Origin of the sequence: Thermus hydrothermalis (genome assembly GCF_022760925.1) — a bacterium.
Taxonomy (GTDB): domain Bacteria; phylum Deinococcota; class Deinococci; order Deinococcales; family Thermaceae; genus Thermus; species Thermus hydrothermalis.
In genome coordinates this window covers 1-55,014 of sequence record NZ_JAKTNT010000017.1, presented here as the reverse complement: position 1 = coordinate 55,014, position 55,014 = coordinate 1, and the positions used below count along the sequence as shown (strand labels likewise).

Genomic DNA, 55,014 nt, shown 5'->3' with positions numbered 1-55,014 from the left:
CTGGGCTGCCCCTCGGAGAAGGCCCAGCAAGCCGGTTATGGGGCCTGCCTCCTCCGGGACCCCGTGCGGGTGGCGGCCATGGTCCAGGCCATGGCCGAGGCGGTGCGGATACCGGTCACGGTGAAGCTGCGGCTTGGCCTCGAGGGCCAGGAAACCTACCCGGAACTCGCCCGCCTGGTGGAGGGCCTGGCGGAGGCGGGGGCCAAGGCCTTCATCGTCCACGCCCGAAGCGCCCTCCTCTCCCTCTCCACCCGGGCCAACCGGGCCATCCCCCCCTTGCGCCACGAATGGGTCCACCGCCTAAAAGGGGACTTCCCCCACCTCCTTTTCGTCCTCAACGGGGGCCTGCGCACCCTGGAGGAGGCCCTGGCCCACCTGGACAAGGTGGACGGGGCCATGCTCGGCCGGGCGGTCTACGAGGACCCCTTCGTCCTGGAGGAGGCGGACCGGAAGGTGTACGGCCTAAACCGCAGGCCAAGCCGCCTAGGGGTGGCATGGCGGATGCGGGCCTACCTGGAGGAGGAGCTCTATAGGGGCACGCCGCCTTGGGCCGTGCTCCGGCACCTGCTAAGCCTCTTCCGGGGAATGCCCGGAGGAAGGCTTTGGCGGCGCATCCTCGCCGAAGGGCGCTCCCTCCAGGCCCTGGACCAGGCCCTAAGGCTTATGGAGGAGAAGGTAGGCGAGGAGGGCAAGGAGGAACACCCACACCCAAAGGGGCACCCGCTTCCTTCGCACCCGCTTGCCGGTTAGGGGGTCCAGGGCGGGCGGGGGGGCCATCTTGAGCCGGGTGGCCCGCTTCATGTGGGCCACCATCTTGTCCAGGTCCCCTTTCCGCTTGTAAAGGGCGGCTAGGTTCTCGTGCAGGAGAGGGTCTTCCGGGGCAAGCCTTAAAGCCTTTTGGTAGAGGTCCAAGGCCGCCTCTAGCTCGCCCCGCTCCAGGTAGAGCGTTCCCAGGTTGGTGAGGGCCCGGTGGTGCTCGGGGTCCAAGGCCAGGGCCTTTTGGAAATGGCCCTCCGCCTCCTCCCGCCTCCCCTCCCCCACCGCCCGCACGCCCAAAAGCACCTCCCGCTCCGCTAGGAAAAGGGGGTCTTCCAGGCGCTCGGGGGCCTCTTCCAAAAGGGCAAGCCCCGCAAGGAGCCTTTCCCTTAGCCCCTCGGGGAAGCCCTCGGCGTAGGCCCGGGCGGCGGCGTAGTCCTTGGCCCTCAGGAGGGCGAGGAAGCGCAAGAGGGCTTCCGCCTCGCTATCCCCCGCCAAGGCTTTAGCCTTAAGCTCCGCCACCACGCCCCCCATCCTAGCCCAAGGCGCGGCGGTAGACCTCGAGGTAGGCCCTCGCCGGCTTCTCCCAGGAAAAGTCCTTCCCCATGCCCCTAAGCCCCAGGGGCTCGGCCCCGAGGCGGAAGAGGCGCAAGACCCCGTAGAGAAGGCCTTCCGGGTGATAGCTCTGGAAGAGAACCCCGGTCTTTCCGTCCTCCACGGTGTCCTTTAGCCCCCCCACCGCCCGGGCCACCGGGGGGGTGCCGTAGCGCTGGGCGATCATCTGCACCAGGCCGCAGGGCTCAAAGCGGCTCGGCACCAAGACCGCCTCCGCCCCGGCGTAGGCCAGGCGGGCCAGGGCCTCATCGTAAGCGGGGACGAAGCGCACCCGCCCTGGGTTTTGCGCCTCCGCTTCCTGAAAGGCCTGCGCCAGGGCTTCCTCCCCCACCCCCTGGACGTAGAGGCTGAAACCGAGCTCCCAAAAGCGGGGCAGGGCCTCCAGGACCAGGTCTAGGCCCTTCTGGGGGTCCAGGCGGCCGATGTAGGCGAGAATGGGGGGCTTTAGGCCGCTTCTTTGGCGGAAGGCCTCCCGGGCGAGGGCCTTGCCGGAGGGGTCTTCCCGGGAGTAGGGGGTGGGAAGGTGGGGGTCACGGGCCGGGTCGTAGACCTCCAGGTCCAGGCCGTTCAGGATGCCCCAAAGCTTGTCCGCATGCTTGCGCAGGACCCCGTCCAGGCCCATGCCGAACTCCGGGGTCTGGATCTCCTGGGCGTAGGAGGGGCTCACCGTGGTCACGGCCCGGGCGAAGACGATCCCCCCCTTCATCAGGTTCACCTTCCCGTGGTACTCCAGGGCCTCCATGTGGAATAGGCTCCAGGGAAGCCCCGTGAGGAAGAAGAAAAGGCCCGGGTCCACTAGGCCCTGGTGGGCCAGGTTGTGGATGGTGTAGACCGTGGGGGCGTAGAGGGCGAGGAGGGCCGCCGTCCAGTCGTGGGCGTGGACCAGGTCAAAGCCCCGGGCCACCTCCGCCGCCGCCCGGGCGAAGCGCAGGTAGCGCTCGGGGTCGTCGGGGTAGCCGTAGACCCGCTCCCGGTCAAAGCCCTCCACCCCCAGGAGGAGGAAGCGCACCCCCCCTTCCCACCCCTCCCCCAAGGGCGCCCGGGCCTCCTTCCCGGCGAAGGGGAAGCGCACCTCCCCCACCCCTCGGGCGGCGAGGCCCCGGTGCCAGGGAAGGAGGAGGGTAGCCTCCACCCCGAGGGGCTTTAGGGCCTTGGGCAACGCCCCCACCACGTCGGCGAGCCCCCCCACCTTCACCAAGGGGTACGCCTCGGGGGCCACGAAGAGGACCCTCATGGGGGCCACACCCCCTTAGGGAGGGGAAGGGCCCCCTCCAGGTCCAAAAGGTAGAGGTAAGCCCAGGCCTCCATGGGGCCCTCCTCCGTCTGGACCAGGATGCGCTCCCTCCGGTACTCCTCCCCTTCCTCCTCGAGGGCATCCAGGAGGGGTAGGGCCTCCTCGGGAAGGAAGAGCACCTCCCCGTACACCCGCCCCCCTCCCGGGACCATGGCGGGGTAGGCGTAGGGCCTGTCCCTGCCTGGGGGGAGGTGGTAAAGGGCAAAGCCCTCGGCGTACCCGGGGACGACCCTTTGCACCCTTCCCGCCACCAGGGCGTGGTTCCTCTCCCCCCGCTTGAGGGTGCCGTAGACGAAGACCCGCTCCACTACTCCCCCAGGAAGCGGTACCCCACCCCCACCACGGTTTCAATGAAGCGGGGGGCGTGGGGGTCGTCCTTGAGCTTCTTGCGGAGGAGGCGCACGTAGGCGTCCACCACCCGCTCCGAGCCCTCAAAGTCCCCACCCCAGACCCGTTCCAAGAGCTCTTCCCGGGTGTACACCCGTCCGGGCACCTGGGCTAAGGCGAAAAGGAGGCTGAGCTCCGTGGGGGAAAGCTTGAGGGGCTCCCCTTCCAGGTAGGCCTTGCGGGCCTCCAGGTCTAGCTCCAAAGGCCCAAAGCGCCGCCTCCCCTCCTTCCCTGCCCGGCGCAGGAGGGCCTTGATGCGGGCGAGGAGTTCTTTGAGGGAAAAGGGCTTGCCCAGATAGTCGTCCGCCCCTTCCAAGAGCCCCTCCACCCGGCTATCCTCATCGGCGCGGCCCGTGAGGAGGAGGACGGGAAGGAGGGGGTCCAGGTCCCTGAGGGCCTTGAGGACCTCGAGGCCCTCCATGTCCGGCAGGCCCCGGTCCAGGACCACCAGGTCCGGCTTGCCCCCTTCAAAGGCCTTCGCCAAAGCCTCCTTGCCCGTGCGGGCCCAATCCACCGCCAGCCCTTCCCTTTCCAAAAACCGCTTCACCAACTCCCCCACCTGGGGGTCGTCCTCCACCAAGAGAATGTGCGCCATAATCCCTTCCCAAATACGCCTTTCCCTTACCGCCCAAGCAGAATAACCACCCCCGGGTACTCCCCCTCGGGCAAACCCAGAAGCCGGGCCACAGCCTCATCGTAAAAGGTTTCCGCCGGATATGCAGCAAGCCCCAGGCCCACGGCGGCGAGGAGGACCAGGCCTGCGGCGTAGCCGGCCTCCAAAAGGGCGTACCGGTAGCCCCGGAGGCCAAAGAGGGCCTCGCTCCTTTCCGGAACCAAGGTCAGGACCAAAAGGGCCGCCGCCCGCTCCGGGGAAAGCCCAAAAAGGGCCTCGGCCCAGGCCCCCGCCTCCGCCTTGGAGGAAAGCTGGAAAAGCTGGTGCTCCTTGGGAAAGTAGTGGTAGACCCCGGGGAAGACCCCTTCCACCCTGAGGGCCACCAGGTAGGCCTCCAAGGGGTAGGCCTCGCCGGCGGAGGGGAAGCCCCGAAGCCCCTCCCGCTCCGCCAAGGGGAGGAGGAGCTGGGAGAGGTCCTTTAGGGTAATGGCGGCCCCCACCTCGGGCAAGGCGGGCTTGAGGTGGGCCAGGACGCGGAAGAGGGGCGGCCCCCCCTCGGGCCGCAAGGAGGGCAGGGCCTGGGTTTCCAGGGGGTTGGCGTAGACCTTGGCCTTGGGCTTGCGCTTTAGGGGAAGCTCGTCCCCCGGGTAGAGGCGGGAGAGGCGGTAGAAGAGCTTGCCGGGATGCTTCTCCATGGCTAGAAGCGGTACCCCTTGGGCACCACCACCACCCCTTCCGGGGTCACGGTGAAGCCGCGGGCCCGGTCGGCCTCGAGGTCGTAGCCGATCTCCGTGTGGGGCGGGATCTTCACGTTCTTGTCAATGATGGCGTTTTTGATGCGGCAATAGCGCCCCACCTCCACGTCGTCAAAGAGGACGGAGCGCTCCACCAGGCTATAGGAGTTCACCCGCACCCGGCGGAAGAGGACGGACTCCCGCACCGTCCCCCCGCTCACGATGACCCCGCCGGCGAGGAGGCTATTCAGGGCCCGGCCCACCCGCTCCCCCGTCTCGTGGACGAACTTGGCCGGGGGGCTGAAGAGGTTCGCCGTCCTGAGGGGCCACTCGGGGTTGAAGAGGTCAAACTCGGGGATGACCTTGACCAGGTCCATGCTGGCCTCAAAGTAGGCGTCCAAGGTCCCCACGTCCCGCCAGTAGAGGTTGGGCCCCTCCTGGCCGGGGATGGGGTTGCGGTGGAAATCGTAGGCGTAGACCCGGTACCCCTCCTTGAGGGCGCGGGGGATAACGTCCTTGCCGAAGTCGTGGGAGCTGGCCTCGTCCCGGGCGTCCGCCTCCAAAAGCTCAAAGAGGGCCTCGGTGCGGAAGATGTAGTTGCCCATGGAGGCCAGGGCCAGGTGGGGCTTGGCGGGCAGGGGTTTGGGGGTCTTGGGCTTTTCCTGGAACTCGGTGATGCGCCACTCCTCGTCCACCTGGAGGACGCCGAAGCGGCTCGCCTCCTCCACGGGCACGGGGTAGGCGGCGATGGTGATGTCCGCCCGCTTCTCGTAGTGGTACTCCACCATGTGGCGGACGTTCATCTTGAAGATGTGGTCCCCGCCGAAGATGGCCACCGCCTCGGGGGCATGGTTTTGCACCAGGTGCAGGTTCTGGTAGATGGCGTCCGCCGTGCCCCGGTACCACACGGGCCCAAGCTCCTCGTACCGGTACATCTGGGCGGGGACGAGGAGGATGAAGTGGTCCTCCAGAAAGGCGCCAAAGCGCCAGTAGCGCTGGATGTGCTCCGTGAGGGACTGAGCCTTGTACTGGGTGAGGACGTAGATGGCGTAGATGCCGGAGTTCACGAAGTTGTTGAGAACGAAGTCAATGATGCGGTACTTGGCCCCGAAGGGCACGGCGGGCTTGGCCCGCTTGGCGGTGAGGGGGTAGAGGCGGCTCCCCTGCCCCCCCGCCAGAATCATCCCCAGAACCTCCACCTTGACCATGCCGTCCCCCTTTGGGCGTAGTTTACCCTAGGCCAAAGGGACCCGGGTCCCGGGTATAGTGGGGGCCGATGCGGGTTCTCCACCTCGCCTGGTTCACCCCGCCCACGAGGCCCAAGCCCGCTCCTCCCTTCTTCGGCCAGGAGCGGGCCCTAAAGGCCCTGGAAAGCGCCTTCCGCCAAGGGGGGCACGGCTACCTGGTGGGGCCGAGCGGCCTGGGCAAGCGCAAGCGCCTCCTCGCCTACCTGGAAGGCAGGCCCTTCCCCAAGGAAGAGCTCGTCTACCTCCCCTTGGGGGAGGAGGCCTTTCCCCTGCTCCTGCCCGAGGGGGAGGGCCGGGCCCTGGTGGAGGGCGTGGAAGCCCTCCTCGCCGAGTTCACCCCCGCCCTCTTCCGGGAGAAGGGCTTCCTCTACGCCAAAAGCCTGGTGGAAGCCCGCTACGAGAAGGAGGCGGAAGCCCTCCTAAAAGCCCTGGCGGAGGAGGCCAAGGAACAGGGCTTCACCCTCGAGGCGGAGGAGGGCGGCTTTACCCTTTCCGGCCAAGGCCCCCTGCCCCCTGAGCTTTCCGCCAAGCTGGAGGAGACCGTCCTGGCCTACGTGGACCTGCGGCAAAAGGCCCAAGCCCAGGTGGCCGCCCTCAGGCGGGGCTTCGCCGAGCGGTTCCTCCTGCCCAAGGCGCAGGAACTCAAGGCCCGCTTCCTCCAAGCGGGGCGCTATTTGGATTGGCTTCTAGAAAATCTCCTGCGCGCCGCGGCGCTAGAGGAGGATCTAGAGGCGGAAAAACTCCTCCCCCGCCTCCTGTTGGCCGGGGGGAGGCGGGTGGTCCACGAGCCCAACCCCACCCCGGAAAGGCTCTTCGGCCACCTGGAGTACGAGGTGCGGGAAGGCGCCCTCACCACCCACCTGGGGCTTTTGCGCCCCGGGGCGCTCCATCGGGCCACGGGGGGGGTCTTGGTCCTCGAGGCGCACCGGGTCCTGGAGCTTGGGAGCTACCCCCTCCTCAAGCGGGCCCTGGCCACGGGGGAGGTGGAGCCCCTCGCCCCCCGGCCCGAGGTGAGGGGCCCGAGGCTCAAGCCCGCCCCTCTCAAGGCCCAGGTCTTCCTGGTGGGCCCCCCGGAGGTCATGGCCTTCCTGGAGGAGGACGAGGAGTTTTTGGAGCTATTCCCTTTCCGGGTGGAGTTCGCCCCGGAAATCCCCTACACGGAGGAGAACGTGGCCTACCTGGGGGGGTTTTTGGAAGCGGAAGGGATCGCCCTCACCCCCGAGGGGCTCGCTGCCTTAGCGGACGAGGCCCGGCGCATGGCGGGGCACCGGGAACGGCTGGACGCCCGCCTCTTCCGCCTCCTGGACCTGGCCAAGGAGGCGGAGGCCCACCGCAAGCCCCTGGACCGGGAGGCGGTGCGAAGGGCGCTTCGGGACCGGGAGGAGCGGTTTGGCCTCGAGGAGGAGCTCTACCTGCAGGACCTCAAGGAAGGCGTGGTGGCCCTGGAGGTGAAGGGGGAGCGGGTGGGGGAGGTGAACGGCCTCGTGGTGGTGGAGGGCCCCTGGCCCACGGGGCGCCCCGTGCGCATCACCGCCCAGGCCGGCCCCGGGCGGGAAGGCATCCTCTCCATTGACCGGGAGGTGGGCTTGGGCGGCCAGGTCTTCCACAAGGCGGTCCTCACCCTGGCGGGCTACCTCCGGGGGACCTACGCCCAGATCGGGGCCCTTTCCGCCACGGTGAGCCTGGTCTTTGAGCAGAGCTATGGCGGGATTGAGGGGGACTCGGCGGGGCTTGCCGAGCTTTTGGCGGTGCTCTCCGCCCTTTCGGGCCTTCCCCTGAGGCAGGACCTGGCGGTGACCGGGGCCATAGACCAGACGGGCCGGGTCTTGGCGGTGGGGCGGGTGGCGGAGAAGGTGGAGGGCTTCTTCCGCGTCTGCCAGGCCCTGGGGCTCACGGGTACCCAAGGGGTCGTCCTCCCCAAGGCCAACCTCCCCCACCTCACCCTGCGGGAGGAGGTGGTGGCGGCGGTGGAGAAGGGAATGTTCCACCTCTACGCCGTGGAGGGGGTGGACGAGGCCTTAGAGCTCCTCTTCGGCCGCAAGGCCTACTGGGTGCACGAGAAGGTGCGGGAAACCCTGGCCCACTTCCAGAGCCTGGAAAACGGGGAGGAAAAGGGCTAGCGGCCGGGCTCCAGGAGGAGGGTCTTCCCCTCGCCGGCAAAGGCCATGGGGAGGTACTCCCCCTTCGCCCAAAGGGGGAGAAGGTCGGCGTAGTGGGGGGAGAGGGGGTGGCCCGACTGGCCCATGGGGTGGACGAAGAGGGAGCCCTCGGGGTTGGAGAGGTCCACGATCTGGCGGTAGCTTGGCCCCTTGTCCATGGTGAGGGCCTGGGGGTCAAAGGGGCCCACGCTCACCGTGTACCGGTCCCCCCCGAAGGCCACCTGGCGGTCGGAAAGGCGCCGCAAGGGGGTGTGGGTGAGGACGAGGTGGCGGAAGGTGGCCCGGTGGACCTCGCCCCAGGTCTTGGCCTTAAGCGCCTCCTTGCGGTCCAAGGCCCTTTCCAGGGCCAAGGCGGCGTAGTCCAGGCAGGTTTCCGGGTACTCGGTTTCCGGCTGGTCGCAGTTCTTGTCCCCCTCCTTCAGGGCCTTTAGGAGGTAGCGGGGCTCGTCCCAGTACGCCTCCCCCACCTCCCGCTCGGGAAGCCGGGTGAGTTCCGTGTACCAGAGGGCGAAGACCAGGGCCTCCTCCGAGGCGGGCGCCATGGTGCCGTCCCAGGCGAGGAGCCTGTCCCGCCAGGCGCGGGCCCGCTCGGAAAGGGGGTTTAGGGCCTCCAGGGCCGGGCGGAAGTCCCGGAAGAGGAGGCTCTTCTGGTCCTGCTGGATGGCCTTCATGTCCTCCAGGGTGAGCTTTTCTTTGGCCTTAAGGAGTTCCAGGATGCGCTCCGCCCGGTAGGGCTCGGCCCAGTCGTAGGTGAGGGCGTAGGGGAAGCCCTTGGGGGTCACCTTGTGGTTGGCGGTGACGAAGAGGCCCTCCTTGGGGTTGAGCGCCATGGGCCAAGCCTCGGGCTTCCGGTAGCCCTGCCAGTCCCACTCCCCATTTCCCGGCACGGGGACCATGCCCGTGTGCCCCTCCTTGCGGATGGGGAACTTCCCGGGGGCGATGTAGCCGATGTTGCCTTCAGTATCGGCGTAGACGAAGTTCTGGCTAGGGGCGGAGTAGTGGGCCAGGGCCTTCCTAAACTCGTCCCAGTTCTTAGCCCGGTTAATGCCCAAGAAAGCCATGAGGATGTGGTCCTCCGGGTCCAGGCTCACCCAACGGAGGGCCATGGGGGTCTTGGGGGGGTCCTTTAGGGCGTCGGTGATCACGGGGCCGTAGACCGTTTCCCGCACCTTAAGCCTTTCCTCCCTCCCCCCCTTGATGCGGACCACCTCCTCCCGCACCCGGTAGGGGAGGACCTGGCCCCTATAGCGGTAGCCGCCCCCCGTCTCCTCCAGGAGGTAGAGGTCCTGCACGTCCGCCCCCACGTTGGTCACCCCCCAGGCGATGCGCTCGTTGCGGCCGATGACGATGCCGGGAACCCCGGGCAAGGAGGCGCCTATAGCCCGGTAGCCGGGGGCCTCGAGGGCCATGAGGAACCAGAGGGAAGGGGCCTGGAGGCCTAGGTGGGGGTCGTCCGCCAGGAAGGGCTTCCCCGTGGCGGTACGGCTTCCCGAAACCACCCAGTTGTTGCTGGCCTCGAGGAAGCGGGGCGGGGCCATGCGGAGGAGGGCGCTTGGGGCCTCCTCCCGCTTTAGGGGAAGCCGCAGGTCCTCGGCACTTAGCACGGTGGGGGCGTCCTCGGGGTAAGGGGGAAGGAGCTCTAAAAGCCTTTCCGGGCTCACCCCCCGGGCGAGGAGGCGGTGGCGGAGGAGCTCTTCCTCCCAGTTCCCGGAGAGGTCAAAGCTCATCATCTTGGCCCAGACCAAGACGTCGGGACCCCGCCAGGGCTCGGGGCGGAAGCCGAGGAGGGCGAACTCGGGGGGCAAGGGGGCCCCCGAGGCCAGGAAGGCGTTCACCCCGGCCACGTAGGCGTCCACCGCCTCCTTCTCCTCGGGGTAAAGCCTTTCGTAGGCGCTCTTTGCCGCCTGGTAAAACCCCCAGGTGCGCAGGAACCGGTCCTGGGCCAGGGTGGCCTCCCCCAGGACCTCGCTCAAGCGCCCCTGGCCCACCCGCCTCTGGAACTCCATCTGCCAAAGCCTCTCCTGGGCGTGGACGAAGCCTTGGGCGAAGAAGAGGTCCTTTAGGCTTCCCGCCCTTATCCGCACCACCCCGTGCCGGTCCCGCACCACCTCCACCGGGGCGGAAAGCCCCTTTAGGGCCATGCGCCCCTCCACCCGGGGCAAAGAGGCCCGAAGGTAGACGAGGCCGCCCACGCCCCCCAAAAACCCAAAGGCCACCAGGCCCACCAGGAGCCAGGCCAAAACCCGCAAGAAGCGTTTCATACTTGGTGGCAAGCATACCACGCTTCCCAAAACCCGCCTCGAGGCGGGAGGATAGGGGCATGGAGCTTGCCCGCATCCAGGAGGCCTTAAGGGAGGAGCGGCTAGACGGCTGGCTCCTCTACACCTTCGGCCAAAGCAACCCGGTGGCCCTCGAGGTCCTGGGCCTAAGCGGCCTCCACCTCACCCGCCGCCTGGCCTACCTCGTCCCTCGGGAGGGGGAGCCCACCCTCCTCTGCCACGCCATTGAGGCAAGCCTCCTCCCCCCGTTGCCCGGCAGGCAGCGCACCTACCACACCTGGGAAGGCTTCCTCGTGGGCCTCAGGCAGGCCCTGGAGGGAGCCCGGCGGGTGGCCTTGGAGTACGTCCCGGGCGGGGCCATCCCCTACCTCTCCCGGGTGGACGGGGGCACCTTGGACCTGCTGCGGGGCTTGGGGTTAGAGGCCGCCTCCTCCTGGCCCCTCCTCCTCCTTTTCCAGACCTGGGGGGAGGAGAAGCTCCAAAGCCACCGCCGGGCGGCCTCGGGGCTCGTGGCCGCCAAGGAGCTCGCCCTAAGCTTCCTCCGGGAACACCCGGAGGCCACGGAGAAGGCGGTGCAAGGGGTCCTGGTCCGGGCCCTGGAGGAGAGGGGGCTCGTCTTTGACCACCCCCCCATGGTGGCCTTCGGGGAAAACACCGCCAATCCCCACCACGCCCCCACGGAAAGGCCCCTTCGGGAGGGGGACGTGGTCCTCTTGGACCTCTGGGCCAAGGAGGCGGGCGGGGTCTACGCCGACATCACCTGGATGGCGGCGTTTAGGGCACCGGAGGCGGCCCACCAGGCCTTCCAAAAGGTGGTGGCGGCCCGGGAGGCCGCCCTTCGCTTTGTGGCGGAGGCGTACCAAAAGGGGCGCTACCCCAAGGGCTTTGAGGTGGACCGGGTGGCCCGCCAGGTCCTCCTGGAAGGGGGGTACGGGGGCTACATCCGCCACCGCACCGGGCACAACCTGGGGGAGGAGGTGCACGGGTCTGGCCCCCACCTGGACGACCTGGAAACCCACGATTTCCGCCCCCTGGTGCCGGGGCTCGCCTTCACCGTGGAGCCCGGGCTTTACCTGGAAACCTTCGGCGTGCGCACGGAGGTGAACGTCTACCTGCACCCCACGGGGCCCGAGGTGACCACGCCCAAGCAGGCGGCGCTTACCCCGCTATAGGGGGCGTGGTATCTTGGGGGACGGCATGGACCGCCCCCTTCTGATCTTTTCCGGCCAGTCCAACCGCCCCTTAGCCCAGGCCATCGCCGAGGCCCTGGGCCTTCCCTTGGGCAAAAGCACCACCATCCGCTTCGCCAACGACAACCTCTTCGTGCGTTACGAGGAAAGCCTCCGGGAAGGCGACGTCTTCATCGTCCAGTCCCTCACCCCGCCGGTGCAGGACCACCTGATGGAGCTCCTCATGATGATTGACGCCGCCAAGGGGGCCAGCGCCGCCCGGGTCACCGCCGTCATCCCCTACTTCTCCTACGCCCGGAGCGACAAGAAGGACGCCCCCCGCATCTCCATCGCCGCCCGGCTCATCGCCGACCTCCTGCAGACGGCGGGGGCCGACCGGGTCCTCACCATGACCCTCCACTCCCCCCAGGTCCACGGCTTCTTCAAGGTACCCGTGGACCACCTCTCCGCCGAACCCGTCATCGCCAACCACTTCGCCACCCGGGTGGACCTGGAAAACGCCGTGGTGGTGGCCCCGGACGCCGGGGACATCAAGCGGGCGAGCTCCCTCGCCCGCAGGCTGGGCCTGCCCTTGGCCTTCATTGACAAGGAGCGGGTTTCCGACACCGAGGTGCGGGTGCGGATGCTGGTGGGGGAGGTGGCGGGGAAGACCGCCCTCATCGTGGACGACGAGATCTCCACCGCCGGGAGCCTGGTGGAGGCGGTGGAGGCCCTCCTCCAAGCGGGGGCCAAGGAGGTCTACGCCGCCGCCACTCACGGGGTCTACGTGGGCCCCGCCCTGGAGCGCATCGCCAAGAGCCCGGTGAAGGAGGTGGCGGCCACGGACACCTGCCCCCCCAAGGAAGGCCCCAAGCTCAAGACCCTCACCGTGGCCCCCCTCTTCGCCGAGGCCATCTGGCGCATCCACCGGGGGGAGTCGGTGTCTAGCCTCTTCACCTAAGCCATGCGGGAGGAAACCCTCACCCTGGCCGGGCTTCCCGTCCTGGCCCACGTGCCCGAAACCCCCCAGGCCCTCCTCCTCGCCCTCCACGGCCTGCAGGGCTCCAAGGAGCACATCCTCTCCCTCCTTCCCGGCTATGCCGAACGGGGGTTTTTGCTCCTGGCCTTTGACGCCCCCAGGCACGGGGAAAGGGGAAGCCCCCCTTCCGCCAAAAGCCCCCGCTACGTGGAGGAGGTCTACCAGGTGGCCTTGGGCTACAAGGAGGAGGCTTGGGCCGTGGCGGAGGAGGCCAGGCGGCGCTATGGCCTTCCCCTTTTCCTCGCCGGGGGGAGCCTGGGGGCCTTCGTGGTCCACCTCCTCCTTTCGGAAGGCTTCCGGCCCCGGGCGGCCCTGGCCTTCATCGGCTCGGGGTTTCCCATGAAGCTCCCCCAGGGGCAGGCGATCCAGGACCCCAGGGTGGAGGCCCTCTACCAAGCCCCTCCCGCCCTCCAGGGGGAGGCCTACGGCAACGTCCCCCTTTTGCACCTCCACGGCACCAAGGACCTCATCGTCCCCCTGGCCCGCATGGAAAAGACGGTGGAGGCGCTCAGGCCCCACTACGGGGAAGGCCGCCTGGCCCGGTACGTGGAGGAGGGCACGGGCCACACCATCACCCCCCTCATGGCCCGGGTGGGCCTGGGGTTTCTGGAAGCCTGGCTGGAGGAAGGTGCTCCTTAAAGGGCTCAAGGGCTACAAGGGGTATCCCGGGGGGTTCAAGGCCTACCGCCGGGCCTTCCCCACGGTGGAGCTTTCCTGGTGGCACCGGGTGGGGGACCCCAGGACCATAGGCCGCCTGCGGGCCCTCGCCCCCCCGGGCTTCCGCTTTAGCGTCTTTGGCCACAAGCACCTCGCCTTCCGCCCCTCGGGGGAGGAAAGGCGGGTTTTGCGCCGCTTCCTCAGGCGCTTCCGCCTCTTCGGGGACAAAAGGGGGGCGGTGCGGCTTTGGGTGCCGGAGGAGGTGCCGCCCGAGAGGTTTCGGGACTGGCTGGACCTCCTGGAGGAGGTGGAAAGGGAGCTTGGGCCCACGCCCCTCGCCTTCCAGGCGCCCGAACCCTTACGTCCCCTCCTTCGGGAACGGGGGCGGGTGGTGGTGAACGAGCCCGGGGGGACTTTCCTCTACCTGGTGGACCCGGAGGGCCCCTTGCCCGAAGGGGAGGGTTACCTCTACGTGAGCCCTTCACAACCCGGGCCTTCCGCCCTACACTCAAGGGCGGAGGTTGACCCGGATTGAAGACGGCCAGGCGCTTTTCCCCCAAAGAAGCTGAGGAGATCTACCTGGTGCCCTACTGGGGCGCGGGGTTTTTCCGCGTGGGCCGGGACGGGGAGCTGGAGGTAACCCCCTTGGGCCCCGAGGGCCCCGCCGCCTCGCTTTTGGAGATCGTGGAGGCCCTGAGGGACGAGGGGAGGCCCTTGCCCTTGGTGCTCCGCTTTCCCCAGATCCTCGAGGCCCGCGTCCGCGAGCTCAACGAGGCCTTCCGCCGGGCCATGGAGAAGTACGGCTACACCGGGGGGTACCGGGGGGTTTACCCGGTAAAGGTGAACCAGCGCCGCCTGGTGCTGGAAACGGTGGCCAAGGCGGGAAGGCCCTACCACTACGGCCTCGAGGCGGGGAGCAAGGCGGAGCTCGCCCTCATCCTGGCCCAGGACCTCTCCCCAGAAGCCCTCATCACCACCAACGGCTTCAAGGACGATGACTTCATCCGCCTGGCCCTCATGGGGCGGAAGCTTGGGCGGAACGTGGTCATCACCCTGGAGAAGTTCGCCGAGCTCCCCCGGGTGGTGCGGCTTTCCAAGGAGCTCGGGGTGAAACCCCAGATCGGCATCCGCTACAAGCTCAAGGCCAAGGGGGCGGGCCAGTGGGAGGCCTCCGGGGGGGAGAACGCCAAGTTCGGCCTCACCACCCCGGAGATCATCCGGGCGGTGGAGATCCTGAAGGAGGAAGGCCTCCTGGACACCCTGGTCATGGTCCACGCCCACATCGGGAGCCAGGTGACGGACATCCGCCGCATCAAGATGGCGGTGCGGGAAGCGGCCCAGACCTACGTGCAGCTCAGGAAGCTCGGGGCGCCCCTCGCTTACCTAAACCTGGGCGGGGGCCTGGCCGTGGACTACGACGGCTCCAAGACCAACTTCTACGCCTCCGCCAACTACACCCTCCCCGAGTACGCCGAGGACCTGGTCTACGTGACCAAGGAGGTGGTGGAGGCCCAGGGCGAACCCCACCCCACCCTGGTCACGGAGTCGGGGCGGGCGGTAACCGCCTACCACCAGGTCCTCGTCCTGGAGGTGATTGACGTCATCACCCCTCCGGGGGAGAAGCGCCCCGAGCCCCCGCCCGAAGAGGCCCACCCCTTGGTCAAGGAGCTTTGGGAAAGCCTGCAAAGCTTAAGCGCCAAAAACTTCCGCGAGGTCTACCACGACGCCTTCGCCGACAAGGAAACCCTGCAAACCCTCTACGATTTGGGCTTGGTGTCCCTGCGGGACCGGGCCTTGGCGGAGGAGATCTTCTACCACATCGCCCGGCGGGTATACGGCATCGTGCGGGAGCTTCCCTACGCCCCCGACGAGTTTGAGGACTTGGAAAAGCTCCTCGCCGACAAGCTCGTGTGCAACTTCTCCATCTTCCAAAGCCTCCCCGATGCCTGGGCCATCCACCAGCTCTTCCCCATCGTGCCCCTCTCCCGCCTCCACGAGCCCCCCACCCGCCAGGCCACCTTGGTGGACATCTCCTGCGACTCCGACGGCAAGATAGACCGCTTCATTGACCTCCACGACGTGCGGCAAAGCCTCCCCGTCCACCCCATCCGCCCCGGGGAGCCCTACTACCTGGGGGTCTTCCTGGTGGGGGCCTACCAGGACGTCCTCGGGAGCAACCACAACCTCTTCGGCCAGGTGGGCGAGGCCCACGTGGTGGTGGACGAGGAGGGTTTTGCCATTGAGCGCTTTATCCCCGGGGAGACAGCGGAAAAGGTCATTGAGAAGATGGGCTTTTCCTCCCGGGAGCTCTTCCAGGGGGTGGAACGCCTGGTGCGGCAAAGCCGCCTCTCCCCGGCGGAGAAGGGAGCTTTCCTGGAGCGGTACGTGCGGGAGCTCCAGGGGTACACCTACCTGGAGGACTAGGGCGTTAAGGCCCCGTTAAGGGGGGTCCTGCCAGGATGGGGGCATGGGCCTATCCAGGGAGCGGTACACTGGGATTAGCTTGCAGCCCACCCTCGAGCTTCTGGACCCCCTAAACCCCCTCCGCAGGCGGATGGCCCTCGGGCTTTTGCCCTTGGGGGCCATCCTCGCCCTGGTGGCCCTCTTCACCTCCCAAAGGACAGAGCTAGACCCCGTGGACCGGGTCTTCCTGCCCGTTTTGGCCCTGGGCTTCGCCCTCCTTGCCGCCTCCCTTTGGTTCCGGCCCCGCTCCGCCTCCTGGGCCCTGCCCAGCGCCCACGCCCTCATCGCCCTGTACCTCCTCGCCACCCTGGCCTACCAGCTCCTCTTCCGCCCGAACCCCATGGGCCTCTCCCCCGCCGCCTTCTGGGTGCCCTTCGTCTACTTCAGCAGCTTCCTCTTCTTCCAGACCCGGCAGGCGGTGCGCCTGGCCCTCCTCTACCTCCTCACCCTCCTCCTCCTTTCCCTCCTGGGCGCTTTCCGCGGCCACTTCCAACCGGAACACGTGAACGCCCTGGCCCAGTTCTTCGGGGCCAACCTGGCGTATGTGGGCCTCCTCTACATGCTGGTCCGGATCAAGGAGGGCTACCTCGAGGCCCAACTGGACGCCTATACCGACTTCCTCACGGGCTTGCGCAACCGCCGCTATCTGGAGCTTATTTTGGAAAGGGAGCTATTCCGGGTGCAGCGCTACGGCCGCCCCCTGGCCCTCATCACCCTGGACCTGGACGGGTTCAAGGCGGTGAACGACACCTTCGGCCACGAGGCGGGGGACCGGGTGCTCAAGGCCTTGGCGGAGTGCCTGGAAGGGCACATCCGCCAAAGCGACCGGGCGGTGCGCCTTGGGGGCGAGGAGTTCGCCGTCCTCCTGCCGGAAACCGAACTCCCCCAGGCCCTGGCCCTAGCGGAAAGGCTCCGCCAAGGCGTTGCGGCCCTAAAGGTCCCCCCGGTCCCCAGCCTTTCCGCCAGCTTCGGCGTGGCCCAGGCCGCCCCCACGGACTCCCCCCTCTCCCTCCTCAAGCGGGCGGACGAGGCCCTTTACCGCGCCAAGCGGAAGGGCAAGAACCGGGTGGAGATCGGCTAGGCCCCCCGGGCAAGGTCCCGGGGGGCCCGCAAGGCAACGCCTAAAGGCCCGCTTCCCGCCGCAAAGCCTCCACCCGGTCCGTCTCCTCCCAGGGGAAGCCGGCGCGGCCGAAGTGGCCGTAGGCGCTCGTGGGGGTGTAGATGGGCCTGAGGAGGTCCAGCTCCTCAATGATGGCCAAGGGCCTCGGGTCAAAGACCTTCTTGGCGATCTCCGTGAGCTTCTCGTCGGGCAAAATGCCGGTGCCAAAGGTTTCCACCCTTAGGGAAACCGGCCGGGCCTTGCCGATGGCGTAGGCGAGCTCCACCAAGGCCTTCCGGGCAAGCCCCGCCGCCACGATGTTCTTGGCCATGTAGCGGGCGTAGTAGCTGGCGGAACGGTCCACCTTGGTGGGGTCCTTGCCGCTGAAGGCCCCGCCCCCGTGGGGCACCGCCCCCCCGTAGGTGTCCACGATGATCTTGCGCCCGGTGAGGCCGGTGTCGGCGTGGGGGCCCCCCAGGATGAAGCGGCCCGAGGGGTTGATGAGGTACTCCGTTTCCCCCTCCTTCAGGTACTCCGGAGGGATGGCCTGGCGCACCACCTCGCGGATCAGGTCCTCCCTAAGCTGCTCCTGCTCCACCTCGGGGGAGTGCTGGGCGGAAACCACCACGGTCTTCACGTAAAGGGGCTTGTCCCCCTCGTAGACCACGGTGACCTGGGCCTTGCCGTCGGGGCGCAGGTAGGGGAGGAGCCCGGTCTTCCGCACCTCCGCAAGCCGCATGGTGAGGCGGTGAGCCAGGGTGATGGGGAGGGGCATGAGCTCGGGGGTCTCGTCGGTGGCGTACCCGAACATGAGCCCCTGGTCCCCCGCCCCGGTGCGGTCCAAGGGGTCCGTGGACTTCAGCACCCGCCACTCGTAGGAGAGGTTGACCCCCCCGGCGATGTCCGGGGACTGCTCGTCAATGGCGGTGAGCACGGCACAGGTGTCCGCGTCAAAGCCGTACTTGGCCCGGGTGTACCCCACCTCGCGCACCGTCTTGCGCACCAGGTTGGGGATGTCCACGTAGCCTTCCGTGGTGATCTCCCCCGCCACGAAAACGAGCCCGGTGGTGACCAAAGTCTCCGCCGCCACCCGGGCCTTCTTGTCCTGGGCGATGAGGGCGTCCAGGATGGCGTCGGAGATCCGGTCCGCCAGCTTATCCGGGTGCCCTTCCGTGACCGACTCGGACGTGACCAGCCGCAACTTGCGCACCTCCTTTGTACCCGCCCCCTCCGGGGCAACCCTGATAGTATAGCACCCCCCTTCCCCCGTCCAGGTATGATGGCGGGCCGTGAAGGACCCCAAGGCCCCCATCGGCGTCTTTGACTCGGGGGTGGGCGGGCTCACGGTGCTCAAGGCGCTGCGGCAAGCCCTTCCCCGGGAGGATTTTCTGTACTTCGGCGACACCGCCCGCGTGCCCTACGGGGGCAAGCCCCTTCCCATGGTGCGCCGCTTCGCCTGGGAGATAGCGGGCTTCCTGCTCCGGCAAGGGGTGAAGGCCCTGGTGGTGGCCTGCAACACGGCAAGCTCCGCCGCGCTTCCCGACCTGGCCGAGGACCTTTCCGTCCCCGTCTTCGGGGTGCTGGAGCCGGCGGCGGAGGTGGCGCGGGGCTACGGGAAGGTGGGCCTCATCGGCACCCAAGCCACGGTGGAAAGCGGGGCCTACGGGCGGTACCTGCCCCTCGCCTGGGCCAAGGCCTGCCCCCTCTTCGTCCCCTTGGTGGAGGAGGGGCTTTGGGACGACCCCGTGGCCCTCCTGGTGGCCCGGCACTACCTGGAGGAAGCCCCCAAGGACCTCGAGGCCCTGATCCTGGGCTGCACCCACTACCCCTTCCTCAAAGGCACCCTGGAGAAGGTCCTCCCCGGGGTAAAGCTCATTGACTCCGCGGAGGCCACGGCCAGGAAGGTGGCGGAGGCCCTAGCCCAAGCGGGGCTTCTGAACCCGGAAGGCCAGGGAAGGGTGGTCCATTACGTCACCGGGGACCCGGAAAGCTACAAGGCCTTGGCGGAGCGGCTTGGGGAAAGGGTGGAAACCCTCTACCGGGTAAGCTTAGAAGAGCTTTAGGATAAAGCCATGCCCAAGAAACCCCTCATAGACCAGCTCCACCACGAGGACGCCTGGCGGCTTTTCCGCATCCTGGCGGAGTTCGTGGAGGGCTTTGAAACGCTTTCGGAGATTGAGGTGCCCTTGGTCTCCGTCTTCGGCTCCGCCCGCTTCGGCGAGGACCACCCCGCCTACGCCCTCGGCTACCGCCTGGGGAAGGCCCTGGCCGAGGCGGGCTACGGGGTGGTCACGGGGGGCGGGCCCGGGGTGATGGAGGCGGTGAACCGGGGGGCCTACGAGGCGGGAGGGGTGAGCGTGGGGCTCAACATAGAGCTCCCCCACGAGCAAAAGCCCAATCCCTACCAGACCCACGCCCTCTCCTTGCGCTACTTCTTCGTGCGCAAGGTGCTTTTCGTGCGCTACGCCCACGCCTTCGTTTTCCTGCCCGGGGGGTTTGGCACCCTGGACGAGCTTTCCGAGGTCTTGGTCCTCATCCAGACGGAAAAGGTCCACCCTTTTCCCGTCTTCGCCCTGGACCGGGCCTACTGGCAGGGCCTTCTTTCCTGGATGGCCTTCTTGAAGGAGCAGGGGGCCATAGACCCCAAGGACTACCACCTCCTCACCCTCTTGGACGCCCCCGAGGAGGTGGTGGCCGCCCTAAAGGGAGTATCCTGAAAAGGATGCGCCTCGTCCTCGCCACCTCCAACCCCGGCAAGGTGCGGGAGCTTAAGGAGGGGCTTGCCCCCTTGGGCTGGACCCTCCTCTCCTTGGCCGACTTCCCCTTGCGCATGCCCAAGGAGGAAGGGGCCACCTTCCTGGACAACGCCCTCCTCAAGGCCGCCCACGTGGCCAAGGCCACGGGGCTTCCCGCCTTGGCGGACGACTCGGGCCTCGAGGTCTACGCCCTGGGTGGAGAACCGGGGGTCTACTCCGCCCGCTACGGGGGCAAGGAAACCGACCGGGAGCGGAACGTCTACCTCCTGGAAAGGATGCGCCACCTGAAGGGGGAGGAGCGCAAGGCCCGCTTCGTGGCCGTCCTGGTCCTGGCCTATCCCGACGGGCATGCGGAGGCCTACGAGGGGAGCGTGGAGGGGTACATCCTGGAAGCCCCCAGGGGGGAGAAGGGCTTCGGCTACGACCCCCTCTTCTACGTCCCCGAGGCGGGGAAGACCTTCGCCGAGATGGATCCGGAGGAAAAGGCCCGCTACTCCCACCGGGGAAAGGCCCTTAAAGCCCTTCTGGAAGCGTACAAGGAGGGGCCACCCCCCAGGGAGGTTTCCAAGCTGGAATGAACCTCCTTTCCCCCCACATCGCCCTCTACCGCCTCTTTGACCTGGCGGACGAGATAGACCTCTCCCGGCTCTCCACCCCCCGGCTCCGCCTCTCCCGGGCCCGGCTTGGGGCGGTGCGCTTCCAAAACCCCCCGGCGGAGGTGGAGCTTGGTGTGAGGAGCGTGGAGGGGCTTTCCGGCCTCCTTGCCGCCCGGCTTTACGAGTTCGGGGTGGTTTCCCTTTCCTTCCGCATCCACCTGGGGGAGCGGGTGCCCTGGGAGGTCTTTTTGGAAAAGGGGCTCAAGATCCCCGAGCTTCCCTTCTGGGATGGCTTTTTCCTGGCGGAGCTCGCCGCCCTTGAGCCCTACCTGCAAGGAGCCCTCCTCCGCCCCGAGGAAAAGCGGCTTTCCGAGGAGTTCGCCGTCTACCACGCCCTGGGCCTCGAGGGGGCCAAGGCCCACGAGCCGCCCGTGGACCTCACCCCCCTCTGGATGGGCGCCCAGGAGGAGTTCGCCCCCGAGGTGCGCCGGGAGATGGAGCGCTACCGCTACAGCTACTCCACGGAGGACCTGGCCCTCCTGGGCTTTGACCGGGTGCTCATCCTGGACTCGGAGGGCATCTGGGACGTGGCGGACCTGGTGGAGTTCGTCCACGCCCAGCTTTTGGAGCTCTCCTACTACGACCGGGTGCTGACGGAGGAGCTGGAGGCGGTGCCCGAGGTACTCAAGCACCGGGGGCTTTGGGGCTACGGCAAACTGCAGCGCCTAAGGCGCCGCCTCATGGCCCGCCATGCGGAGATCGCCGACGTGCGGGCGCGCATGGAGGGGGCGCTCCGCATCACGGAGGACCTCTTCTACGCCAAGATTTACCGCGCCGCTTTGGAGCTCTACGGGGCCCACGAGCTGGAAAGGAGCGTGGAGGAAAAGCTCAGGGTCCTCGAGGCCACCTACGCCATGGTGACGGAGGAGGTGGCCCACCTGCGCACCCAGGCGGTGGAGGTGGCCATCCTGGCCCTCATCGCCTTTGAGGTGCTCAGGGCCCTCCATTAGGGACTTGCGCCCCTCCCCAAAGGAGTATGCTTGAAGTGGAGGGCGCGGACAAAACCTTTAGCGGAAACGCTACCACGCGCCCGGAGGTGGGATTATGAGGAAGCTTTTGGCGGTTTTGGCCCTCGGACTCTCCCTGGCCCTGGCCCAGGGGAAGATCAAGGTCTGGACCCACTTTGGCGGCCCCGAACTGGAATGGCTCAAGGCCCAAGCCCAGGCCTTTGAGAAGACCTCCGGCACCAAGGTGGAGGTGGTGGAGGTCCCCTTCGGGGATATCAAGCAGAAGTTCATCCTGGGCGCCCCCCAAGGGCAAGCGGCGGACCTTTTGGTCTCCATCCCCCACGACTGGCTCGGGGAGATGGCCCAGGCGGGGGTGCTGGAGCCCATGGGCAAGTACGTGACGCAAAGCTACCTCGCTGACCTGCAACCCGTGGCGGTGGAGGCCTTCACCTTTGGGGGCAAGCTCATGGGCCTGCCCGCCTTCGCCGAGAGCGTGGCCCTCATCTACAACAAGAAGTACGTGAAGGAAGCCCCCAAGACCTGGGAAGAGTTCTTGAGCCTGGCGCAAAAGCTCACCACCGGCTCCACCTTCGGCTTCCTTTACAACATCGGCGACCCCTACTTCAACTTTGGCTTCTTCAAGGCCTTTGGAGCGGATAACGTCTTCGGCAAGGACGCTAAGGGCAACCTGGACCCGAGCAGGCTCCTCATCGGGGGTGAGGTGGGGGAGAAGGCGCTCCAATTCATCAAGGACCTCCGCTTCCGCTACAACCTCGTGCCCGAAGGGGTGGACTACGGCGTGGCGGATGGGGCCTTCAAGGACGGGGCTTTGGCCATGATCATCAACGGGCCTTGGGCGCTTGGAGACTACAAGAAGGCCAAGATTGACTTCGGCATCGCCCCCTTCCCCACCCCGCCCGGGGCCAAGAACCCCTGGGGGCCCTTCCTTGGGGTCCAGGGCGTGGTGGTGAACGCCTACTCCAAGAACAAGACCGCCGCCGTCAACTTCGCCAAGACCCTGATCACCGGCAAGAACCTGGTCTCCTTCAACCGGGCGGGTGGGCGCATCCCCGTGTCCAAGAGCGCCGCCAAGACCCTGGAGAAAGACCCGGTGGTGGCCGGCTTCTCCAAGGTCTTCGCCCTGGGCACCCCCATGCCCAACATCCCCGAGATGGGCAAGGTCTGGGGCCCCTGGGGGAACGCCATTAGCCTGGCCATCCAGCGGCCCGACGCCAACGTGAAGAAGATCGTGGAGGACATGGTGGCCGAGATCAAGAAGGCCATCGGCAAGTAAGGATCCATGCCCGCCCCCCACGGGACCATCCTCCCCCGTGGGGGGTATCTTTTAGCCATGAAACACCCACCGGGTCTAAAAGGTTTCCTCCTGGCCCTAGGGCTCCTTTTGGGCCTCCTCCTCCTGGCCACGGGGGTCGGAATTCTGGGGTACCTGGCCCTCGAGGCCTACCTGGCCCCCCCGGGCTGGACCATCCTGGCCTTGGCCCTCCTGGTCCTCCTGCCGGGGGCCGTGGTCTTGGGGCGACTCTTCCCCTGGCTTTCCGACTGGTATTACTTCCTGCCCGCCCTCTCCTTCCTTTTGGTCTTCACCCTCTACCCCATCGGCCTCACGGTCTACCTGGCCTTCACGGACTACTCGGGGCAGAAAAACGGCTTCCCCGACCGTTCCACGGAAACCCGGGTGCTGGAGCAGGAAGGCCAGAGGCTCGTTCTGGAAGCCCCTGTGGCCGAGGCCCTCCGCTGCGACCCCTGCCAGGGCGAGCCCGTGGAGGTCTACGCCGATGGGCACCGGGGGCGGGCGCGGATCCTGGAGGCGGAGGGGAACACCCTGGTCCTGGACCGCACCCCTCCCTTCCGGGCGGAGTTCGTGGCCAAGGTGAACGCCTTCCGCTTCGTGGGCCTAAGGAACTTCGCCTTCATCTTTTCCCAAGCGAGCCAAGCCCTCCTGCCGGTCTTCGTGTGGAACGTGATTTTCGCCGGGAGCACCGTGGTTTTGAACGCCCTCCTTGGGCTCATCCTGGGCCTTGTCCTGAACAACAAGGGCCTAAAGCTTCGCAACTTCTACCGCACGGTCCTCATCGTCTCCTGGGCCCTGCCCGGGGTCATCACCGTGCAGGTCTGGGTAGCCCTTTTGAACTACAACTTCGGGGCCATCAACCGGCTTCTCGGGGTCCTGGGCGTCTACCCCATCCCCTGGCTCAACGACCCCGACTGGGCCAAGGTGGCCATCCTCCTGGTGAACCTTTGGCTGGGCTTCCCCTACATGATGACCGCCACCTTGGGCGCCCTCTCCACCATCCCCGACGAGCTTTACGAGGCGGCCAAAGTGGACGGGGCCACCCCCTGGCAGGCCCTTTGGGGCATCACCCTGCCCCTTCTGGAAAAGCCCATGGTGCCCATCCTGCTCTCCTCCTTCGCCTTCAACTTCAACAACTTCTACATCATCTACCTCCTCACGGGGGGCGGTCCCGCCCAGGAGGGAAGGATGGCCACGGCCCAGGCCACGGACATCCTCATCTCCTGGGCCTACAAGACGGCCTTTAGCGCCGAAGGGCAGTCGGCCTACGGCCTGGGGGCGGCCATTAGCCTCCTCATCTTCGCCATCACCGTGGCCATCAGCCTGGTGAACTTCCGCCTCACGGGGGCGCTAAGGGAGGTACGGTAGATGCGGCGGCTTCTCGGGTTTCTCCTCACCGGCTTGGCCCTCTACGGGGCCTACTGGTTTGCGGCCCACCGCCTCTTTGACGAGGGGTCTTACCGCAAGCAGGTGGCCTTTGGCAGCGTCTTCGTGCCCTACGGGTGGGCCTACGCCCTCTTGGGACTTTTGGGCCTCGTGGTTTTGCTCCTCCTTTATAGCCTCCTCTACACCGCCCTCGCCAACCGCCTCCAGGGGCGAAAGCGGAGCCCCTGGCCCCTTTTCTGGCAAGGGGTTACCCACCTTTTCCTCTGGGTCCTCATCCTCCTCGTCTACTACCCCGTGGTCCAGGTGGTGGCGGCGAGCTTTGACCCCACCAACAACCTCTTCAGCTTCCGCAGACCGAACACGGGCTTTCTCCTCCTGGACGCCAAGGTGATCCCCTACCTGCCCGAGCCCTCCTGGGAAAACTACGCCGCCTTGGTCCAGGGCGTGGTCCTTTACCCGTACCAGGTGGGGCTTCTCCTCCTGGCGGGGCTTTCCCTTCTCGGGGTGGCCCTAATCGGCCTCCTCCGCCGCCTCTTACCGGAAGCGGAATGGATGGATTTCTGGCAAAGCCGGCTCCTCTTCGCCCTGGCCCTTTTCGTCTTCCTCCTCGCCCTCTTCCTCTCCCCCAAGCAGTTCACCGGGCAGGGGACGGAAACCAAGTTCCTCCTTTGGGTGCGGAACACCTTCCTCATCTCCGGGCTCACGGGGCTTTTGGCGGTCCTCCTCACCGCCACCGCCGGCTACGCCTTCGCCCGCTTCCGCCACCTGCCCGGGCGCTACCCTCTGCTCCTCTTCTTCATCTTCGTGCAGATGTTCCCGGGGTTCTTGGCCCTGGTGGCCATCTACTACCTGCTTTCCCGGCTGGACCTCCTGAACACCTTCACCGGCCTGGTGCTGGCCTACTCCGGGGGGATCATCAGCTTCGGCACCTGGGTGTACAAGGGCTACCTGGAGAGCATCAGCCCAAGCCTCGAGGAGGCCGCCATGGTGGACGGGGCCACGCGGTGGCAGGTCTTCACGAAGATCCTCCTCCCCCTTTCCGCCCCCATGTTCGTCTTCATCTTCCTCCTCCAGTTCGTGGGCACCTACTCGGAGTTCGTCCTGGCCAACCTGGTGCTCACGGGGGTGGAGAGCTGGAACGTGGGCGTGGGGCTTAGGAGCTTCACCACGGGGCAGTTCCAGACCAAATGGGGCATCTTCGCTGCGGCGAGCGTCCTGGGCTCCTTGCCCATCCTCTTCCTCTTCTACGGCTTCCAGCAGTACTTCGTTTCCGGCTACACGGCGGGAGCGGTGAAGGAATGAACCGCCACGACCTGGAACACGTCCACCCTCCTTTCCCGGACCTGGGGGAAGAGGTGGAGCTTTTCCTGGAAACCCCGGCGAAGGAAGGGCTTCTCCTCTTTGAGAAGGACGGGGAGCTTCACGAAAAGCCCTTGACGCCTTGGGAAGGGGGCCTGAAGGCCAAGGTCTACGTGCACACAAGCCCCTTTCGCTACTGCTTTCGCTTGCCCGAGGGGTACTTGGGGAGCCACGGCCTGGAAAAGGGCCTTCCCCGCTACGACCGCTTCTTCCACCTCCTGGCGGGGCCCTTGCCCCCCGCCTGGGCCCTGGGGGCGGTCTACTACCAGATCTTCCCCGACCGCTTCCGCCAGGGCCGGCCGGAGCTTGCCCCCAAGGAGGGGGCGTGGCGTTACGGGGGGAAGCCCATCCGGAAGAAGGCCTGGCACGAGCCCCCGGGGGAGGAGGGTGCCTGGGAGTTCTACGGGGGGGACCTCTATGGGGTCTTGGAGGCCCTCCCCTACCTCGAGGCGCTGGGCGTGGAGGTCCTCTACCTCACCCCCATCTTCCGAAGCCCCAGTAGCCACCGCTACGATACCGAGAACTACCTGGAGGTGGACCCCCACCTGGGCGGGGAAGAGGCCTTGCGGGCCCTTTACCAAGCCTTGGAAGCCCGGGGCATGAAGCTAATCCTGGACGGGGTCTACAACCACGTGGGGGCCACCCACCCTTGGTTCCGAAAGGCCCTGGAAAACCCCGAGGCCCCAGAAAGGGGCATGTTCACCTTCTACCCCGACGGCACCTACGCCAGCTTCTTTGGCCTCGGCCACATGCCCAAACTGGACTACGCCTCCCCCCTCACCCAGGAGCGCTTCGTCTATAGCCCCAAAGCCCCCATCCGCCACTGGCTCCGCCTCGCCCACGGCTGGCGGCTGGACGTGGCCCACTCCATCGGGGAAGGGGGCACCAACCGCAAGAACGCCCGGTGGCTAAGGGCCCTGGCCCGGGCGGCCAAGGAGGAACGGGAGGACGCCTTGGTCCTGGGGGAGCTCTCCTACGACACCACCCCCACCCTCAAGGCCCACACCCTGGACGGGGCCATGCACTACGCCGGCTTCGCCCACCCGGTGATGGAATGGCTTTCGGGGCGGGACGTGCACGGCCGGGCGGTGGTGGTGGAAGCGGAGGATGCCCTTAGGACCCTCCTGGATCACTACCAGGCCCTGCCCCTCCAGGTGCGCCACGCCATGTACACCTTCGTTTCCTCCCACGACATCCCCCGGGCCCTTTGGCGGCTTAGGGGGGACGTGGAGCGCTTCAAGCTGGCCTACGCCCTCCTCTTCGCCTTCCCGGGAAGCCCCGCCATCTACTACGGGGACGAGGTGGGGCTTTCCCAGCCCAACCCCTATGGCCTCTGGCGGGGCGACCCCTACTGCCGCGCCCCCTTCCCTTGGGACGAGGGGCTTTGGAACCGGGAGATCCAGGCCTTCCTGAAGCGGCTCGTCGCCCTTAAGAAGCGCCACCCCGCCCTGCGCCAAGGAGGCCTTTTACCCCTTCCCGCCCCCAAGGGGGTCCTGGCCTTCCGGAGGCGGTATGGGGGTGAGGAGGTCTGGGCCTTTTTCGCCCCCGAGGGCGCCCGGCTGGCCTTGCCCCGGGGGGTGGACCTCCTGACCGAAAGCGAGGTGGAAGGGGAAGTGGAGGCCTCCTACCTCCTCTTCCAACCCCTAGAATGAGGGGGATGGCCAAGATGCCCAAGCCCCGCAAAAGGCCCTGGGCCCCTCCTAAGGGAAGCTCCAAAGGGGGGCTAAAGGGGATGTGGGCGCGCTGGCAAAACCTTCCCCCCGAGGAGCGGAAAAAGGTGGTGGAGGGCGTCTTCCTGCTCCTTTCCCTCCTTCCCCTGGGCCGGCTTGGCCGGATCGGGGCCTGGCTCAAGGTGGTGGCGGGCCCTGGAGGGCAAGCGGCCTACACCCTTTTCCGCCTCCTTAAGCGCTAACCCACCCTCTTTGGGTATACTTTTCCTTTGTGCGGGACGTCCTCGAGGTCCTGGAGTTTCCCCGCGTGCGGGCCCTCTTGGCGGAGAGGGCCAAGACCCCCTTGGGGAGGGAGCTCGCCCTAGCTCTCGCCCCCCTTTCCCGGGAGGAGGCGGAACGCCGCCACCAGCTCACCCAGGAGGCGCAAAGCTACCCTTACGCCCTTCCGGAAGCGGGGGCCCTGAGGGAGGCCTACCAAAAGGCCCTCTCCGGGGGCCGGCTCACGGGGCCTGAGCTCCTAAGGGCCGCCCAGGCCCTGGAAGGGGCCATGGCCCTGAGAAGGGAACTCCTCCCCTTAAAGAACGCCCTGAGCCAGGTGGCCGAGGGCATTGGCGACCACACCCCCTTCCTGGAGCGGGTGAAGCGGGCCCTGGACGAGGAAGGCGCCGTAAAGGACGAGGCGAGCCCCCACCTCCTCCAGATCCGCCGGGAGCTTAGGCCCCTGCGCCAGGAGATTCTGGACCGCCTCTACGCCCTCATGGACCGCCACCGGGAGGCCTTCCAGGACCGCTTCGTCACCCTGCGCCGGGACCGGTACTGCGTGCCGGTAAAGGCGGGCTTCGCCCAGAAGGTGCCCGGCATCCTCCTGGACGAGTCCGAGTCCGGGGCCACCCTCTTCATAGAGCCCCTTTCCGTGGTGAAGCTCAATAACCGCCTCCAGGCCCTGAGGCTCAAGGAGGAGGAGGAGGTGAACCGCATCCTGCGGGAGCTCTCCGAGCGCCTAGCGGAGGACGAAGGGGTGCCGGGAACCCTGAAGGCCCTGGCCCTTTTGGACCTTGTCCAGGCCCAGGCCGCCCTGGCCAAGGACCTGGGCCTTGCCCGCCCCCGGTTCGGCGAGCGCTACGAGCTCGTGGAGGCCTTCCACCCCCTCATCCCAAACCCGGTGAGAAACTCCTTTGCCCTGGACGAAGGGACCCGCCTCATCCTTATCTCCGGCCCCAACATGGGGGGGAAGACCGCCCTCCTCAAGACCCTGGGCCTGGCGGTCCTCATGGCCCAGGCGGGGCTTTTCGTGGGGGCCAGGAGGGCCCTCCTCGCCTGGCCCGACCGGGTCTATGCCGATATTGGGGACGAGCAGTCCCTGCAGGAAAGCCTCTCCACCTTCGCCGGGCACCTCAAGCGGCTCAAGGAGATGCTGGAGGAGGCCACGCCCAGTAGCCTCGTCCTCATAGACGAGCTCGGGAGCGGCACCGACCCCGAGGAGGGAGCGGCCCTTTCCCAGGCCATCCTGGAGGCCCTCTTGGAACGGGGGGTCAAGGGGATGGTCACCACCCACCTCTCCCCCCTCAAGGCCTTCGCCCAGGGGCGGGAGGGCATCCAGAACGCCTCCATGCGCTTTGACCTCGAGGCCCTCCGCCCCACCTACGAGCTCGTCCTGGGGGTGCCGGGGCGGAGCTACGCCTTGGCCATCGCCCGAAGGCTCTCCCTGCCCGAGGCGGTGCTCCGGCGGGCCGAGGCCATCCTGCCCGAGGGGGGAAGGCTGGAAACGCTTCTTGAGAGGCTTGAAGGGGAAAGGCTCCGCCTGGAGGAGGAAAAGCGCCGCCTAGAGGAAGCGCTTGCCCAGGCCGAGGCCCTAAAGCGGGAGCTGGAAAGGCGGGAGGCCGACTACCAAAAGGAGCGGGAGGCGCGCCTTAAGGCCCTGGAGGCCGAGGTGCGGGAAAGGCTTCTGGCGGTGGAGGCGGAGCTCAAGGCCATCCGGGAAAAGGCGAGGACCGAGAGCAAGCGGGACGCCCTACGGGAACTCATGGAGCTCAAGGCCCGCTACGCCAAAAAGACCCCCCCTCCCCCGCCCCCGCCGGGGCTTTCCCCTGGGGTTCTGGTGGAGGTGCCCGCCTTGGGCAAGCGGGGCCGGGTGGTGGAGGTGCGGGGCGAGGAAGCCTTGGTCCAGGTGGGGCCCCTGAAGATGAGCCTGAAGGCCAAGGAGCTCAAGGCGGTGCCGGAAGGGGAAGCCCCCAAGCCCCTCCTCGCCAAGCCCAAGCGGGAGGTCAAGGAGGTGGACTTGCGGGGCCTCACGGTGGAGGAGGCCCTCCTCGAGGTGGACCAGGCCCTGGAGGAGGCCAGGGCCCTGGGGCTTTCCACGGTGCGCCTCCTCCACGGCAAGGGCACGGGAGCCCTGCGCCAGGCCATCCGCGAGGCCCTAAGGCGGGACAAGCGGGTGGAAAGCTTCGCCGATGCCCCCCCGCACGAGGGGGGGCACGGGGTGACGGTGGCGGTGCTACGGGGCTAGGGGGCGGCCCTCGAGGGCCTCAATCCTCCGGCGCACCTCCTCGGGCAGGGGGGCTGGCTTCCCGCCCTCCAGCCAGACCAAAACCCCCACCCCTTGAGCGGCGGGCACCCCGTTGGCGGTGATCAGGTGCTCCATAAGCAGGCTAGAGCGGCCCATCCCCACCGCCCGCACCCCCACCAGGACCTCGTCCTCCAGGAAGATGGGCTTCAGGTAGTCCACCTCCATGCGGGCCACCACGAAGTGCCCCTCCTGGAGCCAGTCGGGGGAGATGTTTTGGAAATAGCGGATGCGGGCGAGCTCCATGTAGGAGAGGAAAACGGCGTTGTTCACGTGGCCTAAGGGGTCTAGATCGCGGAAGCGGACGTCCACCCGCACGACAACCGGGAAGCCTTCCATGACCTCAGTCTATACCATAGGACCATCCAAGCTTCCCAAAGGGATTTCTGGCAAAATGAAGCCCGGGGTCTTTGAACCCCAAGAAAGGAGCCAGGTGTATGAAACGTATGGCGTATGCTTTTCTGGCCGGCTTTGCCCTTCTCTTGGTTGCCTGTGGGGAACAGGTGGGAGGCGGGGCAAACGGGGGTTCCACACCAAACGTGGCGGGCACGTGGGAAGGAACCTATACCGTGGCGTCAACGCCGGAAACGGGTCCGTTTTGCGTACAGGTTACCCAAACTGGGAACCTCATCCAGGGCTCCCTGCATCTAGAAGGGGGGTACCAAGTAGAGGTGACCAGGTCGCTAAACGGCAACCGGTTCACCTCCACGGTGAGTCTGCCGGGAGGAACCTTGCGGATCACGGGCACCTTTAGCCAGGAGAGCGCCACGGGGGATTACACCGCTACCTCCTATCAAGGCCAAAACTTTACAGGAAGGTGGGCTGCGCAAAAGGTCACCAGGCAGGCTTGCCCGTACTGACGTTCCGCTAGGTTGGCTGTGCGCGGGCCTCCGGATACGTCCTCCGGAGGCCCATTTTGTGAAGCCGCGGAAGACCTTTGAAACGCAATCTGGTGCGGACAACCCTCATCCGGCCTTTCCGCCAATGCCCAGGAAACGCATGGCCTTCCCAGTAAACCAGGGGAAGCACCTTGGCCTTGAGCGCAGGGCGCTGACCCACGGGTCAGGTATAGTGGGGGCATGACGGAGACCACCTGGGACCTAACCCCCCTCTTCCCTGGCCTGGAAAGCCCCGAGTTCCGGCGGGCCTGGGAGGGAATAAGGGGGCGCATTGGCCGCCTTAAGGAACTCCTGGAAAGGGAAGCACCCCTGGCCGAGGTCCTGGCCGCCCTGGACGCCCTTCAGGAGGAGGCCACCCCCCTTTGGGCCTACCTCTACGCCCGCTTCACCGCCGACACCCAGGACGAGGCCGCCTTGGCCAAGCTCTCCGAGCTGGAGATGTGCTTTTTGGACTTCCAGCGCCTAAGGCCCCGCCTCACCCGCTATCTGGCCCTGCAGGACCCTGAGGAGGCCGGACCCTACCGCATCCTGGTGGTGGAGGCCAAGGAGGAGGCCCTCCACATGATGCCGGAGGGGGAGGAAACGCTGGCCGCTGAGCTTAGCCTCTCGGGGCGGCAGGCCTGGGCCAAGCTCCACGAAAGCCTCACGAGCCAGATCACGGCGGTGGTGGACGGGGAGGAGCTTCCCATCACCAAGGTGCGCAACCTCTACTTCCACCCCGAGGAGGCGGTGCGAAGGAAAGCCTACGAGGCGGAGCTCAAGGCCTGGGAGGCCCACGAGGTGCCCATCACCTACGCCCTCAACGGGGTCAAGGGGGAAGCCTCAGTGCTCCACCGCCGCCGGGGGTACAAGGACGACCTCGAGCCCACCCTCCTCCGCAACCGCATCCGCCGCAAGACCCTTTCGGCCCTGCAGGAAGCGGTGCGGGAGGCCCTTCCCCTTTTCCGCCGCTACTTCCACCTGAAGGCCAAGGCCTTGGGCAAGGAGCGCCTGGACTGGTGGGACCTCTTCGCCCCCATCGGGGAGGGCAGGCGCTGGACCCTCGAGGAGGCCCGGCGCTTCATCCGGGAAAAGCTCGCCGCCTTCTCCCCGGGCGCCGCCCAGGTGGCGGAGGCCGCCTTCGCCGAGCGCTGGATGGACCTCCTCCCCCGGAAGGGCAAGGTGGGCGGGGCCTACTGCATGCCGAGGGGAGGCGGCAAGAGCCTCATCCTCGCCAACTACGAGGAGAGCTTTGAGTCGGTCTCCACCTTGGCCCACGAGCTCGGCCACGCCTACCACAACTTCGCCCTGGCCCAAGCCCCCGCAAGCCTACGGGAGGTGCCCATGACCCTGGCGGAAACCGCCAGCATCATGAACGAGACCCTGGTGGTGGAGGCGGCCCTGAGGGAGGCTTCCCCCGAGGAGGGGCTCCTCATCCTGGACGCCTACCTGCAGGGGGCGGCCCAGGTGGTGGTGGACATCCATAGCCGCTTCCTCTTTGAGTCCTGGGTCTTCCAGAAGCGCAAGGAGCGGGAGCTTTCCCCAAGGGAATTCAAGGAGCTCATGCTCAAGGCCCAGGAAGAAGCCTATGGGGAAGCCCTGGCCACCCGCCACCCTTACATGTGGGCGGTGAAGGGGCACTACTACGGGGCCGATTTCTACAACTACCCCTACACCTTCGGCCTCCTCTTCGGCCTCGCCGTCTACGAGGCCGCCAAGGAGGACCCCGGCTTCGCCGAGCGCTACGAGGCCCTCCTCGCCGAGTCGGGGATGCACTTCGCCGAGGAGCTCGGCCGCCGCTTCGGCTTTGACCTGGAAAGCCCGGCGTTTTGGCAGAAGGGCCTCAAGGTCTTGGCGGACAAGGTGGAGGCCTTGGAAAGGCGGCTTTCCTGACCGCCCCCTGACGCGGGCGGGGTAGGCTTAGAGGGATGCGGGTCCTGGTCCTTTGCACCCACAACTCCGCCCGGAGCCAGATGGCGGAGGCGTGGCTACGCCATTACGCCCGGGAGCTTGGGGTGGACCTCGAGGTCCACTCCGCCGGCACGGAGAAGGCCTTCGTGAAGGAGGAGGCCAAACGGGTCATGGCGGAGGTGGGGCTGGACCTCTCCGGCCACCGTTCCAAGACCCTCTGGGAAGTGCCGGACCCCTGGAACTTCGGCCTGGTCCTCACCGTGTGCGACCAGGCCCAGGAGGCCTGCCCCGCCTACCCCGCCCCCACGGCAAAGCGCCACGTGTCCTTCCAAGACCCCACGGGAAAACCCCTGGAGGAGTGGCGCCGGGTGCGGGACGCCCTGGGCCGGATGGCCCGCTTCCTGGTGGGAAAGCTCAAGGAGGGGGAAATCCCGAGCGACGAGGACCTGAGGCGGGCGGCGGGGCTTTAGGGCTTGTCGCCCACGTGGATGGCCGCCACCCCGAAGGTGAGGAGCTCGTAGCGCACCCCAAACCCCGCCTCCTCCATCAGGGCCTTCAGGGCCTGTGGGGGCGGGAAGGCCTCCACGCTTTCCGGAAGGTAGCGGTAGGCCCCAAAGTGCCCCGAGATGAGCCCCCCGAGGAAGGGGAGGGCCTTCTGGAAGTAAAGGCGGTAGACGAGGCCAAAGGCCCCCTTGGGGGGCGGGGGGAACTCCAAGAGGACGAGCCTTCCCCCTGGGGCCAGGACCCGGTGGATTTCGGCGAGCGCTTTCCGGTAGTCGGCGAAGTTGCGGAAGCCGAAGGCGATGGTGACGGCGTCAAAATGGCCTTCGGGGAAGGGAAGGGCCAAGGCGTCCGCCTCGAGGAAGCGCACCTCGAGGCCCCGCCCCTGCGCCTTTTTCCGGGCAATCTCCAGCATGGGAGGGGCGAAGTCCGCCCCCACCACCTCCACCCCGGGGGCCTGGGCCTTCAGGAGGAGGGCCAGGTCCCCCGTGCCCGTGGCCAGGTCCAGGATGCGCCGGGGACGCTTCTCCAGGGCCAGGGCCACGGCCCGCCTCCGCCAGCGCACGTCCGCCCCCAGGGAAAGGAGCCGGTTCAGGAGGTCGTAGCGGGGGGCGATCTCCGAAAACATCCGCCGCACCCGCTTGGCTTTCTCCTCGGGCAAGGCCGCCACGAGGGAAGTCTAGCATCCCAAGGACCTTCCGCCCAGGCGGGTGGGGTACAATCGTGGGCGTGTTGACGGACCGGAAGCGCCTAGGGGTCCTGGTCCTCCTGGGAGGGGTCTTCACCCTCCTCCTTTGGTACCTGGCCCCTTGGGCCGTACCCCACCGCCTCTTCGGCGGCGAAGGCATCCTCCTAAACCCCTTCGGCCACCACCTGCCCCAAGGGACCCTGCCCCAGGGTTACCGGGACCTTTGGCTTTACCCCGTCTTTTACCTGGCCCTGGCCTGGCTCGGCCTCACGCTCCTCCTCCCCTGGACCAAGGCGGGGCCCAAGGGGCTCTACCTGGCGGGGGCCTTGGGGCTTGGGCTTTTCCTCCTCACCTACCTCCTCTTCCAAGGGAGCGTGGCCGAGGCGAACCGCCTGGCGGAAAGACCCCTGCGCCGCTATAGCCTGGGCCTAGGGAGCTACGCCACCTTGGCCTATAGCCTTTACCTCCTCCTCCTCGCCCGCACCTTCTCCCCGGGAGGGCTCGCCTTCCTGGTGCGCCGGCGGGGGCTGGTGGTGCCCCTTTTCTCCCTGCTCCTCGCCTCCCTCCTGGGCGGGGTCATGGTGGCGGTGCTCAAGGAAAGCCCTGGAGAAGCGGGCTCCTTAAGGGAAGCCCTCCTGCTCAAGCTGGACCTCATCACCTACACCTACCAGCTCCTCTATAGCCCCCTGGTGAACCCCTCCGGCTTTTTGCAAAGCCTCCTCCTGGCCACCCCCCTCGTCTTCACCGGCCTCTCCGTGGCCCTGGGCTTCCGGGGGGGGCTCTTCAACATCGGGGCCCCGGGGCAACTCATCCTGGGGGCCATCGCCGCCATGCTGGTGGGGGTGTACCTGCCGGGGCCCCGGTGGCTCGTCCTGCCCCTGGCCATCTTGGCCGCCGCCCTCGCCGGGGGGCTTTGGGGGGCTTTGCCGGGCTGGCTCAAGGCTCGCTTCGGCGCCCACGAGGTCATCAACACCATCATGCTGAACTACATCGCCGCAAGCCTCTTCCTCTTCCTCATCTCCGCCAACGAGTACAAGTTCTTCGGCCAGACCCTCTATCTGCCCTTCAAATACCCGGGCTACGAGGCCAGGAGCTACGAGATCCGCCCCGAGGCCCGCATCCCCCATTGGACCGAGTTGGTGGCCCCGGGGGGGGAGCTCTCCTTCGCCCTGCCCTTGGCCCTTCTCCTCGGCCTTTTGGGTTACGTGCTGGTGCGGAAAAGCCTGGGCCACCGGGTGCTTTCCGCCCTCCTCCTGGGGGTGGCGGGGTACCTCCTTGGGGGGCTTCTCCCCGGGCCGCAGGTGGCCTTCGGCCCCGACCTCACCTCGGTGCGGCTCAACGGGGCCTTCCTCCTCGCCCTCTTGGCCCTCCTCTTCTTCCACTTCTACGTCTTCCGCACCGTGGGAGGGTATGAGCTTCGCGCCCTGGGCCTCGCCCCCAAGGCGGCGGAGTACGGGGGGGTGTTGGCGGGAAGGAAGATGGTCCTCGTCATGTTCCTGGCAGGAGCCTTGGCGGGGCTTGCCGCCACCCACTACGTGCTGGGCGGGGGGATTGACGAGTACCGCCTGAAGCAGTCCCTCCCCTACTCCGTGGGGTTTGACGGCATCGCCGTGGCCCTCATGGGCCAGAACACCCCCCTAGGGGTGGGGCTTGCCGCCTGGCTTTTCGGCATCCTGCTCACCGGGGGGCTTCAGGTGAACCTGCAGCTTGGCATCAGCCGGGAACTGGTGTCCGTGTTGCAGGCCCTCATCGTCCTCTTCATCGCCGCCGGGGGCTTTTTGCCCCGCTACTTCACCGATCCCCTGAGGGCGGCGGAGGTGGAGCTCCGGGAAGAGGCCAAAAGGAAGGAGGTGGAAGCGTGAACCTGGACGCCGCCTTCCTCACCGCCCTCCTCCTCTCCACCCTGCGCCAAACCACCCCCCTCCTCTTCACCGCCTTGGGGGGGATGTTCTCCGAGCGGAGCGGGGTGGTGAACATCGCCCTCGAGGGCATCATCCTCTTCGGGGCCCTCACGGCGGCGGTGGTGGTGGAGCGGTTGGAGGCCGCCCTGGGCCCGGGGCCCCACCCCTGGCTTCCCTGGGTAGGGGTTCTGGCCGCCATGGCCGTGGGGGGGCTCGTGGCCCTGGTGCACGGGGTGGTTTCCATCCGCTACCGGGCGGACCAGATCATCAGCGGCACCGCCATCAACCTCCTGGCGGCGGGGGCCCCGAGCCTGGTCCTCACCTACTTCTACGGCAACGCCACGAGCTCCAAGGAGGTACAAAACCGCCTCCCCCTCCTGGGCCCCGAGGGCTTCGCCCTCTCCCCCTTGGTCTACCTGGCCTTCCTCCTGGTGCCCTTGGCCTGGTGGGTCCTCTTCAAGACCCCCTTTGGCCTACGCCTCCGGGCCGTGGGGGAGCACCCCGAGGCCGCGGACACCCTGGGGGTGAACGTGTACCGCATGCGCTACATCGGGGTGGTGGTCTCCGGGGTCTTGGCGGGGCTTGCGGGGGCCTACCTGGCCATCGGCTTCCTCAACCAGTTCGTGCGGGGGATGTCGGCGGGGATGGGCTTCATCGCCCTGGCGGCCATGATCTTCGGCAAGTGGCACCCCGTGGGCATCCTCTTCTCCACCCTCCTCTTTGGCTTCGCCTCCGCCCTGGCCATCCAGCTCCAGGGCACGGAGATCCTCCCCGCCGTCTTGGTCCAGGCCTTCCCCTACGTGGTCACGGTGCTGGTCCTGGCGGGCTTCATCGGCAAAAGCCGCCCGCCGGCCTCGGTGGGCAAGCCTTACGAGAAGTAGGCCCGCTTCCGAAGCCGCCCAAACCGGTAGGCGAGGGAAAGGGCGCTCCCGTCGGCGAAGCGGAGCTCTACCCCCTTCCCCGTCAGGGCGAAGCCCAAAAGGGCCTCCGCCCCCTCGCCTTGGGCGAAGCGGGCGAAGCCATCGGCCCGGAGGTAGAGGAAGCCCTCCTCCAGGAAGATCTGGGCCTCCGTGGCCTGGCGGTTCAGGGCCAGGCGGCGCACCTTTTGCGCGAAGGCCTGGGCCTGGGTCAAGGGGTGAAGGCCTCCTCGCTGGGGCGGCCGTAAAGCCCCTTGCCGTAGTAGAGGAGGGAAAGGCCGGGCTTAGGCCGCTTCCTTTCGTCCAAAAGGGCCTCTTCCTCCCACACCGCCACCACCTTTCCCACGAAAAGGTCGTGGTCGCCGAAGGGGTGGACCTCTAAAAGCGAAAGCTCGTAGGCAGCGTAGGCCCCTTCCAGGATGGGCACCCCGGTCTGGCCCAGGAAGTGGGGGGCCTCGCCCTTATCCACTTCCCGGCCGGACACGCTCCCGAGCCATTGCACCAAGGCGGCCTGGGTGTAGGGGTGGAAGCTTGCGGAAAAGCGCCGGGCCTGAAGGAGGAGGCCATGGGTGAAGCGCTTGGGGCTTAAGGCGACCCCGAAGAGGGGCGGGTCGGCGGAGAGGCCCGTGTTCCACACGGCGGGGCAGAAGTTCACCCTCTCCCCGAGCCGCACCCCCACCACGGCGGGGACGCCGGGGTAGTAGTGGTAGAAGGCGGGCAAGGGGCCTTCCACGGGGTAGGCCTTCATGCCAGGTCCTCCTTGGCCACCTCCAGGCTCTTCCCCTCTTCCAGCAAGAGCTCCACCGTGCCCTTCAGGGGGTTCACCTTCTGCACCTTGCCGCAGACCCCCGCCTTGGTGCAGACCCGGGCGTTTTTCTTGGGAAGCTCGGCGAGGAGCTCCTGGTACACGGGGTGCTCGTAGGCCAAGCAGCAAAGGAGCCTCCCGCAAGGCCCCGAGATCTTCTCCGGGGAAAGGGGAAGCTGTTGGTCCCGGGCGAGCTTGATGGAAACCTGGGCGAAGCCCTGAAGCCAGGTGGAGCAACAGGACTCCATGCCACAGGCCCCGAGGGCCCCCAGGTACTGGGCCTCCTCCCTAGGGCCTTCCGCCAGGAACTCCACCCGGACGTCGTAGCGCCCGGCGAGCTCCCGGGTAAAGCGGCGCAGGTTCACCCGCTCCGCTGCGGCGTAGTGGACGAGGAGATGGCGGCCGTCTAGGGTGAAGTCGCACCCCAGGACCTTAGCCGCCACCCCTTCCTCCTTGAGGCGGGCCCGGAGGTAAAAGGCCACCTCCTCCGCCTTGGCCCGAAGGCGCGCCGCCTTGTCCAGGTCCTCCTTGGTGGCGAGGCGCACCACCTCCCCCTCTTCCCGGGCCTTCCTCGGGGGGGTGCGCACCTTGCCCACCTCGAGGCCCCTATTGGTGCGCACCACCACGTAGGCCTCCAGGGGCGGGGGCTCCCCCCGGAAGGCGAAGTAGCGGAGAGGGGGGGTGCGGAAGCGGACGCCCACGGTCATGTTTCTAAGTCTAAGGCCAAGCGGGCCAGGACCAGGTCCGGGTTCACGTAGCCCTCCAGGGCCTCGCGGGCGGACTCCAGGGCCAAAAGGGCCCTGGGGTTCTCCCGGAGGAGGGCATGGAGGGCGAAAAACCCCTCTTCTTCCGAGAGGAGCTCCTTCAAAAGCCCAAGCCGGGCCAAAGGCGGCGCCTTAAGGGCCTCTCGGGCCCGTTGCATCCGGGCCCTATGGGCCTCCGGCTCAGCCAGGGCCTTGAGAAGCCGGCCTGGGGCCCCAGCGGCGTAGGCCAAGAGCTCGGGGTCTTCCGTGAGGCGGCGGAGCCTCTCCTCGGGCACGGGGCCAAAGGGCACCTCCAAGGCCCGGCTGGCCAGGGTGGGGAGGAGGGTGTCCCGGCTGGGGGCGATGAGGACGAGGCGCCCATAGGAAGGGGGCTCCTCCAGGAGCTTCAAAAGGGCGTTGGCCGCCGCCTCCGTGAGGAGGTGGGCGGCGTCCAGGATGGCCACCTTCACCCGTTCCCGGGGGTGGGTGGCGAACCAGGCGAAAAGGGGCTCCACCTCCTCCAACCGCACCTCCTTCTCCCCCCTCAGGCCCCGCTCCTTGGGCCCGATCTCCAAAAGGTCGGGGTGCTCCGCCAGGGGGGGCGGGGGAAAACCCCGGTTGAGGCCCAGGGCGTACCAGCGGGCCACGGTCCGCCTTCCCACCCCTTCTGGGCCGGAGAAGAGAAGGGTGTGGGCCGCAAGGCGGGGCAGGAGGGCCAGGACGCCCTCGTGGCCGATTATTCCCCCCGGGTGAGGCGCGCGTAGAGCCACTCGGGAAACCCCTCCTCCCTAAGGCGCTCGGCCACCCGCTCCAAGGGGTAGGCCACGCGGAAGAACTCCACCCGGTCCCCCTCCCACAGGGCGAAGGCCGCTCCCGGCACCCGGTCGCGGGGCTGGCCCACGGAGCCGGGGTTGACCAAGGCCCGCACCGTGGGGGGCAGAAGGAGCTCCCCCCCTTGGGCGAAACCCTGGTAGCGCACCCAGGGACGCGGCCCCGAAAGCTCCAAAAAGGCCCCGGCCAGGTGGGTGTGGCCGTGGAAGGCCAGGCGGGCCTCGGTGCAGCGGAAGCCCTCCCGGGCGAGCTCCAGCTCGTCCAGGTATTCCAGGGGGTCGCAGGGGCTACCGTGGACGAGGAGCGTCCCCTCCACCTCCCGCTGCCAGGGCCAGGAAGCGAGAAAGCGCAGGTGCGCCTCCGATAGCCGTTCCCGCTGCCAGGCCAGGATCTCCATCACCGCCCCCTCCACGGGAAGCTGGTTGAGGGCGAGGAGCCAGGCATCGTGGTTGCCCAAAACGCAGAGGGCATCCACCTCCTTAAGCCAGTCCAGGACCCGGTCCCCGTCGGGATAGTAGCCCACCGCATCCCCCAAGAAGAGCACCCGGTCAAAGGGGGGGGCCGCCTGCAAAACAGCCTCCAGGGCGGGCCAGTTCCCGTGGATGTCCGAGAGGACCAGGTAGCGCACGGGGCTTAGGATACCATGAGGGCATGGCTTCCGGCCTGCTGGAGCGGCTATCCTTGGACCTCGAGGTCCTCTCGGCCCACCTTAGGGCGGGCCTGGACGAGTTCGGCACCCTCTACGCCTACCTGGAGGGAGGCCGGGGCGGGAGCACCACCCTTCTCCACGCCCCCTACGCGGAGGCCCTTCCCGTGCTCCAGGCCCTCAATGGCCTCGCCTTCCGCGGCCGCATCCTCCTCGCCCTGGACCCCTCCCCCCTATCCCCCACCCAGGAGGGGCTTCCCCTCACGGGGCCCACCCGCGCCCCCCTGGCCCACCTTCTGGACCGCTTCCGGCCCGACCGCCTCCTCCTCCTTTTCCCCGGGGAAGGCCTCGGCCTGGCCTTTCCCGGCGGCAAGGAAACCCCCTCGGGTTGGAGGCCCCTGGAGGCGGAAGAGCCTCCCCTTGCGCTCCACGTGGAGGCCCCTACGGGCTTCACCTACCGGGAGGTGCGGGTTTACGGGCCTTGGGAAAGCCCCCCCTTGCCCGTGGACCTGCCCCTCGCGGAGGGCCCGTACTGGGGCGAGGTGGGGCGCACGTGGGGGGTTCCCACCTACGGGGTAGGCCTGGTAAACTTGAGGCCAAGCTTGGAGGCGCTCTTCCGCCTCTGGTAAGGGAGGGAAGTATGGTCTATATCGTCCTTTTCGCCCTGGGAGTTGCCCTGGTCACCCTGCTTTTCTACCTGATTTTGAACCCTCGGGTCCTCACCACGGAAGGCGAAACCTTTGACCTGCGCTTCATCCTCTTCATGCTGATCCTCATCATCCTGTCCGCCGCCACCGTGGCCCTCATGCTCCTTCTGGGGAAGGCGTACCACCTGCTCTGACCTCCTCCAACCACGCTTCCGGGGGTCTCTCCCCCCGGAGATAGCTTAGGTCCTTTTCCAAATAGCTTTGGGTGGCCTCGAGGACCGGCAAGAACTCCGGGGGGAACTCCCGCTTCAGGTGGGCCACGCAGCGGAGAAGCCCTTCCACCAAGGCCCTTTCTTGCTCCCGCCGCTTTTGGCCCCCCCTGAGGGCGCTATAGGCCAGGTGCTCCAGCCGCCGCACCACGCAGACCCGGGGCTCCCCCCCCACCCCCTGGCAGGGAAGCCCCTCCGCCCCGCCACAGGCGGCGTAGGCCTCAGCGTAGCGAAAAGCGAGCTCGGGGTGCCCCAAGAGGGCCGGTCCCAAGGGCCCGGCGTGGACCGCTGCCAGCCTTAGGTAAAGGGCGTGGCGGGCGCGGCGGAGTTCCACCTCCATGCCCTAAGGATAGGCCCCCGCGCCCAGGACAAATGCCCTACTGCAAGCGGAAAGGGCTCCGCAACCCCGCCAAGGCGATGGCCCGGGCCTCCTCCGGGGCATAGGAAAGGGCCAAAACCCCCCGGTAGGCCCTTAGGGCCCTGTCCCGCTCCCCCGCCAGGTCCAGAAGCTGCCCAAAGCGGGCCAGGACGTAGCCGGGGAGGTAACCGGGGTGCTGAAAGTCCATGCGGAAGACCTCCTCCATGAGGCCCAGGGCCTCCCGCCACTCCCCCGCCGCCAGGTAGATCTGGGCCGCCAGGTAGAGGGCCTCCGGGCTCCCTATGGCGAAGAGCCCTTCCAAAAGCGCCCCCCAGTCGTCCTCCTCCCGGAGCTGCCAAGCCCGGTCCAACAGGGCCCGCTCCCGCTCCTTCTCCGTGGGGACGTGCGCCTTGGGAAGGGCCTGGGGGAAGGCCTGCGAAAGCAGGGCGTAGTCCAAAAGCTCCGCCACCACCGCCCCTTCCCTTCCCGCCAAGGCCGCCCGCACCCCTTCCATGCGCCGCCTGCGGAAGCCCGTGGCCGGGCCTTCCCCGAAGGCCTCGGCGAAACCCTGGTAGGCTTCCCTTAGGCGGGAAAGAAAGGCTTCGCTGCCCAAAACCTCTGGGGAAAGGGGCGTCTTGAGGAGGTCCAGGAGGGCCTCGTCAAAAGCCCGCATCCTCTCCAGGTGGGGCGCCCCCAGGGGGTGCTGGGCCAAGGCCTCCCGGAAGGCCTCGGCCTCCCCCTTGAGGTGGGCCTCGGCGTCCAGGGCCACCACGGGGATACCCCGCTCCTCCGCCCAGGGGAGGAGGTGGAAGAGGAGGGGATCTTCCTCCCGCCACAAGCCCTCCCGCAAGGCCTCCTCCGAGTGGGAGGCGAGGTAAACGGCCTCGGGTTGCGCCTCCTCCAGCATGGCCAAAACCGTGGCCGCGTTGTAGCGTGGGTGCAGGATGTGGAAGGGCCCAAGGGAAGGGAGAAGGAGCATCCTCCCCATCTTAGACCTCCGCGAGCGGAACTACCGCCTGGCGGTGGTGAACGGCTGGCTAGTGTGGCTCGGGGACACCTTCCTGAACGCCAACATCGTCCTTTCCGGTTTCGCCGCCAAGCTGGGGGCCCCGGGGGCCCTCATCGGCCTCCTCCCGGCCCTCCTCCAGGCGGGGGGGATGGTGCCCCAGGCCTTCCTGGCCCCCTACGTGGCCCGCTTTCCCCAAAAGATCGTCCTCTACCGCAGGGTGGCCGCCCTGAGGCTTTTGGGGGTGGTCCTCATGGCCCTTTCCGCCTTCCTCCTCGGACCTTGGCCTGGGCTCCTTTTCGCCGGTTTTCTCCTAGGCCTCCTCCTAAACGCCCTCTTCACCGGGGTTTCTAGCCTTCCCTTTTGGGAGGTGGTGGCCAAGACCGTCCCCCAGGCGCGCCGGGCCGCCCTCTTCTCCGCCCGCAACCTGGTGGGGGGGCTCTTGGCCTTTCTGGCAGGGTTTTTGGTGCGGGAGATCCTGGCGCTTCCCCTGCCCTTTCCCCTGCCCTACGCCCTCCTCTTCAGCCTGGGGGCCCTCTCCTTTGGGCTTGGCTGGCACCTCTTCGGCCAGGTGGAAGAGCCCGTAGAGGCGCCCAAAACGGCCCGGCTGGACCTCAAGGCGCCCCTCCTTCACCCCGGGTTCCGCCGCTACCTCCGGGTGCGGGTGGTGTTGGGCCTCGCCGGGATGGCCGAGCCCTTTTACGCCGTCTACGCCGTGCGCGCCCTCGGGCAGGGGAAGGAGCTTGGCCTTTACCTCTCCCTTTATGCCCTCTCCTTTACCCTCTCCAACCTCCTTTGGGGGCGGCTTGCGGAGAGGGGGTCCAAGGGGGTCTTGAGGGCCGGGGCGGCCCTGGGCTTCCTTGCGCCCCTTTTCGCCCTCCTCCTATCCCCCTCCTTCTTCGGCCTCGTCTTCCTCCTGCAAGGGGCCTACCTGGCTGCCCTAAGCCTCGCCACCACCACCTACCTCCTGAACCTGGCCCCGCCCGAGGAGCGGAGCGCCTTCATCGGCCTGGGCAACACCGTGGCCGGGGTCTTCGCCTTCTCCACGGTCCTCGGGGGATGGGTGGCGGATAGGGCGGGTTTTTCCACCCTCTTCCTCCTGGCGGCGGGGCTTTATGCCCTGGCCTTTGGGCTAGGAAGCAGGCTCCCGGAGGAGGGCTAGGCCGGGTATAGTGGGGTTCATGACGGTCTACCTGCCGGATGGGAAGGCCCTCGAGGTCCCGGAAGGGGCCACCGCCCTGGACGTGGCCAAGGCCGTGGGCCCGGGCCTGGCCAAGGCGGCGGTGGGGGCCATCGTGGACGGGGAGCTCTACGACCTCTTCAAGCCCCTCCCCCCCGGGGCCAAGGTGCGCATCCTCACGGAGAAGGACCCCGAGTACCAGACCCTTTTCCGCCACACCCTGGCCCACGTCCTGGCCCAGGCGGTGAAGGAGCACTTCCAGGAAAAGGGCTACGATCCGGAAAGCGTGCGGCTCGGGGTGGGGCCGGTGATTGAGAAGGGCTTTTACTACGATATAGACGCCCCCGAGCCCCTTTCGGACGAGGACCTTCCCGCCCTCGAGGAGAGGATGCGGGCCATCCTGCAAAAGGACCTCCCCTTGCGCCGCTATGTCCTCTCCCGGGAGGAGGCCTTGGCCCGCTACCGGGGCAAGGACCCCTACAAGACCGAGCTCATCCAGGAGATCCCCGAAGGGGAGGAGATCAGCTTCTACCAACAAGGGGACGAGGCTTACGGTTTCACCGACCTCTGCCGCGGACCCCACGTGCCCTCCACGGGCCGCATCCCGCCCCACTTCAAACTCACCCACGTGGCCGGGGCCTACTGGCGAGGGGACGAACGGCGCCCCATGCTCCAACGGGTCTACGGGGTGGCCTTCCGCACCGCCGAGGAGCTCAAGGAGTACCTCTGGCAGCTGGAGGAGGCCAAACGGCGGGACCACCGCCGGATCGGGCGGGAGCTGGAGCTTTTCCTCATTCATCCCATGGTGGGCAAGGGCCTGGTGCTTTGGCTCCCCAAGGGGAACGTCATCCGGGAAGAGCTCATCGCCTTCATGCGGGAAGAGCAGGTCAAGCGGGGCTACCAGCTCGTGACCACCCCCCACATCGGCAGCCTGGAGCTTTACAAGACCTCGGGCCACTACCCCTACTACGCCGAAAGCCAGTTCCCCCCCATCAGCTTCAAAGAACGGGGCGAGGAGGAGGAGTACCTCCTCAAGCCCATGAACTGCCCCCACCACATCCGGATCTACGCCCACAAAAAGCGCTCCTACCGCGAGCTCCCCTTAAGGATCGCCGAGTTCGGCACCGTCTACCGCTACGAGAAGGCGGGGGAGCTTCTGGGCCTCACCCGGGTGCGGGGCTTCACCCAGGACGACGCCCACCTCTTCTGCACCCCCGAGCAGGTGAAGGGGGAGTTTTTGGGGGTCTTGGACCTGGTCCTAAAGGTCTTCGCCACCTTGGGGCTTAGGGACTACCGGGCCCGCATCGGCGTAAGGGAGCCCGGAAGCGAAAAGTACGTGGGGGACGAGGCCAAATGGGCCCTGGCGGAAAGGCAGATTGAGGAGGCGGCCCTGGAAGCAGGGCTTAGCTACACCGTGGAGGCGGGGGACGCCGCCTTCTACGGCCCCAAGCTGGACTTCGTGGTCAAGGACGCCTTGGGCAGGGAGTGGCAGCTGGGCACCATCCAGGTGGACTACAACCTGCCCGAGCGCTTCGGCCTCGCCTACGTGGGGCCGGACGGCGAGGAGCACCGCCCCGTCATGATCCACCGCGCCCCCTTCGGCTCCTTGGAGCGCTTCATCGGCATCCTCATTGAGCACTTCGCCGGGGACTTCCCCTTATGGCTTTCCCCGGTGCAGGTGGTGGTCATCCCCGTTTCCGAAAAGCAGACGGACTACGCCCAAGAGGTGGCCCTTAAGCTAAGGGAAGCGGGCCTCCGGGCCGAGGCGGACCTGAGGAGCGAGCGCATGCAGGCCAGAATCCGCGACGCCGAGGTGCAGAAGGTGCCCTACATCCTGGTGGTGGGGGATAAGGAGAAGGCGGAGGGCACGGTGAGCGTCAGGAGGCGCCACCGGGGGAACCTGGGGGCCATGCCCCTTGCCACCTTCCTGGAAAAGGCCCTCCTGGAATACCGGGAAAAGCGCTTAGAAAGCGTCTTCTGATGCGGGCGCGCTCCACCATCTTCACCATTTTTCTGGAATATGTCTACCCGGAACGCCGGGCCCGGGTCAAGGACCTCGTGGCCATGATGGAGGCCCTGGGCTTTTCCGAAGCGGCGGTGCGGGCCGCCCTTTCCCGGAGCGCCAAGCGGGGCTGGGTGCGGCCCGAGCGGGTGGGGCGCACCGCTTACTACGCCCTTTCCGACCGGGTGTACTGGCAGGTGCGGCAGGTGCGCCGCCGCCTCTACGGGCCGAGGCCGCCCTGGGATGGGCGCTTTCTTTTGGTGTTGCCGGAAGGCCCCAAGGACCGGGGGGAAAGGGAGCGCTTCCGCCGGGAGATGGCCCTTTTGGGCTACGGGAGCCTGCAATCGGGGGTTTACCTGGGGGCGGGGGTGGACCTCGAGGCCACCCGGGAGCTCCTCACCTTCTACCGGCTTCCCGCCACCCTCTTCGCCGGGGAGCACCTGGGGCCCAAGGAAGAGATCCAGGCCATCTTCCCCCTGGAAAGGGCTCAGGCCCACTACCAGGCCCTCTTTCCCCTGGAAGCCCCCGAGGAGCCGGAGGAGGCCTTCCGCGCCCTCACCCGCCTGGTGCACGAGATGCGGAAGGTGCTCTTCCTGGACCCCCTCCTGCCCCCTGAGCTTCTTCCCAAAGGCTTCCTTGGGCCCAAAGCCCACCGGGAGTTCCTGGAGGCCCGCAAGGCCCTTTACGGGAAGGCCCTCCCTTTCCTGGAGGGCCTAGAGCTTCCCCTCACCGCCCTCTCACCCCAAGGCGGGTAAGCTTGGGGGATGAGGCGCCTTTGGGCTGTTTTAACCCTTTGGGCCTGGGCCTCGGCCCAGGTGAGCATCCCCTTTTGGCACACCGCTGGCCCCCCGGGAAACCGGGTTCTGGAAGAGGCCATCCAAAGCTTCAACGCAAGCCAAAAGGCCTACCGCCTCGAGGCCCGCTACGTGGGGGACTACCGGGAAGCGGGGGTGAAGCTTCTGGCCGCCCTGCGCTCGGGAGGGGCTCCCGTCCTCTTCCACGGGGAGCTCTCCTTCCTGCCGAGGCTCGCCCAAGAGGGGGTGGCCCTCCCCCTGGACGCCTACCTGAAGGACCTCCCCAAGGACCTCTACCCCGAGATGCTTCGGACGGGGCAGGTGAAGGGGAAGACCTTTGGGCTTCCCCTAGGGCTTTCCGTCCCCGCCCTTTACTACAACAAGGACGCCTTCCGCGCCCGGGGGCTTAGGCCCCCCAGGACCTGGCCGGAGGTGGAGGAGGCCGCCGCCCGGCTCACGGGCCGCACCGCCAAGGGCATGGTGGTCTCCACGGACATCTGGAGCTTCAACGCCATCGTCATGAGCCTAGGGGGAAGCCTGGTGAAGGACGGGCTTCCCGCCTTCACCTCCAAGGAGGCGGTGGAGGCCTTGGAGATGCTTTACCGCATGGTGCAGAAAGGGCACGCCCAAGCCCGCAACCTGGCGGAGGCCCAGTTCGCCGTGGCCGACTTCCTGCGCACCAAGGCCTTCATGGGCATCGGACCCACCACCGCCCTGCCCGTGGTGGAGGCCCAGACCGCCCTCCCCTTCGCCGTGGGCCTTGCCCCCTTGCCCCGAAGGGAGGGAGGGGCGGTGCCCCTTTCCGGGGCCGCCTTGGCCGTGCTCAAGGGGGCAAGCCCCGAACAGGCGCAAGGGGCGGTGGCCTTCTGGCTCCACTTCCTGGAGCCCAAGCGCCAGGCGGCGTGGGTGCGCACCACCTGGTACCTGCCCCTGCGGAAAGAAGCGGAAAGGGAGCTCGCCGACTTCCTGAAAGACCCCGAGCGCCAAGCGGTCTTCGCCCAGGCGGAGGTGGGGCGGCCCTGGAGCCAGGACCCCGAGCTCGTGGTCTGGTACGGCTACCTGGAAGAGGCCCTGGAAAGGAGCCTCAAGCAAGGGGTCAGGCCCCAGGCGGCCCTCGAGGAGGCCCAGCGGAAGGCCCTCGCTGTGGAGAGGAGATAATCCATGGTTCGGATATTTCTGCTGCTTCTGGTCTTAGCCGCATGGGCAAGGGCCCAGATCGCCCTACCCCTTTGGCACACCCTGGGGGAGGGAGGGGTCTTGGAGGGAGAAGCCCAGGCGTTCAACCAGGCCCAGTCCCGCTACCGCATAGAACCTCGCTTTGTGGGGGATTACCGGGAAATGGGCGTGCTCCTGGCCGCCGCTCTCCGCAACGGCACAGCCCCACCCCTGGCGCAGGTGGAACTTGGGTTTCTACCGGTCCTGGTAAAGGAGGGCCTGGTCCAACCCCTCCCCTCCCCCCAGATCCCGGACCTAGATCCGGCGCTCCTACGCTTGGGCGAGGTAAAAGGACGCCTTTACGGCTACCCTTTGGGCATCTCTGTCGCTGTGCTCTTCTACAACCAAGACGCCCTTCGGGCCAGGCGCCTTACCCCTCCTAGGGACTTCGCCCAGCTCAAGGCCGTAGCCCAGAAGCTCTCCACCCGCGCGGCCAAGGGGCTCCTTTTCTCTGCAGACGTCTACAGCTTCGCCACCTTGGTTCTGGCCCAAGGAGGTGCCCTAAGCCAGGGGGGTGCTCCTGCCCTGGATGGAGAAAGCGCCCTAAAAGCTCTGGAATTTCTCCAAAGCATTGATCGGGAAGGGGCTTTGCAGGTGCGCTCCGCCACAGAGTTGATCAGCGCAGGGGCTGACTTTCTTCGGACCAAGGCCTTCTTGGCCATGGGGCCTTCCTCCCTCCTGCCTGCGGTAAAAAGCCGCACGCAGCTCCCCTTTACCATCGGCATTGCTCCCTTGCCCCTCGAGGCCCAGGGGAAAGTGGCAGCCTCGGGCTCCGTCCTCGTGGCCCTACGCCACGCCTCCACCGAGGAAAGGCGTGGCCTAGAAGCCTTCTACCGCCACATGGCCGAAGCCCAGCGCCAGCTCACCCTTGCCCAAGGCGTTTACTACCTGCCCCTAAGCCTAAAGGCCCAGGAAGCCTGGGGGAAGGAAGAGGTGGGCCGCCTCCTCCTAAGCCAGAAGGCGCGCCTTGCCCCCTGGCACCAGGATAGCCCCTTGCTCCTCTGGGCACCTCCCCTCGAGGAGGCCCTGGAGCGGGCCCTAAAGGGCCAGGTGCCCGCCAAGAAAGCCCTGGAAGAGGCGCAAACCCGGGCCCTGAAAATTCCCTGAACCGGTTGGGGTAGCATAGGACCATGCGCCGGATTGGGGTTCTCTTCCTCACGTGGAGCCTGGCCCTGGCCCAAAGCGAGATCCCTTTCTGGCACTCCATGGACGGCCCCGCCGGCAGGCTCCTCTCCACCTTCGCCCAGGAGTTCAACGCCCGCCAATCCCAGTACCGGGTAACCCCCCAGTACGCCGGGGACTACAAGGACGCCGAAACCAAGCTGGTGGCCGCCCTGCGCACGGGGAGCCAGCCCGTCCTCTTCCAGGCGGAGATCTCCTTCTTCCCCCGCCTGGTGGGGGAAGGGCGGGCCTTGGCCCTGGATGGCTACCTAAGCCTGGACCGGGCGTTCCTAGAAGACCTCTTTGAACCCGCCTGGAACTACGGGGTGGTGGAGGGCAAGCGCTACGGCCTTCCCCTAAACACCTCCACGCCGGTCCTCTTCTACAACCTGGATGCCTTCCGGGCCAAAGGGCTCAAACCCCCCAAGGACTGGAAGGAGTTTGAGGCGGTGGCCAAGGCCCTAACCTCCCGTCAGACCAAGGGCTTCATCTTCGTCACCGACCCCCAGGCCTGGCTCTTTGAGGCCATGGTGACGAGCCGCGGGGGGAGCTTGGTCAAGGACGGGAAGCCCAACTTCCTCTCCCCTGAAGCCCTGGACGCCCTGGAGATGCTTTGGCGCCTAAACCGCGCCGGGGTCCTCTCCGTGCGCAGCATGGCCGAGGCCACCTTTGCCCAGCTGGACTTCGTGCGCACCAAGGGGATGATGGTGATGGCCTCCATCGCCAACTGGCCAGCGGCGGAAAACTTCTCCTTCGCCTTCACCCTGGGGGTAGCCCCCGTGCCCCGGGAGTCCCAGGGGAAGGTGCCCATGGGCGGAGCCCAGCTCGTGGTCCTGCGGGGCGCCTCGGAGGCCCAGGTGCGGGGGGCTTTGGAGTTTTGGCGCTACCTCATGGAGCCCAAAAACGTGGCCCGCTGGGTAGAGGCCAGCTACTACGTTCCTGTGCGCAAATCCGCCATCCCCCTCCTGGAAGGCTTTTACCGGGAAAACCCCTTCCGCAAGGTGGCCTTTGAGCAGATCGCTTACGCCCAGGAAAGGCCCCGCTTGCCCCAGTTCTCCACCTGGGCAAGCCTCCTCGCCGAGGCCCTGGAGAAAAGCCTAAAGGGCGGGGTACCCTCGCAAAAAGCCCTAGAGGAGGCGCAGCGCAAGGCGGAGGCCCTCCGCTAAAATGGACGGGATGCGTATAGGCTTTAGCCCCTTCAACGCGGAGATGGGCTACGAGGAAGCCTTCCGCCTGGCGGCGGAGGAAGGGATGGACCTGGAGGTGGCCTACGACCTCCACGAGGTCCTCCCCTTACCGGACCCCAAAAGCCTCAAGGCCACGGGGAGCGCCTTGGGCGTGGGCTTCACCCTCCACCTCCCCTTCGTGGAGATGAACCCAGCAAGCCTCATCCCAAGCGTCCGGAAGCTTTCGGAAGACCGCCTTAAGCGGGCTTTGGAGTTCGGGGATACCCTGGGGGCGAAGGTGGGGGTCCTCCACACGGGCCAAATCCCCGTGCGCCACCCCATGGCCCTGGACCTGGCCCGGGAGGCCCTGGAGAAGACCCTTTCCGCCCTTCTCCCCCTCCCCTTCCCCGTGGCCCTGGAAAACCTGGCCCTTGCCGAAGAGGACCTCCTCCGGGGCCCCGAGGACCTAAGGGCCCTTTTGGAGCGCTTTCCCCAGTACGGCTTCTGCCTGGACGTGGGCCACGCCCTGGTGGAGCTCGGGCCCACGGGCCCCCTGCGCTACCTGGAGGCTTTGGGGGGGAAACTCCTTCACCTTCACCTCCACGACAACCACGGCCGCAAGGATGACCACCTGCCGGTGGGGGCTGCCAGCGTACCCTGGGAAAGGATCGCCCCCTACCTCAGGGGCTTTGCCGGCACCGCCGCCCTCGAGGTGAGCGGGGGAAAGAAGGGGGTCCAGCAAAGCGTTAAGCGCCTTCGGGAGCTCCTTCTTTAGGCCTTGCGGGACATCTGTCCTGGCCCCCACACCCTTATAGTGGTGAAGTGGGGGTTTGCACCCCGCTTCACAAAAGGGAGGCAGAATGGTCGTAGACCGGATTGAGGTGTACCTAGACGGCGCCCAGGAGCCCCTGGCGGTTCTCAAGGAACCCCCTTACCGGCTAGAACTGGACACCCGCCAGATCCCCGATGGCGAGCACACCCTACGCCTCGTGACCCACTTCCGGGGCGGAGGACAAGAGGTCAAGGAAATCCCCTTCACCGTGAACAACTACCCCGACGTCCTGGTCCTGGGCCTGGACGAAGGCGGGGAAGTGGCGGGCAAGGTGGAGCTCCGCCTGGCGGTGGGCGAGCCGGAGCTGCCCGTGGAGCCTGTGCGCTTCAACCCCATCTGGTACGCCGTAGCCTCGGTGGTGGTCTTGGGCGGGATCTGGGCCTACTTCGCCCTCTCTCCCGCCGCGGAAAAGATCGTGGCCGAGGTGGCGCCCCCCGCCCAAGAAGCCCAGGCCCACGGGGAAAGCGCCGCCCCCGCAGCCAACGTGGACCAGGCCCTCATGGAGAAGGGTAAGGCCATTTACGAGAGCCACTGCGCCGCCTGCCACCAGGCGAACGGCCAGGGCATGCCCCCCGCCTTCCCGGCCCTGGCGGGGAACCCCAACCTGAAGGATGCCCAGCTCATCCTCAACGTGGTGAAAAACGGCCGGGGCGCCATGCCCGCCGTGGGGGCCAACTTCAGCGAGGAGGAGCTCAAGGCCGTGGCCACCTACATCCGCAACAGCTTCGGCAACAACTTCGGCCCGGTGGAGTAGGGGGGAGCATGTACCGCAACGATCCCATCCTGCCCACCTTCGCCCTGATCTTGGCCGCAGGCCTCTTTTATGCGGCCTACCTGGACGGGCTCCACATTGCCCGCCTGCTAGGCCACGCCCCAGCGGAGCTTTCCGTGGGGCAGATCGGCCTCATGGCCTTCGGGGCTGTCTTTCTCCTCTATGGGCTTATAGGCCTCGTTTCCTATTGGTTAGAAGGGGTAGAACTCCGCCCTGGCCGCCACTTCCCCACCCCCTCCACCGCCCCCGTGGCGGCAGGCGTCATCCTGGTCCTCCTCCTCACCGCCCTGTCCGGCTTCTTCGTACGCCTCATCCTCTACTCCGCCCAGACCGGGCACAACCCCACCTGGCTCCAGGGCCTCATCTTCGGAAGCATCAGCCTGGTGGTGGCGGCCCTTTTTGGCATCTACAAGAAGTTCTTCGGCCGGGACGAGGTCATCACCGAGGAGGAGAAGAGCGAGTTCCCCTGGTGAGGTAAAGCATGGACGAACGCGAGATCCGCTTGCGCACATCCAGAAGGCGGCTTTTCCTGAAGACCGCCATCGGCACCGGCATAGGGCTTTCCCTGGTTTCCGCTTTCTACGTGGGGGCGAGCCTCCGGCCCAAGCAGGAGGTCACCCCGGACAAGGAACCCCTAAAGCCAGGGGACATTCTGGTCTACGCCCAGGGGGGTGGGGAGCCCAAGCCCATCCGCCCCGAGGAGCTTAAACCGGGGGATCCCTTCGTCCTCGCCTACCCCATGGACCTCAAGACCAAGGTGGTGAAAAGCGGCGAGGCTAAGAACACGGTGCTGGTGGTGCGCTACGCTCCGGAGGAGCTTGCCCCCGAGGTGGCGAGCCACGGGGTGGAGGGCATCGTGGCCTACTCGGCGGTGTGCACCCACCTGGGCTGTATCATCAGCCAGTGGGTGGGGGACAAAAAGGCGGGGCTCTGCCCCTGCCACGGGGGGGTTTACGATTTCGCCCATGGGGCCAGGATCCTCGCCGGGCCGCCTCCTAGGCCCGTGCCCCAGCTTCCCCTGAAGGTGGAGGACGGGGTTTTGGTGGCCGCCGGCGAGTTCTTGGGCGAGGTGGGGGTCAAGGCCGAGGCAGGCTTCTGCCGCCACGTTTAGGAGGGACGCATGTACAAGTGGTTGGACGAACGCCTAGACCTCACAGGGCTTTACCAGAAGGTTTTGCGGAAGGCTTTTCCGGTGCACCATTCCTTCTTCCTGGGGGAGATCACCCTCTTTGCCTTCGTGGTCCTGGTGCTCACCGGGGTCTTCCTCACCCTGAACTTTGAACCCTCCATCCGCGAGGTGAAGCTCCCCGACGGGCGCACGGTGCCTGCCGCCTACGCCAGCGTCCTATACATTGACAGCCTCCCCTTCGGCGCCGTGATCCGGAGCCTCCACCACTGGTCGGCCCACGTGATGATCGCCGCCGCCTTCTTGCACATGCTCCGCATCCTCCTCACGGGGGCCTACAAGAAGCCCAGGGAGCTCAACTACCTGGTGGGGCTTGCCCTTTTGGGGCTTGCGGTGGTCACCGCCTTCACGGGTTACGCCCTTCCCTACGATAACTACGCCGTGACCGCCACCCGCATCGGCTACGGCATCGCCAACTCCATCCCCTGGATTGGGAGTACCCTGGCCCAGGTGATGTTCGGTGGGGAGTTCCCAGGCTCCCCCCACTCTATCCCCCGGCTTTTTAGCCTCCACGTCCTCTGGCTTCCCCTTCTGCTCATGGCCCTCATCGGGGCCCACCTGGCCATCATGGTGAAGCAGAAGCACACCCAACCCCGCTACGCCGAGAAGGTGGCCCCGGGGAAGATCCTGGGCGTGCCCATGTACCCCCAGCAAATGGTCATGATGACCATCCTCTTCGCCCTTTACGTGGGCATCATGGCCATCATCGCCGGGGCTTTCCTCGCCCACCCCGTAGAGGCCTTCGGGCCGCCCACCCCCAACACGCCGGCGGTGAAGCCCGACTGGTACTTCCTCTGGATCTACGGCATCCTGCAAATCATCCCCTCCAGCTGGGAGTTCAAACTCTTTGGGGCCACCATCGGGCCCGAGTTCATCGGTGGGGCGGTGGTGCCGGGCATCCTGGCCCTCATCGGCCTCCTTCTGCCCTTCGTGGACACCCGCAAGGACAAAATGCGCTACCTGGAGCTCCCCTCCGAGCACCCGGTGCGCACCAGCGCCATCCTGGCCCTCCTGGTCTTCTTCCTCATGAGCACCCTGGCGGGCTACAAGATTGACTTCCAGCAGAAGGGCTACCTCTTGGGCAATAACGCCGTCCTTTGGACCCTGGTCCTTGGGGGCCCCTTGCTCACCTTCTTCCTCTCCTACACCCTGATGCGCATCTTCTACGGGAAGCGGGAAGCGGAAAAGGCCCTTTAAACCTTAGGCCCCCCGCCTGAGCGGGGGGCCCTAAGGGCCCCTTAACCGGGGCCCTAAAAGTTTTACTTCTCCTCTTCCAAACCCAGGCTCGCCAGGAGGTCCCCGTAGAGGTCGCCCAACTTCACGCTGGTGCTGGCGGTGGGCACGGCGGAGGCATCGTAAAGGTTGTACTCCGCCACCGCCCCGTACTCGTACTCCCGCCGCTCCTCCCGGCGGCCCCCAGAGGGTTTGCGCTTCCCCCGAACCTCCTTGCCCTTGGCCCGACGCGGGCGCTCCTCCTCCGCCTTGGGGGGCGGGGGAGGCAGGAGCCGCTTGCGGGAAAGGGAGATGCGCTGCTCCACGGGGTCAATGTTGAGGACCACCACCTCCATCTCGTCCCCCTTCTTAAAGAGGGCGGCGGGGTTTTCCACCCGGGTGTGGTCCAGCTCGGAGATGTGGACCAGGCCCTCCATGCCCGGCTCCAGCTCCACAAAGACGCCGAAGTCCGTAACCCCCGTGACCTTGCCCTTCACCACGGTGCCCGGGGGGTACTTCTCCACCAAGAGCTGCCAGGGGTCGGGTTGGGTCTGCTTGAGGCCCAAGGAGAGACGGCGCTCCTCAGGGTTTAGGCGGAGGACCACTACCTCTACCTCCTCGCCCTCCTTCACCACCTCGGAAGGGTGCTTGGGCCGCTTGGTCCAGGAGAGCTCGGAGATGTGGATCAGGCCCTCGAGGCCCGGCTCCACCTCCACGAAGGCGCCAAACTCGGTAAGGCTCACTACCCTCCCCCGCACCCGGCTCCCCACGGGGTACTTCTCCGCCACCGTGGTCCAGGGATCGGGGATAAGGGCCTTGATGGAGAGGTTGACCCGCTCCTTAGCGGGGTCCACGGACACCACCTGGGCCCGCACCTTCTGCCCCTTGTGCAGGACCTCCCGGGGATGGCCGAAGCGGCCCCAGGTGATCTCCGAACGGTGGACAAGCCCGTCCACCGGGCCCAGGTTGACGAAGGCCCCGAAGTCGGTGACCTCCACCACGGTACCCTCCACCACCTGACCAGGCTGGAGGCTCTGGAAGAAGGCTTCCTTGGCCTTCTTCTGCTCCTCCTCCAAGACCGCCCGGCGGGAGAGAAGGACCCTTCCCTTCTTGCGGTTCAACTCAATGATCTTGGCCAGGATCTGCTGGCCCACGTAGGCGTCCAAGTTGGGGATGCGCCTGAGGTCTAGCTGCGAGGCGGGGATAAAGGCCTGGACGCCGTCTAGCTCGGCGACCACGCCCCCCTTGACCTTCTCCTTGACCGTGACGGTCACCGGCTCGCCCTTCTCGTAGAGCTCCCGGATGCGGTCCCAGTGCTCCTGGGCCTCCACCTTCTTGCGGGAAAGGAGGATCTGGCCCGTTTCCGGGTCTACCTTGAGCACCTGTACCCGCACCAGATCTCCCGGCTTGAGGAGGTTCTTAAGCTCCTCTTCCGAGAGGGGCTTTTCCGTGAGCTCGTTGAAGGGGATGATGCCTTCCGTCTTAGCGCCGATATCCACCGCCACGCCTTCGGAACCCACCAAGACCACTTTGCCCGTCAGGACCTGGCCGGGGCGCACGCGCTTCTCCAAGCGGGCCTCGGCTTCCTGCAGGGCCTCTTCCATGCTGAAGGTCTTTTCTGGGGTCTGGGTCGCCTTTTCTTCCATGCCGCCTCTATCCTCCTTACGCGCCTTCCTGAGGAAGGCGGGCGCCTTTGGCGCTCGCCCACACGAAAAGAGGGGGGAGAACCCTCACTCCCCGCTTCCGTGTGAACCGGCCCCGAAGGGCATACCCTTCCTTTATACCACGCCCCCATCCCCTTGCCAAGGGGCCTGGTGCTGACCCTGCGTATTCCCTCGGGCCCGAGGGAGCCGAAGCCACGTGCCCTTCGGAGGGCTAGGGGTAAACCCGCCTAAAGACCCCGGGAGAGTGGTCCGCCTAGCCTAGGCCATGGGGGCCTCGAGCTTCAGCCCTAGCCTCAGTCCCCCGCAACAAGCCAGGTACCGGGTCACTGCCAAGCCGTACCCTCTGGAACCCCCAAAGTGGGGCTTTGGGGATTGGCCAGGTCCAGATCGCACGGGAACTTCTTGGGCAAGCGCTAGGGGGGGCGCAACCAAAATCGGTATTGGCGCTTGATGGGGTCTGCGTGTCTGGCGACGCTGCCTGCATCTCCATGAAACCAAGGGGGAAGGACGGCAGGGATGTACTGCGGCCCTAAATTTGGACCACCTTACCGGTCAGTTTAGTCAGGGCT

General features: G+C 67.1%; 53 protein-coding genes (1 of these 53 only partly in view). 35 read left to right on the top strand and 18 right to left on the bottom strand.

Annotated features, from left to right (window positions below; all coding sequences use genetic code 11):
* Positions 1–750 carry the 3' portion of a tRNA dihydrouridine(20/20a) synthase DusA gene (gene dusA, locus L0C60_RS10560; RefSeq protein ID WP_234507049.1) on the top strand. Its footprint begins 270 nt before the window's first position, so the window shows 750 of its 1,020 coding nt (coding positions 271–1,020); the start codon falls outside the window, past its left edge; the stop codon is at positions 748–750.
* Here the strand turns inward: dusA and L0C60_RS10555 are convergent.
* From L0C60_RS10555 to glgC, 6 genes are read right to left on the bottom strand one after another with little or no spacing between them, the layout of a single operon-like run.
* On the bottom strand, positions 655–1,290 hold the full coding sequence (locus L0C60_RS10555) for a tetratricopeptide repeat protein (RefSeq protein ID WP_267962718.1): 636 nt from the start codon (positions 1,288–1,290) through the stop codon (positions 655–657). The genes dusA and L0C60_RS10555 overlap by 96 nt on opposite strands.
* Position 1,291: 1 nt before the next feature.
* Positions 1,292–2,605 (bottom strand): glycogen synthase, encoded by a 1,314-nt coding sequence (locus L0C60_RS10550; RefSeq protein WP_234507045.1) that lies wholly within the window; start codon positions 2,603–2,605, stop codon positions 1,292–1,294.
* The gene (locus tag L0C60_RS10545) at positions 2,602–2,973 is read right to left on the bottom strand and encodes a gamma-glutamylcyclotransferase family protein (RefSeq protein WP_234507043.1); all 372 of its coding nucleotides are present in this window, start codon (positions 2,971–2,973) and stop codon (positions 2,602–2,604) included. Before L0C60_RS10545 ends, L0C60_RS10550 begins: the two co-directional genes overlap by 4 nt.
* Positions 2,973–3,647: a response regulator transcription factor gene (locus tag L0C60_RS10540; protein ID WP_234507042.1), complete on the bottom strand. Its 675-nt coding sequence runs from the start codon at positions 3,645–3,647 to the stop codon at positions 2,973–2,975. The genes L0C60_RS10545 and L0C60_RS10540 overlap by 1 nt, the downstream gene beginning before the upstream one ends.
* A 26-nt stretch (positions 3,648–3,673) precedes the next feature.
* Positions 3,674–4,360, bottom strand: a complete 687-nt coding sequence (locus L0C60_RS10535; protein WP_243092739.1) for a SagB/ThcOx family dehydrogenase — start codon at positions 4,358–4,360, stop codon at positions 3,674–3,676.
* Between the two features lie 2 nt (positions 4,361–4,362).
* A complete protein-coding gene (glgC, locus tag L0C60_RS10530) occupies positions 4,363–5,607 on the bottom strand; it encodes a glucose-1-phosphate adenylyltransferase (RefSeq protein WP_243092738.1) in 1,245 nt (414 codons plus the stop codon).
* A gap of 68 nt (positions 5,608–5,675) precedes the next feature.
* On the opposite strand from glgC, the gene L0C60_RS10525 reads away from it, so the two are divergent.
* Complete coding sequence (locus L0C60_RS10525; RefSeq protein WP_243092737.1) at positions 5,676–7,766, top strand: AAA family ATPase; 2,091 nt, start codon at positions 5,676–5,678, stop codon at positions 7,764–7,766.
* Here L0C60_RS10525 and L0C60_RS10520 read toward each other — a convergent pair.
* A complete protein-coding gene (locus L0C60_RS10520) occupies positions 7,763–10,066 on the bottom strand; it encodes a penicillin acylase family protein (protein ID WP_234507035.1) in 2,304 nt (767 codons plus the stop codon). The two genes, L0C60_RS10525 and L0C60_RS10520, sit on opposite strands and share 4 nt — an antisense overlap.
* A 59-nt stretch (positions 10,067–10,125) precedes the next feature.
* On the opposite strand from L0C60_RS10520, the gene L0C60_RS10515 reads away from it, so the two are divergent.
* Genes L0C60_RS10515 through L0C60_RS10490 form a run of 6 tightly spaced genes read left to right on the top strand, consistent with a single transcriptional unit; the run spans position 10,126 to position 16,493 of the window.
* On the top strand, positions 10,126–11,256 hold the full coding sequence (locus L0C60_RS10515; protein ID WP_234507033.1) for a M24 family metallopeptidase: 1,131 nt from the start codon (positions 10,126–10,128) through the stop codon (positions 11,254–11,256).
* Between the two features lie 25 nt (positions 11,257–11,281).
* A complete protein-coding gene (locus L0C60_RS10510) occupies positions 11,282–12,214 on the top strand; it encodes a ribose-phosphate diphosphokinase (RefSeq protein WP_234507031.1) in 933 nt (310 codons plus the stop codon).
* Between the two features lie 3 nt (positions 12,215–12,217).
* A complete protein-coding gene (locus tag L0C60_RS10505; RefSeq protein WP_234507029.1) occupies positions 12,218–12,931 on the top strand; it encodes an alpha/beta hydrolase in 714 nt (237 codons plus the stop codon).
* Complete coding sequence (locus tag L0C60_RS10500) at positions 12,921–13,484, top strand: DUF72 domain-containing protein (protein WP_234507027.1); 564 nt, start codon at positions 12,921–12,923, stop codon at positions 13,482–13,484. Before L0C60_RS10505 ends, L0C60_RS10500 begins: the two co-directional genes overlap by 11 nt.
* A complete protein-coding gene (gene speA / locus L0C60_RS10495) occupies positions 13,481–15,373 on the top strand; it encodes a biosynthetic arginine decarboxylase (protein WP_243092736.1) in 1,893 nt (630 codons plus the stop codon). Before L0C60_RS10500 ends, speA begins: the two co-directional genes overlap by 4 nt.
* Positions 15,374–15,416: 43 nt before the next feature.
* A complete protein-coding gene (locus tag L0C60_RS10490) occupies positions 15,417–16,493 on the top strand; it encodes a GGDEF domain-containing protein (protein ID WP_243092735.1) in 1,077 nt (358 codons plus the stop codon).
* 40 nt (positions 16,494–16,533) lie between these two features.
* On the opposite strand, the gene metK is transcribed toward L0C60_RS10490, so the two are convergent.
* The gene (gene metK / locus L0C60_RS10485; protein ID WP_234507183.1) at positions 16,534–17,712 is read right to left on the bottom strand and encodes a methionine adenosyltransferase; all 1,179 of its coding nucleotides are present in this window, start codon (positions 17,710–17,712) and stop codon (positions 16,534–16,536) included.
* A gap of 88 nt (positions 17,713–17,800) precedes the next feature.
* Between metK and murI the strand changes: the two genes are divergently transcribed.
* The 10 genes from murI to L0C60_RS10435 all read left to right on the top strand — a co-directional run bounded on the left by murI (position 17,801) and on the right by L0C60_RS10435 (position 29,103).
* Positions 17,801–18,574 carry a glutamate racemase gene (gene murI / locus L0C60_RS10480; RefSeq protein ID WP_234507021.1) on the top strand — a complete coding sequence of 258 codons (774 nt, stop codon included), beginning with the start codon at positions 17,801–17,803 and terminating at the stop codon, positions 18,572–18,574.
* A 9-nt stretch (positions 18,575–18,583) separates the two neighbouring features.
* The gene (locus L0C60_RS10475) at positions 18,584–19,228 is read left to right on the top strand and encodes an LOG family protein (RefSeq protein WP_234507020.1); all 645 of its coding nucleotides are present in this window, start codon (positions 18,584–18,586) and stop codon (positions 19,226–19,228) included.
* Between the two features lie 5 nt (positions 19,229–19,233).
* Complete coding sequence (locus tag L0C60_RS10470; protein WP_234507018.1) at positions 19,234–19,845, top strand: XTP/dITP diphosphatase; 612 nt, start codon at positions 19,234–19,236, stop codon at positions 19,843–19,845.
* A complete protein-coding gene (locus L0C60_RS10465) occupies positions 19,842–20,873 on the top strand; it encodes a hypothetical protein (protein ID WP_234507016.1) in 1,032 nt (343 codons plus the stop codon). Before L0C60_RS10470 ends, L0C60_RS10465 begins: the two co-directional genes overlap by 4 nt.
* Positions 20,874–20,967: 94 nt before the next feature.
* The gene (locus tag L0C60_RS10460) at positions 20,968–22,164 is read left to right on the top strand and encodes a sugar ABC transporter substrate-binding protein (RefSeq protein ID WP_234507014.1); all 1,197 of its coding nucleotides are present in this window, start codon (positions 20,968–20,970) and stop codon (positions 22,162–22,164) included.
* A gap of 57 nt (positions 22,165–22,221) precedes the next feature.
* Entirely contained in the window at positions 22,222–23,550 is a 1,329-nt protein-coding gene (locus L0C60_RS10455; RefSeq protein ID WP_234507012.1) for an ABC transporter permease subunit, read from the top strand.
* A complete protein-coding gene (locus L0C60_RS10450; protein ID WP_234507011.1) occupies positions 23,551–24,870 on the top strand; it encodes a sugar ABC transporter permease in 1,320 nt (439 codons plus the stop codon).
* Positions 24,867–26,579, top strand: a complete 1,713-nt coding sequence (locus tag L0C60_RS10445; protein WP_234507008.1) for a glycoside hydrolase family 13 protein — start codon at positions 24,867–24,869, stop codon at positions 26,577–26,579. Before L0C60_RS10450 ends, L0C60_RS10445 begins: the two co-directional genes overlap by 4 nt.
* A 5-nt stretch (positions 26,580–26,584) precedes the next feature.
* The gene (locus L0C60_RS10440; protein ID WP_234507005.1) at positions 26,585–26,839 is read left to right on the top strand and encodes a hypothetical protein; all 255 of its coding nucleotides are present in this window, start codon (positions 26,585–26,587) and stop codon (positions 26,837–26,839) included.
* Between the two features lie 29 nt (positions 26,840–26,868).
* The gene (locus L0C60_RS10435) at positions 26,869–29,103 is read left to right on the top strand and encodes an endonuclease MutS2 (RefSeq protein WP_234507003.1); all 2,235 of its coding nucleotides are present in this window, start codon (positions 26,869–26,871) and stop codon (positions 29,101–29,103) included.
* Here L0C60_RS10435 and L0C60_RS10430 read toward each other — a convergent pair.
* Positions 29,092–29,499: an acyl-CoA thioesterase gene (locus L0C60_RS10430; protein ID WP_243092734.1), complete on the bottom strand. Its 408-nt coding sequence runs from the start codon at positions 29,497–29,499 to the stop codon at positions 29,092–29,094. The genes L0C60_RS10435 and L0C60_RS10430 overlap by 12 nt on opposite strands.
* Positions 29,500–30,239: 740 nt before the next feature.
* Between L0C60_RS10430 and L0C60_RS10425 the strand changes: the two genes are divergently transcribed.
* Positions 30,240–31,931 carry a M3 family oligoendopeptidase gene (locus L0C60_RS10425; RefSeq protein WP_234506999.1) on the top strand — a complete coding sequence of 564 codons (1,692 nt, stop codon included), beginning with the start codon at positions 30,240–30,242 and terminating at the stop codon, positions 31,929–31,931.
* Positions 31,932–31,966: 35 nt separating this feature from the next.
* The gene (locus L0C60_RS10420; protein ID WP_234506997.1) at positions 31,967–32,419 is read left to right on the top strand and encodes an arsenate reductase ArsC; all 453 of its coding nucleotides are present in this window, start codon (positions 31,967–31,969) and stop codon (positions 32,417–32,419) included.
* Here L0C60_RS10420 and ubiE read toward each other — a convergent pair.
* Positions 32,416–33,120, bottom strand: coding sequence for a bifunctional demethylmenaquinone methyltransferase/2-methoxy-6-polyprenyl-1,4-benzoquinol methylase UbiE (gene ubiE / locus L0C60_RS10415; RefSeq protein WP_326491132.1), 705 nt, complete (start codon positions 33,118–33,120; stop codon positions 32,416–32,418). The genes L0C60_RS10420 and ubiE overlap by 4 nt on opposite strands.
* Positions 33,121–33,179: 59 nt before the next feature.
* Here ubiE and L0C60_RS10410 point away from each other — a divergent pair, with 59 nt between their 5' ends.
* Positions 33,180–35,000 carry an ABC transporter permease gene (locus L0C60_RS10410; RefSeq protein ID WP_234506994.1) on the top strand — a complete coding sequence of 607 codons (1,821 nt, stop codon included), beginning with the start codon at positions 33,180–33,182 and terminating at the stop codon, positions 34,998–35,000.
* Complete coding sequence (locus L0C60_RS10405; protein ID WP_234506992.1) at positions 34,997–35,920, top strand: ABC transporter permease; 924 nt, start codon at positions 34,997–34,999, stop codon at positions 35,918–35,920. Before L0C60_RS10410 ends, L0C60_RS10405 begins: the two co-directional genes overlap by 4 nt.
* Here the strand turns inward: L0C60_RS10405 and L0C60_RS10400 are convergent.
* Genes L0C60_RS10400 through L0C60_RS10380 form a run of 5 tightly spaced genes read right to left on the bottom strand, consistent with a single transcriptional unit; the run spans position 35,908 to position 38,963 of the window.
* Positions 35,908–36,171: a hypothetical protein gene (locus tag L0C60_RS10400; RefSeq protein ID WP_234506990.1), complete on the bottom strand. Its 264-nt coding sequence runs from the start codon at positions 36,169–36,171 to the stop codon at positions 35,908–35,910. The two genes, L0C60_RS10405 and L0C60_RS10400, sit on opposite strands and share 13 nt — an antisense overlap.
* Entirely contained in the window at positions 36,168–36,704 is a 537-nt protein-coding gene (locus L0C60_RS10395) for a flavin reductase family protein (protein ID WP_234506988.1), read from the bottom strand. The genes L0C60_RS10400 and L0C60_RS10395 overlap by 4 nt, the downstream gene beginning before the upstream one ends.
* Positions 36,701–37,468 carry a PSP1 domain-containing protein gene (locus L0C60_RS10390; protein WP_234506987.1) on the bottom strand — a complete coding sequence of 256 codons (768 nt, stop codon included), beginning with the start codon at positions 37,466–37,468 and terminating at the stop codon, positions 36,701–36,703. The genes L0C60_RS10395 and L0C60_RS10390 overlap by 4 nt, the downstream gene beginning before the upstream one ends.
* Positions 37,465–38,274: a DNA polymerase III subunit delta' gene (locus L0C60_RS10385; RefSeq protein WP_234506985.1), complete on the bottom strand. Its 810-nt coding sequence runs from the start codon at positions 38,272–38,274 to the stop codon at positions 37,465–37,467. The genes L0C60_RS10390 and L0C60_RS10385 overlap by 4 nt, the downstream gene beginning before the upstream one ends.
* The gene (locus tag L0C60_RS10380) at positions 38,241–38,963 is read right to left on the bottom strand and encodes a metallophosphoesterase family protein (RefSeq protein WP_234506984.1); all 723 of its coding nucleotides are present in this window, start codon (positions 38,961–38,963) and stop codon (positions 38,241–38,243) included. The genes L0C60_RS10385 and L0C60_RS10380 overlap by 34 nt, the downstream gene beginning before the upstream one ends.
* Before the next feature lie 23 nt (positions 38,964–38,986).
* Between L0C60_RS10380 and L0C60_RS10375 the strand changes: the two genes are divergently transcribed.
* Both L0C60_RS10375 and L0C60_RS10370 read left to right on the top strand, forming a co-directional pair.
* Complete coding sequence (locus L0C60_RS10375) at positions 38,987–39,610, top strand: hypothetical protein (protein ID WP_234506981.1); 624 nt, start codon at positions 38,987–38,989, stop codon at positions 39,608–39,610.
* Between the two features lie 11 nt (positions 39,611–39,621).
* A complete protein-coding gene (locus L0C60_RS10370) occupies positions 39,622–39,822 on the top strand; it encodes a hypothetical protein (RefSeq protein ID WP_234506979.1) in 201 nt (66 codons plus the stop codon).
* On the opposite strand, the gene L0C60_RS10365 is transcribed toward L0C60_RS10370, so the two are convergent.
* Positions 39,785–40,237, bottom strand: coding sequence for a hypothetical protein (locus tag L0C60_RS10365; protein ID WP_234506977.1), 453 nt, complete (start codon positions 40,235–40,237; stop codon positions 39,785–39,787). The two genes, L0C60_RS10370 and L0C60_RS10365, sit on opposite strands and share 38 nt — an antisense overlap.
* Before the next feature lie 37 nt (positions 40,238–40,274).
* The gene (locus tag L0C60_RS10360) at positions 40,275–41,243 is read right to left on the bottom strand and encodes a hypothetical protein (protein ID WP_243092733.1); all 969 of its coding nucleotides are present in this window, start codon (positions 41,241–41,243) and stop codon (positions 40,275–40,277) included.
* Here L0C60_RS10360 and L0C60_RS10355 point away from each other — a divergent pair.
* From L0C60_RS10355 to L0C60_RS10305, 11 genes are all read left to right on the top strand, one after another.
* On the top strand, positions 41,200–42,423 hold the full coding sequence (locus tag L0C60_RS10355; protein WP_243092732.1) for an MFS transporter: 1,224 nt from the start codon (positions 41,200–41,202) through the stop codon (positions 42,421–42,423). The genes L0C60_RS10360 and L0C60_RS10355 overlap by 44 nt on opposite strands.
* Positions 42,424–42,442: 19 nt before the next feature.
* Positions 42,443–44,422, top strand: a complete 1,980-nt coding sequence (gene thrS, locus L0C60_RS10350; RefSeq protein WP_243092731.1) for a threonine--tRNA ligase — start codon at positions 42,443–42,445, stop codon at positions 44,420–44,422.
* The gene (locus L0C60_RS10345; protein ID WP_243092730.1) at positions 44,422–45,198 is read left to right on the top strand and encodes a PaaX family transcriptional regulator C-terminal domain-containing protein; all 777 of its coding nucleotides are present in this window, start codon (positions 44,422–44,424) and stop codon (positions 45,196–45,198) included. The genes thrS and L0C60_RS10345 overlap by 1 nt, the downstream gene beginning before the upstream one ends.
* 9 nt (positions 45,199–45,207) lie before the next feature.
* Positions 45,208–46,395 carry an ABC transporter substrate-binding protein gene (locus L0C60_RS10340; RefSeq protein WP_243092729.1) on the top strand — a complete coding sequence of 396 codons (1,188 nt, stop codon included), beginning with the start codon at positions 45,208–45,210 and terminating at the stop codon, positions 46,393–46,395.
* A 3-nt stretch (positions 46,396–46,398) separates the two neighbouring features.
* Positions 46,399–47,559 (top strand): extracellular solute-binding protein, encoded by a 1,161-nt coding sequence (locus L0C60_RS10335; RefSeq protein ID WP_243092728.1) that lies wholly within the window; start codon positions 46,399–46,401, stop codon positions 47,557–47,559.
* A gap of 23 nt (positions 47,560–47,582) precedes the next feature.
* Entirely contained in the window at positions 47,583–48,779 is a 1,197-nt protein-coding gene (locus tag L0C60_RS10330; RefSeq protein WP_234506966.1) for an ABC transporter substrate-binding protein, read from the top strand.
* Between the two features lie 10 nt (positions 48,780–48,789).
* Positions 48,790–49,554 (top strand): sugar phosphate isomerase/epimerase family protein, encoded by a 765-nt coding sequence (locus tag L0C60_RS10325; protein ID WP_234506964.1) that lies wholly within the window; start codon positions 48,790–48,792, stop codon positions 49,552–49,554.
* Positions 49,555–49,639: 85 nt separating this feature from the next.
* Positions 49,640–50,365: a c-type cytochrome gene (locus L0C60_RS10320; RefSeq protein ID WP_234506963.1), complete on the top strand. Its 726-nt coding sequence runs from the start codon at positions 49,640–49,642 to the stop codon at positions 50,363–50,365.
* 8 nt (positions 50,366–50,373) lie between these two features.
* On the top strand, positions 50,374–50,856 hold the full coding sequence (locus L0C60_RS10315; protein WP_234506961.1) for a cytochrome C: 483 nt from the start codon (positions 50,374–50,376) through the stop codon (positions 50,854–50,856).
* 8 nt (positions 50,857–50,864) lie between these two features.
* A complete protein-coding gene (locus L0C60_RS10310; RefSeq protein ID WP_234506960.1) occupies positions 50,865–51,494 on the top strand; it encodes a QcrA and Rieske domain-containing protein in 630 nt (209 codons plus the stop codon).
* A gap of 9 nt (positions 51,495–51,503) precedes the next feature.
* Positions 51,504–52,766, top strand: coding sequence for a cytochrome b (locus L0C60_RS10305; protein ID WP_234506958.1), 1,263 nt, complete (start codon positions 51,504–51,506; stop codon positions 52,764–52,766).
* A 62-nt stretch (positions 52,767–52,828) separates the two neighbouring features.
* On the opposite strand, the gene L0C60_RS10300 is transcribed toward L0C60_RS10305, so the two are convergent.
* Positions 52,829–54,427, bottom strand: coding sequence for a 30S ribosomal protein S1 (locus L0C60_RS10300; protein WP_234506955.1), 1,599 nt, complete (start codon positions 54,425–54,427; stop codon positions 52,829–52,831).
* Between the last annotated feature and the right edge of the window lie 587 nt (positions 54,428–55,014).

Excerpts from the sequence above, each read along its gene's own strand:
- L0C60_RS10555 (WP_267962718.1), bottom strand. The coding sequence starts at position 1,290 with ATGGGGGGCGTGGTGGCGGAGCTTAAGGCTAAAGCCTTGGCGGGGGAT.
- L0C60_RS10550 (WP_234507045.1), bottom strand. The coding sequence starts at position 2,605 with ATGAGGGTCCTCTTCGTGGCCCCCGAGGCGTACCCCTTGGTGAAGGTG.
- L0C60_RS10540 (WP_234507042.1), bottom strand. The coding sequence starts at position 3,647 with ATGGCGCACATTCTCTTGGTGGAGGACGACCCCCAGGTGGGGGAGTTG.
- L0C60_RS10535 (WP_243092739.1), bottom strand. The coding sequence starts at position 4,360 with ATGGAGAAGCATCCCGGCAAGCTCTTCTACCGCCTCTCCCGCCTCTAC.
- glgC (WP_243092738.1), bottom strand. The coding sequence starts at position 5,607 with ATGGTCAAGGTGGAGGTTCTGGGGATGATTCTGGCGGGGGGGCAGGGG.
- L0C60_RS10525 (WP_243092737.1), top strand. The coding sequence starts at position 5,676 with ATGCGGGTTCTCCACCTCGCCTGGTTCACCCCGCCCACGAGGCCCAAG.
- L0C60_RS10520 (WP_234507035.1), bottom strand. The coding sequence starts at position 10,066 with ATGAAACGCTTCTTGCGGGTTTTGGCCTGGCTCCTGGTGGGCCTGGTG.
- L0C60_RS10515 (WP_234507033.1), top strand. The coding sequence starts at position 10,126 with ATGGAGCTTGCCCGCATCCAGGAGGCCTTAAGGGAGGAGCGGCTAGAC.
- L0C60_RS10510 (WP_234507031.1), top strand. The coding sequence starts at position 11,282 with ATGGACCGCCCCCTTCTGATCTTTTCCGGCCAGTCCAACCGCCCCTTA.
- L0C60_RS10505 (WP_234507029.1), top strand. The coding sequence starts at position 12,218 with ATGCGGGAGGAAACCCTCACCCTGGCCGGGCTTCCCGTCCTGGCCCAC.
- L0C60_RS10490 (WP_243092735.1), top strand. The coding sequence starts at position 15,417 with ATGGGCCTATCCAGGGAGCGGTACACTGGGATTAGCTTGCAGCCCACC.
- L0C60_RS10475 (WP_234507020.1), top strand. The coding sequence starts at position 18,584 with ATGCCCAAGAAACCCCTCATAGACCAGCTCCACCACGAGGACGCCTGG.
- L0C60_RS10470 (WP_234507018.1), top strand. The coding sequence starts at position 19,234 with ATGCGCCTCGTCCTCGCCACCTCCAACCCCGGCAAGGTGCGGGAGCTT.
- L0C60_RS10465 (WP_234507016.1), top strand. The coding sequence starts at position 19,842 with ATGAACCTCCTTTCCCCCCACATCGCCCTCTACCGCCTCTTTGACCTG.
- L0C60_RS10460 (WP_234507014.1), top strand. The coding sequence starts at position 20,968 with ATGAGGAAGCTTTTGGCGGTTTTGGCCCTCGGACTCTCCCTGGCCCTG.
- L0C60_RS10455 (WP_234507012.1), top strand. The coding sequence starts at position 22,222 with ATGAAACACCCACCGGGTCTAAAAGGTTTCCTCCTGGCCCTAGGGCTC.
- L0C60_RS10450 (WP_234507011.1), top strand. The coding sequence starts at position 23,551 with ATGCGGCGGCTTCTCGGGTTTCTCCTCACCGGCTTGGCCCTCTACGGG.
- L0C60_RS10445 (WP_234507008.1), top strand. The coding sequence starts at position 24,867 with ATGAACCGCCACGACCTGGAACACGTCCACCCTCCTTTCCCGGACCTG.
- L0C60_RS10440 (WP_234507005.1), top strand. The coding sequence starts at position 26,585 with ATGGCCAAGATGCCCAAGCCCCGCAAAAGGCCCTGGGCCCCTCCTAAG.
- L0C60_RS10430 (WP_243092734.1), bottom strand. The coding sequence starts at position 29,499 with ATGGAAGGCTTCCCGGTTGTCGTGCGGGTGGACGTCCGCTTCCGCGAT.
- L0C60_RS10425 (WP_234506999.1), top strand. The coding sequence starts at position 30,240 with ATGACGGAGACCACCTGGGACCTAACCCCCCTCTTCCCTGGCCTGGAA.
- L0C60_RS10420 (WP_234506997.1), top strand. The coding sequence starts at position 31,967 with ATGCGGGTCCTGGTCCTTTGCACCCACAACTCCGCCCGGAGCCAGATG.
- L0C60_RS10395 (WP_234506988.1), bottom strand. The coding sequence starts at position 36,704 with ATGAAGGCCTACCCCGTGGAAGGCCCCTTGCCCGCCTTCTACCACTAC.
- L0C60_RS10390 (WP_234506987.1), bottom strand. The coding sequence starts at position 37,468 with ATGACCGTGGGCGTCCGCTTCCGCACCCCCCCTCTCCGCTACTTCGCC.
- L0C60_RS10375 (WP_234506981.1), top strand. The coding sequence starts at position 38,987 with ATGGCTTCCGGCCTGCTGGAGCGGCTATCCTTGGACCTCGAGGTCCTC.
- L0C60_RS10370 (WP_234506979.1), top strand. The coding sequence starts at position 39,622 with ATGGTCTATATCGTCCTTTTCGCCCTGGGAGTTGCCCTGGTCACCCTG.
- L0C60_RS10365 (WP_234506977.1), bottom strand. The coding sequence starts at position 40,237 with ATGGAGGTGGAACTCCGCCGCGCCCGCCACGCCCTTTACCTAAGGCTG.
- L0C60_RS10355 (WP_243092732.1), top strand. The coding sequence starts at position 41,200 with ATGTGGAAGGGCCCAAGGGAAGGGAGAAGGAGCATCCTCCCCATCTTA.
- L0C60_RS10360 (WP_243092733.1), bottom strand. The coding sequence starts at position 41,243 with ATGGGGAGGATGCTCCTTCTCCCTTCCCTTGGGCCCTTCCACATCCTG.
- thrS (WP_243092731.1), top strand. The coding sequence starts at position 42,443 with ATGACGGTCTACCTGCCGGATGGGAAGGCCCTCGAGGTCCCGGAAGGG.
- L0C60_RS10345 (WP_243092730.1), top strand. The coding sequence starts at position 44,422 with ATGCGGGCGCGCTCCACCATCTTCACCATTTTTCTGGAATATGTCTAC.
- L0C60_RS10340 (WP_243092729.1), top strand. The coding sequence starts at position 45,208 with ATGAGGCGCCTTTGGGCTGTTTTAACCCTTTGGGCCTGGGCCTCGGCC.
- L0C60_RS10335 (WP_243092728.1), top strand. The coding sequence starts at position 46,399 with ATGGTTCGGATATTTCTGCTGCTTCTGGTCTTAGCCGCATGGGCAAGG.
- L0C60_RS10330 (WP_234506966.1), top strand. The coding sequence starts at position 47,583 with ATGCGCCGGATTGGGGTTCTCTTCCTCACGTGGAGCCTGGCCCTGGCC.
- L0C60_RS10325 (WP_234506964.1), top strand. The coding sequence starts at position 48,790 with ATGCGTATAGGCTTTAGCCCCTTCAACGCGGAGATGGGCTACGAGGAA.
- L0C60_RS10320 (WP_234506963.1), top strand. The coding sequence starts at position 49,640 with ATGGTCGTAGACCGGATTGAGGTGTACCTAGACGGCGCCCAGGAGCCC.
- L0C60_RS10315 (WP_234506961.1), top strand. The coding sequence starts at position 50,374 with ATGTACCGCAACGATCCCATCCTGCCCACCTTCGCCCTGATCTTGGCC.
- L0C60_RS10310 (WP_234506960.1), top strand. The coding sequence starts at position 50,865 with ATGGACGAACGCGAGATCCGCTTGCGCACATCCAGAAGGCGGCTTTTC.
- L0C60_RS10305 (WP_234506958.1), top strand. The coding sequence starts at position 51,504 with ATGTACAAGTGGTTGGACGAACGCCTAGACCTCACAGGGCTTTACCAG.
- L0C60_RS10300 (WP_234506955.1), bottom strand. The coding sequence starts at position 54,427 with ATGGAAGAAAAGGCGACCCAGACCCCAGAAAAGACCTTCAGCATGGAA.